Origin of the sequence: Amphibacillus sp. MSJ-3 (assembly GCF_018919165.1) — a bacterium.
GTDB lineage: Bacteria > Bacillota > Bacilli > Bacillales > Amphibacillaceae > Amphibacillus.
This window is the reverse complement of the sequence record NZ_JAHLQM010000002.1, coordinates 1-57,671: the sequence shown is the minus strand read 5'-3', so window position 1 is coordinate 57,671 and position 57,671 is coordinate 1. Positions and strand designations below refer to the sequence as shown.

The following is a 57,671-nucleotide window of genomic DNA, read 5'->3' as shown; positions in this document are numbered from 1 at the left end:
GCGTAATGACATGGTTGAGTATTTTGGAGAACATTTGGCTGGGTTTATTTTCACTCAAAATGCCTGGGTCCAATCTTATGGAACGCGCTGTGTTAAACCCCCGATCATTTGGGGAGATGTTAGTCGGATAGATGCAATGACTGTTGATTATTCAACATATGCACAATCGCTAACAAACAAACCATTGAAAGGAATGTTAACGGGTCCAATCACAATACTTAATTGGTCATTCCCGAGAGAGGATATTCCTTTAAAAGATTGTGTACTACAAATAGCGTTAGCGATCAGAGAAGAAGTGCTTGATCTAGAGAAAAATGGGATCAATCATATTCAAGTTGATGAAGCTGCACTTCGAGAGAAATTACCACTCAGAAAAAGTGATTGGTATAGTGAATACCTCGATTGGGCAATTCCAGCCTTTCGCCTTGTCCATAGTGGTGTAAAACCTGAGACACAAATTCATACACATATGTGTTACAGTGAGTTCTCAGATATCATTAAGGATATTGATCAAATGGATGCAGATGTAATCACCTTTGAAGCCTCGCGTTCAGATCTTTCTATTGTTGATGTTTTACGGGAGAATCAATTTAAAACACAGGTTGGTCCAGGTGTCTATGATATTCATTCTCCAAGAATTCCTAGTGTTTCAGAGATTAAAGCAGTATTGACACAAATATTAGCCAAAATGCCACGTGAAAAAGTATGGGTAAATCCCGACTGTGGTTTAAAGACTAGGGGCAATAAAGAAGTGATCGAAAGTTTGAAAAATATGGTTAAGGCAGTTGAGGAAGTTAAAAAGGATGGATTTGAATGAAAACCTCAACTCTGTTTGATGGAAAGAAGGTTCTGTCATTCGAGATATTTCCACCCAAACAACCAGCATCGATAGATGTGATTTATGATACTGTAGCCCAGTTAAAGGAGTTAGAGCCTGATTTTATTAGTGTAACATATGGTGCAACTGGAGGGGGAGCACGTTCTAAAACTGTTGAAATTGCTTCAACTGTGAAGAATATCTATGGGATTGAGAGTGTCGCCCATTTACCGGGGATTAACTTATCTAAAAGTGATGTATTAGGTTTACTTAGCCAATTTGAAGAGCAAGGGATAAAAAATATCCTAGCCCTTCGTGGTGATATCAATCCGAATATACCAGCAAAAGGTGACTTTAAATATGCGAGTGATTTAATCGCATTTATTAAGGAACAAGGCGACTTTAATATTATTGGCGCGTGTTATCCGGAAGGGCATGTTGAATCAGGTGGAATTATCAAAGATATCCAACATTTAAAAGCAAAAGTAGATGCAGGTACTGATCAATTAATTACACAATTGTTTTTTGATAATGACTATTTTTATTCCTTCCGGGAACGTGCCACGATTGCAGGCATTAATACCCCTATTCAAGCAGGAATTATGCCAGTAGTCAATAAGAAACAGATTGAGCGGATGGTTGACTTGTGTGGTGTTGATCTACCTAAGAAATTTTTAACGATGATGGAGAGATACCAGGATAACCCTATAGCAATGCGAGAAGCGGGTATCGCTTATGCCATTGACCAGATTGTCGATCTGATTACACAAGGTGTAGATGGGATTCACTTATATACTATGAATAAGCCAGATATAGCTTATCGTATTTATCAGGCGATTAACAAATTGCTAGTCGCCTAGTAGAAGCTGGGACAAAACTAGTCTCTGATCATGAAAAATGGTTCTGATTACATGGAAGTCGTAATTAGAACCACTTTTTTATTTATTTCAAAACCGAGTTTAGCCTTGTTAACGGCTATGAACTTCCTTAAAGTTATCGCCATTAGCACAAATCTTCCTTCATTTTGTGCTTTGGATTTACCTCTTAAAGATTAGTGATTAGCCTTCAAAAACCCCTTTGGAGAGTTATTAGCTTACTTTTAACCAATCGCTATGTATTTAGTTATTTGCTTAGGAAATACTAGCGGTTGAAGAACAAGGGGCAGAAAATACTGGTTATTAGTTTGGAGCTTTAGTTAAAAAGACATAAAAGACTTGTTAACTAGGATATGAAGAAATAAGTTAATCCTTTATTAAGTAAAATAAGGGATTCATTACTGAAGAAAGCCTTTTAATCATAATGAGGAATACGCTTACTATTGACATGTTAACCTAATTTAATTAGAATTAACTTATTAAGTTATCGATTAATTAAACAAGGAGGGATATCGTGCTAAAAGAAGACATGTATCAAGAATTAACTGAACGTATCTTACCCTTTTGGTTAAATCTTAAAGATGAACAAAACGGTGGTCTATATGGCAAGGTAGACTTTGATTTAAATATTGATAAGTATGGTGATAAAGGTGGCATTGTAACTGCTAGATTTTTATGGACCTTTTCTGCTGCCTACCGTATTTTAAAAGATGAAAAGTATTTAGCAATGGCTGATCATGTGTTTCAGTTTTTAACAGATAAATTAATTGATCGGGAACATAGAGGAATCTATTGGTTGCTGGATTATCAAGGTAAGCCTATAGATACTAGAAAACATATTTATGCACAATCATTTGCTATTTACGGATTAAGTGAATATTACCGGATAACACAGAAGGAAGAAGCGCTTGAATTAGCGTTAGAATTATATGATTTAATCGAATCGATTGGCTTTGATCAAGAAAATCAAGCTTATAAAGAAGAATTTAATCGAGAATGGATTGAAGTGCCAAATGAAATGTTGAGTGAAAATGGTGTGGTAGCTGATATTACAATGAACACCCACATTCACATTTTAGAAGCATATACCAATTTATATAAAGCCTATCCGAATGAAGCATTGAAGGATCGATTAATCACCTTGTTAAAAGTTCACTATGAAAAAATTTATCAACATGATACACATTTCTTAGGTGTATTTTTTGATAAGCAATGGAGTAAAATAATCGATTTAAAATCATTTGGTCATGATATCGAAGCAGCTTGGTTAATGGATGATACGATTCGTACTTTAGGGATTGAAAATGAAGCGTATAAAAAGATGATTAGAGATATTTCTTATAATATTTCAGAATACGCGATTCAGCCTGACGGTTCATTAATTAATGAAGAGGAAAATGGGGAATTAGACAAAACTCGAGTATGGTGGGTTCAAGCAGAGGCTATTGTTGGTTTCTATAATGCCTACCAAAGAACAGGTGATATTAAGTTTCTTAATCGGGTTCAAGGACTGTGGAATTATATTCAAACAACGATCCATGATCCGCGTCCTAATGGAGAATGGTACTGGTCAATTGAACCAGATGGTAGCCCGACAAAACGTGACTTAGTTGAACCATGGAAAGCATCATATCATAATGCCCGAATGGCTTTAGAATTAATTGAGAGGATGGAAAAAGATGATACACAATAAGTACTATGAACAATTAGAGAAGCAAGAGGAACTCTTATCACGAAAAAACAAAAAAGATAATCAATTTTATAATGGAGTATATGATCGTTATCAATACCCGGTGATTACTCGTCATCATATTCCAATTCATTGGCGGTATGATTTAAATAAAGAGACAAACCCATACTTTATGGAACGGTTAGGAATTAATTCGGCTTTTAACCCAGGTGCGATTTATTTAAATGGCAAATATTATCTAGTCGTTCGAACAGAAGGTTTAGATCGGAAGTCGTTTTTTGCTATTGCTGAGAGTGATAACGGGATTGATAACTTCCGATTTATCGGTACACCTTTAACTTGGGAAGATATTGATGAGACAGAAACTAATATTTATGATATGCGTCTTGTTCAACATGAGGATGGTTACATCTATGGTATCTATTGTTCAGAAAGTAAAGACCCTGATGCACCTGCATCTGATACTTCTAGTGCGATAGCACAAGCGGGATTAGTTAGAACAAGGGATTTGAAGACTTGGGAGAGATTGCCTAATATTACAACCCCATCTCCCCAACAAAGAAATGTTGTTTTACATCCAGAATTTGTTGATGGAAAATATGCCTTTTACACTCGTCCGCAAGATGGTTTTATTTCAACAGGTAGTGGTGGTGGCATTGCCTTTGGTATTTGTGAAGATATTGAAAATCCAGTGATTAAAGAAGAAAAAGTCATTCATGAAAGAAAGTATCATACGGTTTATGAAGCGAAGAATGGCCAAGGACCTGCTCCAATTAAAACAGATAAAGGTTGGATTCATATTGCGCATGGAGTTCGTAATACAGCAGACGGTTTGCGTTATGTACTCTATACAATGGCGACGGATTTAGAAGATCCAACAAAAGTAATCGCTACTCCTGGTGGCCATTTTATCGCACCATATGATGATGAGCGTGTTGGTGATGTATCAAATGTTATCTTTTGTAATGGTGCAGTTGTTAATGAAGCAGGAGAGGTATTCATATATTATGCTTCAAGTGATACCCGTTGTCATGTTGCAACAACAACGATTAATAAATTGGTTGACTACACGTTTAATACACCTGCAGATCCCTTTAGATCACTAGATACTGCTAAACAAAGAAAACAGTTGATTGAACAAAATGAAGCCCTATTAAATAAGTAATAAGTTAAGAAAGGCCCTTGAAACCAATCGGGTCGTAACTGTCAGTTGATCTCCGACTTATAGTGCAAAGTCTCCTTCGAATGATAGAAGCAGGAGTCTTACTGACAGTTACACTGCGGAAAAAGTAGAATGACGATTATTATGTGAGTTTAACTTTTATAAACTTCTTGAAATCACTTACATGGATCGCTATTTTTCTTAATAAGATTGTTGCTAAACTAAGCTTCTTTTGATAGTATGAAGTTACTCGTATCATTGGTTTAACCGAACCGTTAAGTTATAACTTAATGGTTCGGTTCTTATATAAAGTGACATTGAATAAGAGCTAAGGAATGGGAAGTGCGATAGTGAAAAAAGATAATGTGACGATGAAGGATATTGCTGACAGATTAGGGGTTAGTAGTGTTACGGTTTCAAAAGCTTTAAATGACAAAGAAGGAGTTAGTGATAAATTAAGACAAAGGATCAAGGAATTAGCTGACGAAATGGGTTATCGCTATAATATATTAGCTAAATCAATGAAAAACGGCATGTCTTATAATATCGGAATTATTATGCCTGAACGTTTTTCAGGTGGTATCTCCCAATCTTTCTATTTTAGAGCCTACCAGCAAATATCAACGGTTTTAGAGGACTATGGTTATTATGGCATTATGAATATATTGTCGAGCGAAGATGAAGAAGCTTTAAATTTACCGCGAATTTACCAAGAAAAAAGAGTCGATGGTTTTATTTTTCTCGGTCAATTGAAAAGTGATTATATTAATGTTGTTAAAGAAATAGATATGCCAATCGTCTTTTTAGACTTTTACGATGAACATGATCAAATAGATTCGGTGATTACGGATAATTTTTATGGCGCTTACAATATCACAAATTACTTGTTGAATAAAGGGCACCGCGAAATTGGTTATGTCGGTAATCTTTATTCAACAAGTAGTATTCAAGATCGCTTTTTAGGTTATTATAAATCCTTATTGGAGCATCATATTGAATTAAACCAAGATTATATCATTAACGATCGAGATGAAAAAGGGAAATTTATTGAGATTCAACTTCCTGAACGCCTACCGACTGCTTTTGTTTGTAATTGTGATCAAGTTGCACATGAATTAGTGAAGAAATTAAATGAAGAAGGCTATCAAGTTCCTGATGACGTTTCGGTTATCGGTTTTGATAATGATATCTATGCAACGATAACGAATCCACAGCTTACTACAGTTGAAGTAGATATTGACGAAATGGTCAAACAGGCTGTCCGGTTAATTGTCCAGAAGGTTCAAGGAAAGAATAAACGCTATGGACGTACGTCTGTAAAAGGTAATATTATCAAACGGGATTCTGTTAAAGAGCTAAGAGAAGATGAGTAAACGCCATCTTTCTTAGCTTTTATTTTCCGAGAATGAAGGTGATTATTTGGGGAATAAAGTTTACCAACTTGTGATCAAGTTCTATCACTATTTGTTAGTTAGCTTTAATTTTTGGTTAGGTTTGCTAAAGGGACTCATTATTTATTCATTAATCCCGGCCTTAGTTGCCTTATATTTAACACTCCAATTTATGAGGCAAAATCCTGATTATGATGAGACGACAATAAAAAAGACTTATCGAACGCATTTTCAGCAATTCCAGCAACATAAATTAAGTTCCTTTTTAGTTAATCTTGGTATGATCTTACTAACGACTTTAATATTCTTCGGGATTAGAGAAGATTTGGGTTGGCTTGTCATTGGTCTAGCTTCATATTTCCTCCTCTTATTACTAACGACGCTCAGTTATACAAGTTATTATATCGCCTTTGGGGACTTCACGATAAAGCAAGCATTTGCTATTGGTTTTATCAGTGTGATAAAAAACCCAAGCTTGACTTTATCGCTTGTTGGTATTTATGGAGTAATGATTGGTTTGGCCTATTATAATGCTGTCTTATTTGTCGTTTTATTTCCAGTTCTCTATGGTTCAATTGTTGTTTATGCTTTTCCGAAAAAACTTGGATAAATATTGTTAAAATGAAAGTACTGCCCTAAAGTGAGTCAATCAACTTTAGGGTTTTTTTGTGTTTATCTAATGAATCATAAAGTAAAACTTCTTAAGAGAGAAATCTTGAACTAGGAAAATAGGATTAAAACTAAATATCGGCTTTGAATATATGGAATTATTTAAATCTACTTTTGTATAGCAAATGAAAGACGAGGCAAAATATAAAAAAGGGGGCTAATGTAGATGTTTTTTATTTGATCAATTAAATAAGGAATTTCAAAAAAACTATTGACTAGCAACCGTTTTCAATATAAAATTAAGTTATTAGCTTAGCGGTAACTTAATTAGGCTAATTAAATCATTTAAATAAAGGAAGGGTGTTAAGGTAATGAATAGAAAATTTATAACTTTATTACTAAGTATTTTTGCACTTCTATTATTGGCTGCTTGTGGTTCGGATGATACTGGCCAAGAAGGTACAGATGCAACAGATGATGTTCCTGCTTATGAAGCATGGAAAGAGCTAGATCCTGAAGAGATTGAGGGAGACTTAGTTGTTATCACTCATCGAACAGATATCGTTGATACCGTATATGAAGATTATAAAGCAGAGTTTGAGGAAAAATATCCAAATGTAAATGTACGCTTTGAGGCCTTGTCAGATTATGGTGGAGAAATTATGCCCCGTATTAATACACAGGACTTCGGCGATGTACAATACTTACCGATCCAATTGCCAATTGAAGATATTCCGAATTTCTTTGAGCCAATGGGTTCTTTAGAAGATATGGGAAGTAAGTATTTAGGTGTAGATGAACGTGCAGTTAATGATACGGTTTATGGAATTCCAATTGCTTTAACTTACACAGGTGTTATTTACAATCAAGCTGTTTTTGAAGAGGCTGGTGTAGAAGAATTACCAACTACACAAGCGGAATTTCTAGAAGCGTTACAATTAGTAAAAGATAATACAGACGCTATCCCCTTATATACAAACTATGGTGATGCATGGCCATTGGCTCAATGGGAAGGTGCTGTGACTTCAACAGCTGGTAATGAGGATTACTATAATGTTGATATCTTAGATGATCCACGTCCATTTGATCCAGGTGATCCACACTATGAACACTATAAACTAATGTATGATGTGGCAGAAGCTGGCTTGATTGAATCAGATCCATTAACAACAGATTGGGAATCATCTAAAGTGATGATGAATAATGGTGAGATTGCCACGATGGTTCTAGGATCATGGGCTTTAGAACAAATTCAAGATGCTGGTCCAAATGCTGATGATATTGCGATTATGGCATTCCCATCAGATGCAGAACGTACTTTATTCTCAATGGGTGCGGATATGAATATTTCAGTAAGTAAATTTAGTGAAAATAAAGAAGCTGCCTTTGCTTGGGTTGATTACTTTATTCACGAATCTGGCTATTCAGTTGAACAAGCTGGTGGAATTAGTGCATCAGTTGATGCTGAACTTCCAGAAGAATTAACAGAAGCCGAAGAGGCAGGTGCGGAATTTGTTATGTTAACACCATCACCTGAAGACAAATTAGGCTTGCTTGATGAAATCGATAAAGAATCAGAAGTAGGACTTTGGTTAGAAGATGAAAAACAAATTTTAATTGAGGCAGCGATTGGAAATAGAGCAGAATCCTTTGATGAGATTATGGAAAGATGGAATAACGCCTGGGAAGATGCCTACAATAAAATCGTTGAATAATTTCCCGATTGTAATGATTGAGGAGAGTACACTTCTTGTACTTTCCTCAAATGAGTTTAATGTTTACAGAAAAACAGGGAGGTGTAGCACTTGTTTAGTTTATCAAAACTTTCTTATGAAACTCAGAAAAAAGTAATCATCATTGCCTTTCTAATTGTACCAATGGGCTTATTGGGAGTATTCGCCTTTTTGCCGGTGATTAATATGATCTGGTACAGCTTTACCAACTGGAATGGTTATAGTGCAATGGAATTTGTCGGATTAGATAATTACAAAACAATCTTTACCAATCCGGAATACTTTAGAGTCTTCAGTGTTAGTTTGTATTATTTCTTTGCGACATTTATTCAATTAGCAATCGCTCTATATTTTGCTACCATTTTATCCTTTGATGTAAAATTCAAAAACTTTTTCAAAGGGGTTATCTTTTTCCCATACCTTTTAAATGGTGTAGCGATTGGCTTTATGTTCTTGTTCTTCTTTAGACCTGATGGAACACTTGATACACTTCTTTCTGCAATTGGTTTAGAAAGATTTATTACACAATGGTTAGGAAATCCAGCAGTAATAAATTATTCTTTAGCGGGTGTATCCGTTTGGCGTTATATGGGGTTTAACTTTATTATTTTCTTAGGAGCGATTTCATCAATTCCTGGTGAAATATATGAAGCGGCTCAAATTGATGGTGCAAATCGTTGGCAACAATTTATTCACATCATCTTTCCAAGTATTAAAATAATTATTTCGTTAAATTTGATCCTGGCTGTTAGTGGTGCGCTAAGTGCCTTTGAAATTCCTTATATTATGACAGGCGGCGCAAATGGTAGTGCGACATTTGTCATTCAAACAGTTGATACTGCATTTAAATACGGAAAGATTGGCCTAGGTTCTGCAATGGCTGTTGTTCTCTTATTTATTGTAGTTATTGTGACAGGCATTCAAAGGAAATTTTTCGGTGAAGGGGATTAATATGTACAAATTTAAACGTCACTTAGGTACATTTATAAAATACGCTTCTTTGTTACTTGGTACATTTGTTGCGGTAATCCCTATCGTTGCTATTTTCTTTGCTTCATTTAAAACAGGAGCAGAATATACAACAACAGGTCCCTTAGTGCCACCAAGTGATTGGACTAACTTCGAAAATTATCAGAGAGCTTTCGTTGAAGGGAATATGTTGACTGGTTTTAAAAATACTGTGATTATTCTAGTTATTTCAGTAATCGGGACAACATTAATTGGATCAATGGTAGCTTTTGTTTTGCATAGATTTGAATTTAAAGGTAGTAAATTAATTTTAGGTGCCTTCCTATTAGCAACCTTAATTCCTGCTGTTACAACACAAGTTGCGACATTCCAAATCATTCATTCACTCGGTCTTTTTAATACGATTTGGGCAGCGGTTATTCTGTATTTAGGAACAGACATCATTGCAGTTTATGTGTTTCTACAATTTATGGATTCGATTTCTATTTCATTAGATGAATCAGCCATGTTGGATGGGGCATCATATTTTACAATTTATCGTAAAATTGTCCTACCATTATTGAAACCAGCAATTGTTACAGTGTTTATTATTAAAGGGGTTAATGTCTATAATGACTTCTATACTCCATTTTTATATATGCCTAAAACAGATTTACAAGTGATTTCTACATCTTTATTTAAATTCCAAGGTCCGTTTGGGGCGCAATGGGAAGTTATTACAGCTGGTGTCATGATTGCGATTGTCCCAACCTTGATAACCTTTATTTTCTTACAAAAATATATTTACAATGGCTTAACAAGTGGTTCAGTAAAATAAATTGTAGTCCTATATTGTTCAGTTTAAATAGCTATTGAATTATAGAGATTTGAGTAAGATTCTATGGCGTTTTAGTTACTTACTAATGTAGAGCCTTTGTTTTCACACAGATTAACTGACTGTAAGCCCACTACTGCAATCGTGCGAGAGAAATGATTGAATGAAGATTGAGATCAACAGTCAGTAAAGGCCCTAAATCATTTATCAGACACTCAGAAGGGGATGAACTTCCCCTAAAGACTTGATTAAATGACTGATCGATGTTTGGTAATAGGGAATTGCCAATTACTATCGAATGATTAATGAGAATAAATATAGAGTTTAAGGAAGGGATCAGAATATGTCTAACGTTAAATTGATTTCAGAAAGCTTGCCGAATATACCTTGGCAAGATAAGCCAAAAGGCCATTATGCTCCTGTATGGCGTCATAGTGAAAATCCTGTGATTGACCGCAATCCTGCTAAAAATATCTCGCGAATTTTTAATAGTGCAGTGATTGCTTATGAAGGGAAATTTATTGGTGTTTTTCGAGCTGAAACCGCGAATGGTCGTCCACATTTACATCTAGGTTATAGTGATGATGCACTCAGTTGGAGAATTGATGAAGAACGAATTGCTTTTGTGGATGAAGAGGGAAATCCATTCCAACCGAAGTACGCTTATGATCCACGATTACTAAAGGTCGAGGATACCTACTATATTATTTGGTGTACAGATTTTTACGGTGCATCAATCGGGTTAGCCGAAACAAAAGATTTTAAAACATTCACCCGTTTGGAGAATCCATTTTTGCCCTTTAACCGTAATGGTGTTTTATTCCCGCGTAAAATAAATGGTAACTATATGATGTTATCACGTCCGAGTGATAGTGGTCATACCCCATTCGGTGATATTTTCCTAAGTGAAAGTCCAGATCTTAAATATTGGGGTAAACACCGTCATGTCATGGGAACGGGTGGCGATGGCTGGTGGCAAAACGTTAAAATTGGTGGTGGTCCAGCACCGATTGAAACAACAGAAGGCTGGTTAATGTTTTATCATGGGGTAACAGGTACATGTAATGGTTATGTTTATAGTATGGGTGTAGCTATTTTAGATTTAGATGAACCTTCAAAAGTAAAATATCGATCAAGCAACTTTGTATTAACACCAGAAGAAAGCTATGAAACGACAGGTTTTGTTGACAATGTTATCTTCCCATGTGCAACATTACATGATGCTGAAACAGGGAAAATTGCGATTTACTATGGTGCTGCAGATACAAAAGTTGGTTTAGCTTATACAACAGTTGATGAAATTGTTGAATATGCAAAAGCAACACACGAAGAAATCGCTGATGATAAAGAAATTGGAAGAATGTAAAAAGTAATAATGAAGCTAGGAAGGTATGGATTGAACGATGCCCTCCTAGCTTTTCTTAGCATAAGAAAAACAATAACTTGATAGATGTGGAGGATTGTAATGGAATTCATTAAAGGTTTTACCTTTGGCTGGGACAGTCAGAAAGGTTATTTTAAAACAGAACGGGCTAAGGAAAGTTTACGCCTACTACAAGAAAGAACAGCTAGTGAATATGTAATCATTGCTTTAGCTGCAAGGCAGGAAACGGCACATACAACTGAAATTGATTATAGGGGATCCCATATGGTCGCTGATGATGAATTAGTTGAAATGATTGAATATGCTAAGTCGCTTGGACTCAAAGTGATTTTAAAGCCGACAGTAAATTGCAAAGACGGAACCTGGCGGGCGCATATAAACTTCTTTGACCACGATGTACCATGTGAACCGAAATGGCGTGATTGGTTTGCAAGCTATACTGCTTATCAAAAACACTATGCTTCAATAGCTGAGGAAACGGCCTGTGATCTATTCATTGTTGGCTGTGAAATGGTTCAAACGGAACGAAGAGAAGATGATTGGCGCCAACTCATCACTGAAGTTCGTCAGCTATACAAAGGTTTGGTCACTTATAATACGGATAAATATCAGGAAAATCATGTTAAGTTCTGGGATGCACTTGATCTTATTTCATCAAGTGGTTACTATCCGATAGATGATTGGGATAATCAATTGGATCGTATTGAAGCGGTTGTTAAGAAATATGATAAACCATTTTTCTTTGCGGAGGCAGGTTGCCCGAGTCGAACAGGTTCTTCACAAATTCCGAATGACTGGTCCTTAGAAGGGGTTGTTAATCTTCAGGAGCAAGCAGACTATTATCGGGTGATGTTTGAGAAAACAGAGGATAAATCATGGATTGGTGGCTTTGGCCTGTGGGACTGGCAAACCTATTTATATCATGAGGATGAAGCTAAACAAAATGATGATTATGGTGTTTATGGTAAACCAGCAGAGAAAGTAATCAAGGCTTATTATCAATCGCGATAAATGTTAAAAGACAAATATATTCATGAAATAGATACTTAGCTAGGAAAGGGCGAAGAGGATGCAGGAAGTTTTCATTAAAGGAATGACTTATGGTTGGGATGGAAGAAGGGGAGACTATCGTACTGACGAGGCTGTGCAATCATTAAGAAGGTTAAAGGAAACGGGAAGTGAATGGATCGCACTCTCCTTCTATACATATCAAGAAACATATTGTTCAACTGAAATTTACTTTGATTATCATCATACAATGACTGATCGTGATCTGATCTTTGCAGTGGAACAGGCTCATGAGCTAGGTTTAAAAGTCTGTTTAAAACCTGTTGTTAACTCACGTGATGGCATTTGGCGTGCTCGGATTGGTTTTCCGGACGAGGCTGAGGATAAATGGCAAGCGTGGTTTCAATCTTATCGTCAATTTCTTAATCACTATGCTGAATTAGCGGAAGAACTTGATTGTGATATGTTTACGGTTGGTTGTGAAATGGTGGCTACTGAGGGTCGTGTATCTAATTGGCAAGAGGTTATTAGAGAAGTACGTGAACGATATCATGGTCCGATTATTTACAACGCAAATCATGGTAAGGAAGAAGGTGTTTCCTGGTTTGATTTAGTTGATTATATTGGTACAAGTGCCTATTATCCTGTTGCAAAACAGCCAGGTGAATCTGTTGAGATAATGAAGAAAAACTGGTTGCCCGTTAAAGAGAAGTTATTGAGATTACATGAGAAATTTAATAAACCAATTATCTTTGTTGAAATTGGCTGTCGCAGTGCCAAAGGGTGTGCGATGATGCCTTGGGATTTTGAACATGTAGACCTACCTGTTGATCAGGATGAACAAGCGAATTTCTATCAATCTGTTTTAGAAGTCTTTTGGGATGAACCTTGGTTTGGTGGTTTTTTCTGGTGGGATTGGTCGACAAAACTTTATCCAATCGAAGAAGCTCATTTAAATCGTGGCTTTGATATCTATGGGAAGAAGGCAGAAAAGATTGTTAAGGATTATTACTTGAATAAATAGCTGAGTGCTCATCTGAATTGTTGCTTTAAGGGAAATGGAATAATCTAAACATAATGATTCTAATTTTACTTCTATTATCATACAGAAAATTGAAGAAATACCTGTATGAAAGCCTGAAGGATCCCTATTTGATCTGAATCTTGTTTGACTTCGTTTATTTAAGTCTATAGAGAGTGAGGCTGTGACTAGCTGACTGGGATTAAGAATGGAGGAATAACGATGCATATTGATATGCCGTTAGCTGATTTATATAATTATCAGGGCAAAAGCCCGCGCCCGATTGATTTTGATTTATATTGGCAACGTGGTTTAAGCGAATTAGAGAAGCAACCGCTAGATTATCAATTAGTTGAAAGTGACTTTAAGAGTGAGATTGCAGATTGTTACCACTTATACTTTACCGGTTTGGGTGGAGCTAAGGTCCATGCTAAATATGTTCAACCTAAACCTAATCGCGCAAGTGGTCAAGGTCTTGTGATGTTTCATGGCTATCATGTTGACTGTGGGGATTGGCTTGATAAGTTGGCCTATGCGGCAGAGGGGATAACTGTTATTGCGTTGGATTGTCGTGGTCAAGGTGGTCTATCTACAGATCCCGTTTCTGTTAGTGGCCCAACTTTGAAAGGTCATATCATTCGAGGTGTGAGTGATCCTGACCCAGATCGTCTATATTATCGACAGATCTTTCTCGATACTGTGCAGGCAACTTGGATTTTGATGAGTATGGATCATATTGACGAAGGAAGAATTGGCGTTTATGGTCAATCACAGGGAGGGGCACTTGCTGTTGCTTGTGCAAGTTTAGAACCGCGAATTAAACGCATTGTTGCGGTCTATCCATTTTTGTCAGATTTCAAACGAGCATGGGAAATGGATGTGGTAAATTCAGCATATGAAGAAATCTCCTATTACTTTCGTAACCATGACCCGACTCATGAAAAGGCAGAGCAAGTCTTTGAGCGACTGGGATATATAGACATTCAAAACCTAGCACCGCGGATCAATGGTGAGGTAAGGTGGATAACAGGTTTGAGAGATCAAATTTGTCCACCATCGACTCAATTTGCCGCCTATAATAAAATTCAAACTAAAAAGGAAATGGTCCTTTATCCAGAACATGGCCATGAATTTTTGCCAAAGCATAGTGACCATGCCCTGCAGTGGTTTAAAGAATTATAGTGATTTGGATCCTTATTCCCTCCTGTAGATATCGTTTCTATGAAAATGATGGTCATAAGAGAAATAAATGACTATATCATTTGAAACAGTGTTCCAGGGATCTAGCTTCATTCGCTGAAACTTGTATTAACCTGGTAGTTGACCATAGGATAACCGTTCATGATCCGCTAGTCTATGGTTTGTTTGCAAAAGTTTTAATTGATAAAATTTTTGTCTTTAAGTACAATGTAAACAAGAACAAGCTATAACAAATATTCATGTTCATCAGGGGGAATGAGACTTGAAAATGATTGAAGAATTTAAAGCGTTCATTATGCGGGGAAATGTATTGGACTTAGCTGTTGGAGTTGTTATGGGGGCTGCCTTTACAGCGATTGTAACAGCATTAGTTGAACATGTTATTACACCGATTATTGTTGCGATAACAGGTAATGCTGACGTCAGTGCTTTGACAATTAAACTTGGTGCAACACAGATCGAATATGGTTATTTTCTACAAGCGATCATTGACTTCTTATTAATTTCACTTATTTTATTCTTAGCGATTAAATTAATAAATAAATTGATGCGAAAACAAGATGAGGTTGAACCAGAGCCGGAGCCAGAGTCACCAACTGCGGAACAGTATTTAGCAGAAATACGTGACTTATTAGCTGCTCAAAATAAGGCTAAGTCAATACAATCAACTAGTGATGAGCTAGATTAAGTGACTCTTGTCATGCAATCTGCAAATTTGTCTTAAATTAACTAAGTGTAAGCCCTCGCTCTAATCAGATAAGGGAAATGATCGGATGATCAGAGTGCTTACTAGCCTGTTAAAGTCTAGTTCATCGCTCTGTCATCTAGTGGTTGATGGAGAAGGACCTGTGGATTGAGGGTTTCTTAATACTTAGTTTAAATCAATCAGAAGACCTCCAACTGATAAGCTGCCATGCTCAGTTGGAGGTCTTCTTTTAATCCACCCTATCTATATAAAAAGGGGAAACACATGAATAATATGATTAGGCAAAATGATGATATATTGCTTGTGAACATGGTTTGTTTTTGGAAAGAATATATTTTACAGCGCTTTTAAAACAAACAGTTTAGAATGATAGTCTCCAGCTTTCTCTCGTGACCAATATTCATCAGCACGACCGGTAAAGTTTTCAGCTAGAATAATACCGATGTTCATTAATTCATCACCATAATAAGTTTTATCCGTACCTTCAATGGCGTAACATTTGTCTGGATTTAGACCGACTAATTTAATCCGTTTATAACTTTCGTTTGGTTTAGCTAATACCTGATAGTAACCAACAATTGCTTCATTTTGATCTGATGACACAAGCATCCAAGCGGTCTCATTTGATTCAAATGGATTCATCAAACGATGAAAGACCCCTTGACGAATTAATTCCCTTTGTTCTTTGAAAAAGGCTGTTTGTTTTTTGACGGCTTCTTTTTCGGCATCTGATAATTTAGTAACATCTAATTCATAGCCGAATGTACCAAAGTATGCGACATTCGCACGTGTTTCAATCGGTGTTATCCGTCCCACTTGATGATTGGGAACAGCTGAAACATGGCTACCAATTGCGCTTAATGGATAAACGTGAGAGATACCATATTGGATTTTTAAGCGTTCAATAGCATCCGTATCGTCACTTGTCCAAGTTTGTGGTGCATAATAAAGCATGCCTGGATCAAAGCGGCCACCGCCACCAGCACAAGATTCAAAGAGAATTTCAGGATACTTCTCGATCAATCGTTCATAGAGTGAATAAACCCCTAGAATGTAACGATGGAAGACTTCACCTTGCTGATCAGCAGGGAGCTCTTTAGAGTAAACCTCTGTCATAAATCGATTCATATCCCACTTAATATAAGAAATTTTGGCATCATTAATGATGTTGTCCATCATTTGATAAACATAGTCGACAACTTCTGGCCGAGAAAAATCTAGAATATATTGATTACGACCATGAGACGGCTCGCGATTTGGAGAAGCGATCAACCAATCGGGGTGGTCAGCAAATAGTTTTGTTCCCTTGCTGATCATTTCGGGTTCAAACCATAACCCGAATCGCATGCCGAGCGCTTCGATTTTCTCGGATAGACCTTTAATTCCATTCGGTAGTTTTTGTTTATTTTCAAACCAGTCACCTAATGATGAAGAATCATCATGGCGTTCTCCGAACCAACCATCATCCAGTACGAACAATTCAATGCCAAGCTCTTTTGCAGTTGAAGCAATTTCAAGCACCTTTTCTTCGTTAAAATCAAAGTAGGTAGCTTCCCAATTGTTAATTAGAATTGGTCTAGTTCGATCACGCCAATAGCCACGTGCTAATCTTTCACGATAAAGGGCATGATAGGTTTGACTCATTCCATTTAATCCGTTTTCAGAAAAGACCATGACGGCTTCAGGTGTTTGAAAAGACTGATTGGGGGCTAGTTTCCATGAGAAACGAAATGGATTGATCCCCATCATGACACGACTAACTCCGTAAGAGTCCACTTCTACCTGTCCGAGGAAGTTCCCGCTATATACAAGGCTAAAACCATAAACATCCCCGGTATGCTCAGTTGTCTCAGGGCGTTTTAAAGCAATAAATGGATTGTGGACATGACTACTTGCACCTTGGGTACTAGATACTGCTTGTATCCCTGTTGCAAGTCGATTCACTTCAAGGTGTGTTTCACGTGCCCAGGCCCCATTTAATTGGAGGAGTTCAAACTGATCAGATGCTAAGTCAATACTTGTACTCATTGCATTTTCAATTTGATAATCTTCCTCTGAATCATTTATGAATTTTGCGCTTCTTGTAATAACTGGCCGATTAGAAAAAATCGTATAACTTAACACGAGTCTTAAGTTTAATACAGGATCTCGTAGTGTAATGAATAAAGTGTCTGCTTCATCATCTGCTTCAACATATGTTGCCGGTAAACCAGGTAAAGTAGGTTTTCCTTTTTGAATTTGATAATCTTCATATTGGAAAGTTGTTACATGGCTCCCAAGTTGGTTCGTGATTGCGTGTGCAGGATAACGGAAATCCGTTGTTCCATAACTAGGATACTCTTGTTTAATATGTTCAAGGGATGATGTATGGTCCCCCTCAAACATATTACTCGATGGTCGAACTTCTCGTTCAATTAAATGAGAGAATGAATCACGATGTGTAATTTTCTTTCCATAGTAGAGATGTTCTAATTGCTTACTTTTTTCTAGGACGCGAAAAACGTAACTTATTTGTTTGTTTTGCAAATGAAATTCTTGATTTGCTTCATTTATAAATATTGACATTCTAATCACCTCTTGTATTTAGGTTATCGATAAGCTATTATAAATTAACAATAACATATTTTGATTGAAAACGCTATAGTTTATTATACACTCAACTTTTAGAGAGATACATGTTAATAATAAAAAAGATTAGACATTCTTAGGAGGGCATTATATATTTATCTTGTAATTTGTTTAATTAACTTATTAAGCTAATAGAAAGAAAGGAGATGGATGCAGAAGAGAAAAAGCGGTTTGTAGTGACTAGAATAAAGCATGAAACAGAGGAATCTGATTTAAGATTCACTTTTTATTATTGATAAAAACAACTACCATGAGGTGATAAATAATGAAAAAACTTATCCAGAAGATACGAGGTTGGCAGTTTAGGCAATTAAACAAAGGTGACTGGTTAAATGCTACCGTACCGGGCTGTGTTCACACTGACTTAAATTCACATGGATTGATAGAGGATCCTTTTTATGGAACAAATGAACGTGATCAACAGTGGATTGATAAAGAAGATTGGGAGTATCAATCAACATTTACGATTGACGAAGATTTAGTCAAACAAGACCGAATTGAGCTTATTTTTCATGGGTTAGATACGTATGCGAATGTTTATTTAAATGATCAATTGATTTTAACAACAGAGAATATGTTTCGTACTTATCGTAAGGATATTAAATCTTATCTAACAGAGGGTGAGCAAGAACTGCGCATTCATTTTAAATCCCCGATTGATGTTGATTTGCCAAAACTTGAGGCGCTCGGTTATGGATTACCGGCAGCTAATGATGATTCTGAAATGGGGCAATTGGGCGATCGACAAATCAGTATTTTTGCTCGCAAAGCTCCTTACCACTATGGTTGGGACTGGGGACCACGTTTTGTGACGAGTGGGATTTGGCGTGATGTGGAGTTAGTTGCATGGTCACAGCTTGACATCGATGATTTTTATATTAACCAAAAATCGATTTCAAAAGAAAAGGCTGAATTAATCGCAGAACTTGAAGTCGATAGTATTTCAGACTGGCAAGGTCAACTTCAAATAAGGACAGGAGATTTATCTTGGCAGAAAGATGTTCAACTTAAAGAAGGGAGAAATAAACTAGCAATTGAACTAGAGATTGACCAACCTAAATTATGGTGGAGTAGAGGTTTAGGTGACCCAAATCAATATACATTTAAAGCTGAGCTTAATCAGGATAACAAGCCAGTGGCAAGTGCTAATGTAACAACGGGATTAAGAACAATTCGACTCGTTCGTGATCCTAATCAAGAAGGCCATTCATTCTACTTTGAATTAAATGGTGTACCGGTATTTGCAAAAGGGGCAAATCATATTCCTAACGATAGCTTTGTAACTGAGGTAACAGAGGAACGTTATCGCTATGAAATTGAAAGTGCGGCATCTGCCAATATGAATATGCTTCGCGTCTGGGGTGGGGGTATTTATGAAGCTGAGATTTTCTATCGCCTCTGTGATGAGTATGGGATTATGGTTTGGCAAGATTTTATGTTTGCCTGTAGTATGTACCCAGGCGATCAAGCTTTTTTAACCAATGTTGAAGCAGAAGCAAAAGATAATGTGAAACGCCTGCGTAGTCACCCATCGATTGTGCTCTGGTGTGGAAATAATGAAATTGATTCAGCTTGGGCACATTTTAATGAGCATGCAGGTTGGGGCTGGAAAAATGCTTATGACCATGAGACACGAGAAAAAATTTGGTCGGATTATAAAAAGATTTTTCATGAAATTCTAGCAGATGTAACGAGTGAATTCGTACCGAACGAACCTTATTGGCCATCATCACCAATGGTTGCTTTGACAGATGATATTAATCAACATGCAACAGAAGTAACAGCTAGCGGAGATATCCATTATTGGGAAGTTTGGCACGGTAAAAAACCGTTTGAGGATTACAATACGCATGTTGGGCGATTTATGAGTGAGTATGGTTTTCAATCATTTCCGGAGCTTAGAACAGTCGAAACTTTTGCTGAAGAATCGGATTATGCGATTGAATCAGAAGTGATGCTTCATCATCAAAAGAATGGTGCTGGAAATCAATTGATTGAAACATATATGGATCGATACTTACCTAAGCCGAAAGATTTCCCATCCTTCCTTTATATGAGTCATGTCCTTCAAGCAGAAGGGGTTAAACAAGCGATTGAAGCACATCGTCGAAACATGCCTTATTGTATGGGAACCCTATATTGGCAAATCAATGATTGCTGGCCCGTAGCTTCATGGTCAAGTATTGATTATTATGGTCGTTGGAAGGCACTTCATTATTTTGCTAAGGAAGGATTTAAAGATGATATTTTATCTTTTGTGCAAACCAAAGACCAAGTGAAGGTCTATGTCGTTACAGATCAATTGGTCAATCGAACAGCTGAGTTAACCCTCACCTTGTATCATCTAACAGGGGAAGTTTTGAGTGAAAAGAGGTTAAGTGTTGACCTTATGTCAAATCAAAGTACACAAGTTGACACAATTGCTCTTGAAGCTTTTCTAAAAGATTATGATCGAGCAAATATTGTTCTAGTAGGGGAGTTAACCGTTGGGAATAAAAAAGTCGATCGCAAATATCATTATTTTAAGCCAACAAAAAAATTAACCTTGCCCAAAGCTGATCTTATGATTGAACGTTTACAAGCAAGCGATCAGTTCGAAATATCGACAAATCAATTTGCCAAAAACATATGGTTAGATACGGATGAGGCTGGATATTTTAGTGCTAACTACTTTGATCTTTTACCTGGCGAGAGAAAAACTGTTCAATTTATACCGAGAAACAAAAGGGTAAATCAAGCAATACAAATTCAAGCGAAATCAATGTCCGATATGATTTAACGAATTTTTGAGGGGAATGTCCATTTTTAGAGCAAGTGAAAGAGTCGTTTGATAACGAGGTGGACAAATAATTGTCGAGAAGTAATCAATGTGGCCGCATAGTAATAGCCATCGTTAAAAATTGTATATGTCTCTATTAATAGAGGGCTAGAGAAAAAATGAGACTGCTGCATAACTGAGTGAAAATCAAAAGGGAATCCGGTTTTTAATGGATTCCCTTTTGATTTCATGATCATTTATATAAATTCATCATGACTTAAATGGTTTAGGGGTTTCACTCAGTCCCACGGCCTCAACTTTTATTGCTCCACTGCTGTTCCACAATAAGGTTTTCCGGACTCGCCACCCGATCCTCCATCTGCTGAATAAAGTTTCACTACGATAAATCCCTTGATTAGCTCATGTCCCTTTCTTAAAAATATAAGTAGAGTTAATTGTTTAAATTTTCACAAAATTACTCTTGAAATGAAATGGTTAAATTGATAAACTAAGTCATTATAAGGTTTTAGGATTAATTATTTAATATAATAATAGATAGGTGTGGTGAATAGGATGAGTAAGGTTTATAATTTCTCAGCAGGACCAGCTATACTACCGAAAAGTGTATTAGAAAAGGCACAAGCAGAATTGTTAGATTTCAACGGTTCAGGTATGTCAGTGATGGAGTTAAGTCACCGCTCGAATTGGTTTATGACGATTTTAGAAGAGGCAGAGAGTGGAATTAGAAAACTAATGAACATACCTGATAACTACAAAGTTCTCTTTTTACAAGGTGGAGCTTCACAACAATTTGCTATGGTACCAATGAATTTGTTAGTAAATAATAAACAAGCTGATTATGTTCTAACTGGATCATGGTCAAAAAAGGCATATAAAGAAGCGAAAGCGTTTGGAGAGATTCAGGTAGTTGGTGAGGATACCATCAACCATATTCCGTCACTAACAAAGGAAATGTTTAACCCGAAGGCGGATTATGTACATATTACGACGAACAATACAATTGAAGGAACTGCTTTTTCTGAATTACCGGACACTGGGGATATTCCCTTAGTAGCAGATATGTCTTCCAATATTCTATCAACACCGATAGATGTAAGTAAGTTTGGTATTATCTATGCGGGAGCACAAAAGAATATAGGACCAGCGGGACTAACAATCGTGATTATTCGAGATGACTTAATCGGTTTAGCCTCAGGTTCTATTCCGACGATATTTGATTATAAGACACATGCTGAGAATAACTCTGTCTTCAATACACCACCGACTTTCTCAATTTACGTTGCGAAACTTGTTTTTGATTGGTTGCAAGAGCTTGGTGGTTTGGAAGTAATAGAGAAAATTAACCGTGAAAAGGCTGATTTACTGTATGGAGCGCTTGATCAATCAAATATGTTTGAAGCGCCAATCAAGGGTCGCGATCGTTCACTAATGAATGTTCCTTTTATTGCTGCAAATGGTGACAAAGAACTTGAAGCTAAATTTATTAATGAAGCAAAGGAAAATGGTTTGGAAACGTTAAAGGGTCATCGCTCAGTTGGGGGAATGCGTGCTAGCATTTATAATGCAATGCCGCTAGAGGGTGTTAAGGCTTTAGTTGACTTCATTAAAGAATTTGAGCGGAAGAATAGTTAAGTAAAAAATTACCGAGTTGGATTATCTATCGCAAAATATAATAAAATAGGGTAAAATGACTACAGAAATGCTACTTAATCTGTAGTCATTTTTAATTATTTAGTTAAAGCTTGAATCGGTTATCCGATAATGAGAGGATTGAATGGAAGTTATGACAGATCATTTTTGGCTGGATTTGCCGCGGCCGTTTTTTGTACTAGCACCAATGGAAGATGTGACAGATGTTGTATTTCGTCATGTTATAAGTGAAGCAGGTCGACCAGATGTGTTTTTCACTGAGTTTACAAATTCAGAAAGTTATTGTCATCCGGATGGAAAACAAAGTGTTCGGGGGCGGTTAACTTATACAGAGGATGAACAGCCTATTGTTGCCCATATATGGGGGGATAAACCTGAATATTTTCGAAAAATGAGTCTTGGTATGGCGGAGCAAGGCTTTCGTGGTGTGGATATCAATATGGGCTGTCCTGTAGCTAATGTCGCAGGAAATGGAAAAGGTTCTGGCCTAATTCGTCGTCCAGAAGTTGCTGCAGAGTTGATCCAAGCAGCTAAGGCAGGTGGTTTACCTGTTAGTGTAAAAACAAGACTTGGTTATACGGATGTAGAAGAATGGCATGATTGGCTTACACATATATTGAAACAGGATATTGCCAACCTTACGATTCATTTGCGAACAAGGAAAGAAATGAGCCAAGTTGCCGCACATTGGGAGCTTATTCCTGATATAAAGGCGCTTCGAGATCAAATCTCCCCAAAGACACTTTTAACAATCAACGGGGATATCCCAGATCGCCAAACAGGTTTGGAACTGGCTAATCAATATGGTGTGGATGGGATTATGATCGGGCGTGGTGTTTTTCAAAACCCCTTTGCCTTTGAGAGTGAGCCAAGAGATCATGATAGCAAGGAATTAATCGATCTTTTAAGGTTACATTTGGATTACTTTGATCAATATTCAAAGATAGAACCGCGGCTGTTTAAACCATTAAGACGCTTTTTTAAAATTTATGTTCGTGGATTTCGAGGAGCAAGTGAATTAAGAAATCAATTGATGAGTACAGAGTCAACAGACGAAGTGCGAACATTACTGGATCAATTTTTCAAGCAATATGCTGATATGACTTGTGAATAGTGGGACTAAATTGTATTTAAAAGAGACGATCCACTAAGATCCGGTGGGAGATGAAGAAAACAACCGTTGGATGAAGATTTACTTTTTACATGGTATCCATGTTTGTTTATAGAGAAAAGTTTAGCGGGAATCATGATAAAAAAGTGATCTATCAAATTATATTTATTATTTAAGGAGGATAATATGGAGTTAATCGTTTATCTAGCTGGGCAAATTCATGATGATTGGCGTGATCAGTTAGCCGAAAAGGCTAAACAAAGGAATTTACCACTTACCTTTGTAGGTCCACAAGCTAATCATGATCGTTCTGATGGAATTGGTGAAGAGATATTAGGCAAACAACCAAGTGCATATTATCGCGATGATGCAGCTTCTGCTGTTAATAATTTTAGAACAGAGGTTTTGATGAATAAAGCGGATCTCGTGATTGGATTATTTGGTGAAACATATAGACAGTGGAATACAGCGATGGATATCTCGACAGCTATTACATTGAATAAACCGACAATCATAATTCGCCCTGAAGCTTTGATTCATCCACTAAAGGAACTTTCTAATAAAGTGAATGTTACCGTTGAAACCCTTGATCAGGCTCTTGATGTAGTTGCTTATATATATGAATAAGCCTAGGGGAAAGAGGTGAGAATATCTCATCTCTTTTTTTCTTGATTATTCAATTCGATAAACTTATTGACAAGTTACCTTTTGGTTTATAGAATGTAAGTACAAGTTTTTTAAACGCTTACAAAGGAGAATAAAATATGTCGAGAAAATACCTTGGTATAATCAGTGCCATTATCTTAGTAATTGCAGCCTTAATTGTGGTCTGGAACAATGATAAAGGTGTGGGAATAGGAGGATCTGATACAAATGATGGAGATGAGCAAGGGACAGTTTTAGATGAACCAAAGTTTAATAATGTGTCCGTACATGATCCTTCGATTATAAAAGTAGATGATTCATACTATGCTTTCGGTTCACATATTGAAGCGGCAAAATCAGAAGACTTAATGGACTGGACAGTGTTTACCAATGGTTACACAACGCCAGATAATGCCTTGTATGGTGATTTATCGGATAACCTTGCAGAATCATTTGCTTGGGCAGGGGAAAATGATGCAGATAGCCAGGGAGGATTTTCTGTTTGGGCACCAGAGATCTTTTGGAATGAGCATTATGTTAATGAGGACGGAACGACAGGTGCATTTATGATGTACTATAGTGCTTCCTCAACTTATATCCGCTCAGCGATTGGTTTTGCTGTATCACAGGATATTGAAGGCCCCTATGAACATGTTAAGACATTGGTATATTCAGGATTTACTGACCATGAAGCATACGATGATAAGAGTGAGGTAAACAAACAGTGGGAAAATACCAATATCGCTGATCTAATTGATCAAGGCTTGATTAATGATAAAAATGAAAAATGGTTTGACCGTGATGGTGAATATAATAATCGTGACTATCCCAATGCCATTGATGCGAATCTTTTCTTTGATGAGGAAGGCCGCTTATGGATGACATATGGTTCATGGTCAGGTGGAATATATTTGTTGGAGCTAGACAAAGAAACAGGTGAAGCGATCTATCCCAAAGAAGATGGTGAAACTGAGGATGGTCGTCTGATCGATCGTTATTTTGGGACTAAGATAGCAGGTGGATATTGGAAGTCAGGCGAAGGTCCTTACGTTCAATACAATCCGGATAACGGATACTACTATTTATACGTAACCTATGGCTGGTTGGGAGCTGACGGGGGATATCATATGCGGCAGTTTCGTTCTGAAAACCCAGAGGGCCCTTATCTTGATGCTGCCGAACAACCAGCAGTACTTCCTGGTGATGTAGATAATGCTCAGTTCGGTAATAAACTATTTGGTAATTTTATTTTTGAACGGGAGTTAGGAGAACCGGGAATGGGGCAAGGACAAGGTTATTTATCGTCAGGCCATAACTCTGTTTACCTAGATAACGATACTAATCAGGAATTTTTAGTTTTTCACACTCGTTTTCCAAATCGGGGTGAAGAGCATGAGCTTCGAATTCATCAAATGTTTTTAAATAAGAATGATTGGCCAGTTGTTGCACCGAAACGCTATGCTGGTGAAAGTCTTAATGATCAAATTAAGACGGATGAATTAGTAGGAAACTATAAATATATCAATCATGGTAAAGATAATAGTACGGATTTAAAAGCAAGTCAGATAATTGAATTGCATGAAGATGGTACTGTTACTGGTGCAGTTGATGGAAATTGGGAGCATGATGGTTATTATGGAGCGATCACAATCAATGATATCGTCTACGATGGTGTTTTTGTTGAAGTGTGGGATGAGCTAGCAAAAGACTTCGTGATGTCTTTTACAGCATTGTCTGAAAAAGGTGTATCCATTTGGGGAGTACAATCACACAGTTCAACACTATCATCAGAAGAGATTGTTGATAAAGTAGAAGCTGATTTATCACTTGGTAACCAAAATGATGTGACCGACGATCTTAGCTTAGATATTACTGCTTTCGGTGGGACAACAATTGAATGGCAGTCATCAGATGAATCAATTATTTCAGTTGATGGAAAAGTGACAAGACCTACTGGTGAAGATGCACAGGTTACTTTAACCGTAACAATAGCAAATGGTGATGTGAGTAAGGAAAAGACGTTTGAACTCAATGTATTAGGAAATAAGGAAGTCGCTTTAATAGCGCACTATGCATTTGATCATGATTTGTCAGATGACCAAGGCTCATTTAAAGATGGTGAAGTAATTGGTGATCAAATAGATAATCAGGGTGGAGAAATAACTTTCGATGAAGGTGTTAAGGGCCAAGCAGCTAAATTTGATGGTAACTCTGGGATTCTATTACCGGAAGGACTCATTGACCAAGAGGCCTACACAATTGCCTTTTGGCTAAACCCGACTGAGCTTACTGAACATACACCTGCCTTTTTTGGGGCGGTTAGTCCTGAACAATGGCTAAGTATCGTTCCATATGGTCACACAGGAAATACAATGGTGTGGTCTGGAAGTGATGAATGGTATGATGCATCATCTGAAGTATTAATTGATGAAAATGAATGGACACATATTGCCCTTACGGCTGATGGTGACAAGATAACGCTTTATATAGATGGTGAAGTACATTTTCAAGGTAGTAATTTTCCAAATCTCTTTGATCAGGGATCCTCTTATTTCGCACTAGGAGTAAATCATTGGGATCCTGCATTTAAAGGATTAATGGATGAACTCTATATCTATGATGGAGCTATATCCGCAACAGAAATTCAAGAATTATATCAATGATAAAGGGTAACCTTGCTCTGTAATAAGACTTAATTGAAATAAGGAGGCTGGGACAAAACTCAGCTAAAATGAAAAAGGAATACAGTTGATACTGGATTCCTTTTTCTTATGATCATCATTTAAATAGAATCATCACCTCTTAAATGTTTTTGAGGTGTCACTCCGTGATTTACACTCTGGGTGGACGCTTTCCACGGGTACGGCCTCGGGCGCATAGGACGTGGCGGTTTTAGTCTAACATTCCTCATTGCTCCACTACCGTGTCACAATAAGGATTTTCGGACTCGCACTTTTCTCACAGAAGTCGCCACCCGACGTTCTAATCATTGGCTGGGCGCTCCTGATAATGGATCATAAATTGACTTTTTTAATAAAAAAAGGGGTAAATCCAAAGTACACAATGAACTAGGATTTGCGTTATTGGCTGTGAACTTAAGGTAATTCACGACTAATAACTCTAAGACTCCAAAGCATTCAAACCACTACAAAATGAAAATGGTTCTATTTACGAAAAAACCGTAAATAGAACCATTTTTTACTCAGTGAGACTCCTTATGTCCCAACCCCTTCATTTACTAATTAAATTTTCCGGGTTGAGTTCCGGTATTTAATTGCATGGGGAACGATTAAACGCTTTGCGGGTTCATCTTTTGTCTTTAATTGTTCAATTAAGCATTTAGCACTTTGAATACCTAGTTTATAGATTTGAATATCTACTGTTGTTAATGGTGGACTAGTAATTTCAGATAAATAAAGATTGTTGAAACTTGTAATCGAGACATCTTCAGGACAATCTAAACCAATTTCTTCAAGCATACCAATGACACCAAGACTCATTAAATCGTCCGTAATGACCATAGCAGTTGGAGACTTTTTAAGTGAAAAGAGATGTTCAACTGCTTTTCGACCACTTGAACGTGAAAATTCATCATGAATAATAAATTCATCTTTGATTGGAATATTTGCAGCTTGTAATGCTTGTTTATATCCTTCTAGGCGATCCATCGAGACAACGAGATCTGTTGTCCCACCGAGAAAAGCAATTTGCCGATGACCAAATTCAATTAAGTGTCCTGTAAGTTCTTTACTTGCTTGGACGTTATCATTATCCACATAAGTAATCTGGCTCTCATACTCTGAAGGCTTTCCAACAACGACAAAGGGGAATTTTTCTTTCATTAAAAAATTCATGATTGGGTCGTCTTCTCGTGAATAGAGCATAATAATTCCATCGACGCGGTTTCCATAAACCATTCGTTTAACTTCTTCGAATGATTGTACTTCATTCCCCCCGGTGGAAACATAAAGTGAATATTCAGTTTCATGAGCCATACTACCAATCCCGCGTAACACTTCAGGGAAAAAGGGATTTTGCAAGGCGGTTTCTGCAGATGATGGCATGATGACACCAATTGCCTGTGAAGACCGAACGGCTAAATTCCGTGCGTTCACATTTGGGTGGTAACCTAACTCTTCCATTGCTTTCCTAACACGCTTTTTTGTAGCCACACTAATTCGGGGGCTATCAGAGATAACACGAGAAACAGTTGATGGAGCAACGTTTGCTCTCTTAGCAACATCTTTAATTGTAACAGCCATAATACCTTCATCCTTTATAATTAATATAGCGCATCTTTTTAATAAATATTGATGCTGTAGACGAAACCATTCTATGTTAACCATACGAACCATTGGGAAGAAGCTTAAACTTTTTTCCGCAACCTTAAATGACTGTATGACCCCGCTTCAATCACATAGGAGAAACCATTGGATTATAAGTGGCGCAGCAGTCAGTAAAAGTCCGCTTAGTTCAACTAACAAATATTTCCGATGTGACGAGTAACTGCAAATCTTTAAGTATAAAAGAATGATCACGGTTTCAGACCCAGTCTCATCAGTTAAGGATAAATTGATCTCCCTAATAAAAATTTACTAAATGCAAGCGGTTGACGTCTGTTTAACAATGTTTATAATTATTATATATGATATTCAATTATATTAAAATAAGATAATCAAGAATTATGATTTTGCCTAATAGGATTGACCAATTTTGTGAAAACGTTTATATTTAGTTTAGTCATTTTATTTATCAGATAAACAACCAAAAAATTTTGAACCTCGATGCAATCGATTGCATTTGGGGAAAAAGGGAGGAATCTAATTGATTAAAGAAGCTATTTATCACAAACCAGTTAATCAGTATGCCTATAGTTATAATAACAAAACACTTCACATTATGTTGCAGTCTAAGAGAAATGATTTAAAAAGTGTTCAACTGATTTATGGAGATCCCTATGATTTTACTGGGGAACGATGGGATTATAAAAAGAAAGAGATGACAAAGTCTGGTGTGACCAATTCATTAGATTATTGGAAAGTTGCGATTGAGCCGCCATACCGCCGACTACGCTATGGTTTTCGTTGTGAGTCTACAAATGGTGAAGTCATTTATTTTACAGAACGTGGATACTTTAAAGAACAACCGAATGTCATAGGAAGTTACTTTTGTTTCCCTTACCTGCATGAGGTCGACACCTTTACAGCACCTGAGTGGGTTAAGGATACAGTTTGGTATCAGATTTTCCCTGAGCGATTTGCGAATGGCGATCCATCCATCAATCCGAAAGGTACATTAGCTTGGGGAAAACACGATCCAACCCCTACTAATTATTTCGGTGGCGACTTCCAAGGGGTGATCGATCACTTGGACTATCTAATTGACTTAGGCGTGACGGGTATATACTTTACCCCTATTTTTAAAGCAGGGTCAAATCATAAATACGATACAATTGATTACTTTGAAATTGACCCTCAATTCGGTGATAAGGAAACTTTCAAAAGGCTTGTTCAACTGTGCCATGAAAAAGGAATTCGGGTTATGCTTGATGCTGTATTCAATCATAGTGGTTATTATTTTGCACCATTTCAAGATGTTCTGGAAAAAGGTGAAGCATCAAAATATAAGGATTGGTTCCATATTTGGGATTTCCCTGTGAAGACAGATCCACGACCAAATTATGATGCGTTTGGTTATGTCGGTAGTATGCCAAAATTGAATACTGCTAATCCAGAAGTAAAAGCATATTTACTAAAAGCTGCCCGTTATTGGATTGAAGAGTTTGATATTGATGGCTGGAGACTTGATGTCGCTAATGAAGTAGACCATGCATTTTGGCGTGCTTTTCGAAATGAAGTTAGACAGGTGAAGCCTGATGTTTATATTTTAGGTGAAATCTGGCATGATTCAATGAAGTGGTTACAGGGTGATCAATTTGATGCAGTGATGAATTACCCTTTTACTGATAGTGTCGTTGATTTCTTTGGTACCAAGAAAATTCAAGTTCAGCAATTTCATGATCAAATCATCAATTTGTTGCATATGTATCCGATGAATGTTCATGAAGTTATGTTTAATCTATTAGATAGTCATGATACAGCTAGGATTGCTACACTGGCTAATGAAAATAAAGCTAGTGTTCGATTAATGTATCTGTTTCAATTATCTTTTATTGGGTCACCATGTTTATATTACGGTGATGAAATAGGAATGGTTGGAGGAGAAGAACCGGAGAGTCGGGCATGTATGGAGTGGGATCACAGCAAACAAGATTTAGACTTATTTAATTTTGTTCAGCAATTGATTCGTTTACGTAAGGAAAATCCGGCTTTTGGTGGACGAGGAAGTTTTGATTTTATTCAGATTGATGAGGAAAAGAATAGCCTTGTTTATCAAAAGCAAGATTCCAACAAGCAATTTATTTTTGTGATCAATAATAAAGAAAAAAGTCAACGAATTTATGTTCCAGGGCTTGCAGATAAACAGTATCAGCCTTTATTTCATGATCAAGGCTCCATGTTAGATGAAAGTGGACATGTTGAATTGGGCGCATATGGCTACCAATGTTATTGTATAGAAAGTCACTAATTACTTGAGATGGTATCCTTATAAAGGATGTCATCTCTTAAATTTAATTAAATGATTATTAAACCAATAATAATTGCGATAATTAGCAAACAGCTTCGTAGATCAATAATAGGGATATCCTTCATTGTTGCAACTCCTTGTTATTCTACTTTGTTCAATCATTATAACATATAATTCAGATAAAATTAATAGGATATATAAAAACGATCAAATTTAGTAAAGTCTGATTTGATGATAATATTTATCCGCTTGCTTTTAATGAACAGAAGTTTTTTTAATCTCACACACAAAAATTCTTTTTCGTTTCTAAATACGTTATACTGTGAGATAGAGAATTTTTGAAAGAAGGTCGTTAGATGATAGAACAGGAAAGTAATATTACGAGAATTGAGCAAGATGGTAAAGAATATATTTTAATTGGGACTGCACATGTTTCTAAACATAGTGCAGAAGAGGTCAAAGAAGTCATTGACCGAGAACAACCAGATTCAGTTTGTATTGAGTTGGATAAGCAACGCTATCAAGCGATGATGGACGGTAATAGATGGAAGGATACTGATATTTTTAAAATTATCAAAGATAAAAAAGCGACTTTACTATTAATGAATCTTGCCATTTCATCTTTTCAAAAGAGAATTGCTAAACAATTTAATATTGAAGCAGGGCAAGAAATGTTACAAGGGATTAAATCGGCGGAGGAAAATGGTGCAAAGCTCGTCCTTGCTGATCGTAATATTCAGATTACATTTTCAAGAATATGGAGTGCGGTTGGTTTCAAAGGCAAGATGATGTTACTATCGCAAGTCATTGCAAGTATCTTCTCGAATGAGTCGATAACTGAAGAAGAATTGGAGAAGATGAAGAATCAAGATTCGATTGATGCAATTCTAAGTGAGTTTACTGAATATTTTCCACGTCTGAAAAAGCCACTTGTCGATGAAAGAGATCAATATTTAGCAGAAAAGATTAAGCATGCCCCGGGTCAGAAAGTAGTTGCCGTTCTTGGGGCCGCTCATATTCCAGGTATTACAAAAGAGATAGGAAAAGACCACGATTTAAGTCAGTTAACGAAAGTACCCGAAAAGTCAAAATGGCCGAAACGGATCGGCTGGTTGATTCCGATTGCGATCGTAACCTTGATTATCGCTACTTTTCTCTTAAATCCGGTAGCCGGTTGGAGGCAAATGCAAAGCTGGTTGTTATGGAATGGCTCTCTATCAGCTTTAGGGACATTGGCTGCTTTTGGTCACCCACTAGCTATTTTAACTGCCTTTATTGCTGCACCGATCACGTCGTTAAATCCATTTATGGCAGCAGGCTTTTTTGCAGGTTTTGTCCAAGCTTATTTTAATAAACCACAAGTGAGTGACTTTGAGCAATTAAATGAGGATGTATACTCGGTTAAAGGTTTTTGGCATAATAAAGTAACCCGTGTGTTGCTAGTTATCTTACTAGCGAACCTGGGCAGTTCTTTAGGTACACTTGCTGCGGGTACGGATATTGTTAGATTATTTATCAATAGTTTATCGTGAAGTAAAAGGAAGTGCTTTTAATTGTTGAGGTGTAAGCTTCAAGTATATATGGAGCTTTTTGATAATTAAATTTCAATAAAGGTATAATCAGCAAGCAGGCGCTAAGCTGGCTATTTTCGCTTAGCGCCTGTTCAACAATATTTCTAATTTTCCAACTCTCTCTCGACAGTTGCCAATGCCTCACCGATTACTTGATGCATATCATAATATTTATAGTTAGCTAATCGTCCGCCGAAAATAACATTGGCTTCTTGATCTGCTAAGTTCTGATATAATTTATAAATTTCATTATTTTCATCATCATTAATTGGGTAGTATGGCTCCAGACCTTGCCTCCATTCAATAGGGTATTCCTTTGTAATGATCGTATGCCTTTGTTTGCCGAACTCAAAGTGCTTATGTTCAATAATTCGAGTGAAGGCAGTTTTGTTATCGGTATAGTTAACAACCGCATTACCTTGAAAATTATCTATTTCGTTTAGAATCTCCGTTTCAAACCTTAAACTGCGGTAGTTTAGTACGCCGAATTGATAATCGTAAAATTGATCAATCATTCCAGTAAAGACGATTTTATCTGCACAATTCTCCAACTGATTCCGCTCTTTGAAAAAGTCGGTATTTAATTTCACATCAATCCCGTCAAGTAATTTCTCAAAGATTTGCGTATAACCCCCAATCGGGATTCCTTGGAAGCGGTCATTAAAGTAGTTGTTGTCATATGTGAAACGGACGGGGAGACGTTTAATAATAAAAGCAGGTAATTCACGGGCTGATCGTCCCCATTGTTTTTCTGTGTATCCTTTGATTAATTTCTGGTAAATATCCGTACCAACAAGCGAAATGGCTTGCTCTTCTAAATTACTTGGTTTTGTAATGTGAGCAGCTTCCCTTTGTTGGCGAATTTTTTGTTTTGCTTCTTCAGGGCTCGTTACTCCCCACAATTTATTAAATGTGTTCATATTAAAAGGGAGATTGTAGATCTCACCTTGGTAATTAGCGATTGGCGAATTAGTATATCGATTGAATTCGGCAAATTGGTTAATATAATCCCAAATCCGTTTATTATTGGTATGGAAAATATGGGCACCATATTTATGAACTTGAATCCCATCCACTTCTTCGGTAAAAACGTTCCCACCAATATGGTCGCGTTTATCGATGACTAGGCACTTCTTGCCTCTTTTTTTAGCTTCATAGGCAAAGGTTGCCCCAAATAAACCCGCACCAACAATTAAATAATCATACATAGCTTAGATACTCCTTTTGTACATCCATAAGATATTTCTATTTTTCATATTATTTCACAAGCGAAAATAATTAGCAATGATGTTGAGAAACTTGTGCTATCCTTTTGTTTTATATATAATCATAAAAAAATTATAGTAGAATATAAGAAATAGAAAGCTTATGAGAGTAATTAGGTTAAAAAAAATTACTGTTAGGAGGAGAACGATGATTCGGATTGCAATCGTAGAAGATGAGATTAATTATCAAAAGCAGCTGATAGAGTATCTTCAAAGGTTTGAGAAAGAACGAGATGAAGCCATCCAAATTGAAACCTTTACCGATGGTGATCAATTTGTTGAAAATTATCAGGCACAGTTTGATCTGATTTTAATGGATGTACAAATGCCGTTGATGGATGGTATGTCGGCGGCAGAGGAAATTAGAAAGATAGACTCAGAGGTCGTGATCATCTTTATTACGAATATGCCACAGTTCGCCATTAAAGGTTATGCTGTTGATGCTTTGGACTATATCCTAAAACCAATTTCATACTTCCAGTTTTCAGAACGCTTAAATCGTGCAATTAATCGGATGGAAAGAAGAGAGGCTCAACATGTGACAGTTAAATTGAAAGATGGTGTCATACGGCTAGAGACTTCTGATATTTACTTTATTGAGAGTCAGGGGCATGATCTAATTTTTACGACAAAGAAAGGGAGCTATGTTGCAACGGGAACAATGAAAGACTTAGAAAGTGAATTAGAGAAATTCCATTTCTTTCGTGGGCACCGAGGTTATTTAATCAATTTACAGCATGTCGATGGCACAAATGAAAACGGCGCTATAGTGGGTGGAGCAGAAATCCCAATTAGTCGTTCTAAAAAGAAACCTTTTATGAAGGCGCTTGCCAGTCATTGGGGCGAGGTGATTAAATGATTGACGTTCTCCCTGATATTCCACGAGTATATACTGCGTTAGCCGAGTGGATCGCTTGTATTATTTATATCTCTATCTTGAAAAGGCATCTGAGACGTTCCCATCTTGTCTTGTTCGCTAGTCTCGCTTTAATTGTTCAAATCACCTTTTTGGTTGTAACCGATTATTTATCGCTAGCTTTTTGGATTCCAAGTATGGCGATGGCTGTTATATTAATGTTTATTTTTATCTATAAAAGCACACAATTAAACTTTTTGGATGCGGGTTACTTTACGGTCAAAGCATTTGTTTTGGCAGAGTTAGTCGCTTCTTTTCAATGGCAGTTACATAATTTTTTCTGGAAACAGGGCTTCACAGGTTCTTTACAAGAAATCATTTTATTGATTTTAGTTTATGGAGTTGCATTTTTAGCAGTTTGGCTTTTAGAAAGAAAACATATCCCGGAAGATAGCGTCATGAATGTCAGTCGGCGCGAGTTGTTTTCTGTCATTGTGATTGGGATTGCTGTATTTGGAATTAGTAATCTAAGTTTTGTCACATCAAAGACACCTTTTAGTAGTCAATATGCGCAAGAGATTCTTAATATTCGTACCTTAGTTGATCTAGGTGGATTCACAATCTTGCATGCGTATCATCTTCAATTAACTGATCTAAGAATTAAGCATGAGTTAAGAGCTATGCAATATATTCTGCAAAGTCAATATACACAATATCAACAATCTAAGGAAAGTATCGAGATTATTAATTATAAATATCATGATTTAAAAAATCAGATTATCGCTCTAAAAGCAGAGACAGACTCAGATAAGAGACATGCTTATTTAGAAAAGATGGAAGAAGAAATTAAAGCATACGAAGCTGAACACAAAACAGGCAACCATGTATTGGATACAGTTCTTAAAAGTAAAAGTTTATACTGCATCAAGAATGAGATTACATTAACTTGTGTAGCAGACGGATCACTGTTAAATGGTATGGCTACTGCGGATATTGCTACAATCTTTGGGAATGCGTTAGATAATGCAATCGAATATGAACAAAAGGTTAAAGACAAGGAGAAAAGGCTGATCCATGTATCGGTTTTTTCAAAAAGGAATTTTATTATGATTAGAGTGGAAAATTACTTTGAAGGTGATTTAATAATTGAAGGTGATTTACCTAAAACGACAAAACGAAATACATACCTTCATGGCTATGGACTAAAAAGTATTCAATATACAGTTCAGAAGTATGGTGGTGTGGTTAATGTTAATCAAAATGGGAATTGGTTTGAGTTGGAGATTTTGATGCCAAAGCTGGAAAAAAGGTTTAAATGATTAAAGGAAATCAATGATAATAGCTTAAACTATAATTAGCTATAAAGCATAAAGTTTATTCAAATGAATCATATTTGTGAGAATGAGATGTTCGCTCTCTATATAAATGAAATAGGATACCGAAATTCTGTTTCATTTTTGTTTTTGAAACACCTAGATTACTAATTGTGATCAATCAACGTTTTTTAAATTAGTTGTACCAAGTAAATCAAACCAATATCCGTTACTTGATATTTTTTTATCCTCGTCTGTTGAAAAGGGAATGCAGATCTTTCCTAACAGGCAGAGGATTTTTTAATCAACTTCCAATGACTGTAATAGCATAGATCCATATTATTGAGTCCTTTAAAAGGGCATGAGAAGAAATTAATTACTGTTGAGAGAGACTAAATGCCATTGGTGATGAAAAATAGACAATTCATGAGGAAAGTAAATTGTGGCTTATGGCTATGATATGATGATTTTGCGTAACAATATAAGAAAATGACAAAGGGATCACCAAAAAGAAAGCGTTTCATATTCGTTTTGGTGAAATATACTTACTAATGTTGATGCAAGAGGATCCTAGACATGTGAGAGTATATTCTTTGTCACACTTTTTTTGAAAATGGAGTGAATAAAAAATGCTTGATATTAACTGGGCTGACGTTAAGAATGTTTTTGACCTTACGATCCCTTATCTAATTTCATTTGGAGTTGTATTATTAATTGCAATTGCTGTTATGATTTTTGCCAAAAGATTTTCAACGTCAATGAAATTTATGGTGCGTAGACAGTCTATCGTCGCTATACTTATTGCTTTAGCAATTGTCATTAACTTAATTGCCTTTTACCCATTAAATACAGTGCTTACACTTGCCTCTGGTAGAGGAACGATAAGTGAAGCTTCGTCTGAAAGAGCTGAACAGTTAGGTGAAAGGATTGCGGAAGAAGGTATTGTTTTATTAGAAAATGATCAAGACTTGCTTCCTTTAGCGAATGGCTCACAAATTAATGTATTCGGTTGGGCTTCAACCAATCCAATTTATGGAGGAACAGGTTCAGGATCGCTGTCGGATACACATCATACAATCAGTTTGATTGAAGGATTGAGCAATGCAGGATTTGTAGTAAATGATGAGCTTATCGACTTTTATACTACTTACAGGGATGAACGACCAGTTCTTGGGTTGCTTGAGCAGGATTGGACTTTGCCAGAACCCCCTGTTAATGACTATTCCGATGAATTACTGGAGAATGCGGAAGAGTTCTCTGACACTGCAGTTATTGTAATTAGCCGTAGTGGTGGGGAAGGTGCTGATCTTCCAACTAATCTATCAGATGTAACTTATAACAATAACTCAGATAATTATAACGATTTTGAAGAAGGAGCTCATTATCTTGAGTTACATGAAACAGAACGACAAATGATCGATATGGTTACTTCCACTTTTGATAATGTTGTTCTCATTTATAACGGTTCAAATGTTTTTGAGTTGGAGTTTGTGGAAGATTACGATCAAATTAAGAGTGTTCTTTGGGTGCCAGCAGCTGGACAAACTGGTTTTAATGCACTGGGTGAAATATTGAGTGGAGCAATTAATCCTTCGGGAAAAACAGCTGATATATTCCCCCGCGACTTAACAGCAATTCCAGCGTATAATAATTTTGGTGATTTTGAGTATACAAACATGGATGAATACAAAATTGATCATTATATCCCAGGCGTAGGCGGGGTCCCTACTTTTGTAAACTATGTAGAGGGGATCTATGTTGGCTATCGTTTCTATGAAACGGCTGCAGCTGAAGGCTTAATTGATTACGATGAACACGTTTTGTATCCATTCGGTTACGGTCTAAGCTATACTTCATTTGATCACGAAATAAGTGATTGGAGTGAATCGGATGATGGCACAATAAGTGTGGATGTTACAGTAACCAACACGGGAGATACAAAAGGAAAAGATGTTGTTGAGCTATACTTTACCCCGCCTTACATTAATGGTGGAATAGAAAAGTCAGATGTTAACTTGGTAGCTTTCGAGAAAACTAAGACATTGGAAGCAGGAGAATCCCAAACTCTTACGCTTTCCTTTACCAAAGAGGATTTAGCTTCATATGATTCAGAGAATGAAGAAGCCTATGTTCTGGATGCGGGAGATTATATCTTATCTATTCGCTCTGACTCACATACTGTATTGGATGAAGTTAGTTTCTCTCTAGACGAAACAATTGTTTATAATCAACGTTCATCAGATAATATTCCAGCTACAAATCAGTTTGATTTTGCTGAAGGAGATGTAACATACCTTTCACGTGAGAATGGATTTGAGAATTACGAAGAGGCAACAAAAGCTCCTGAAAATTTTGAAATGTCCGAAGAAAATTTAGCTTTATTTAGAAATGAATTGAATTTTGATGCAACAGAATTCTTTGATGAATCGGCTGAAATGCCAATTACAGGTGCAAAAAACGGTGTGGATTTGGTAGACATGCGTGGTCTTGATTATGATGACCAAGCTTGGGAGACCTTATTAGATCAACTATTGATTGATGATATGGTTAATCTAATTGCATACGGTGGTTACCAAACCTCCGCGGCAAAATCTGTTGGAAAAATAGCAACCATTGACTTAGATGGACCAGCTTCTATCAATAATAACTTTACGGGCGTTGGATCTGTTGGATTCCCAAGTGCAGTTATGATGGCGAATACTTGGAATGTAGAATTAGCTCATGCATTTGGTAATAGTATTGGTGAAATGGCAGTGGAAATGGGCGTTTCTGGATGGTATGCGCCAGCTATGAATATTCACCGAACAGCATTTGCTGGTCGTAACTTCGAGTATTACTCAGAGGATGGGATATTATCTGGTGAGATGGCAGCTCATGCAGTAAAAGGAGCGGCAGACCATGGTGTATATTCCTACCTAAAACATTTTGCTATGAATGATCAAGAAACGAACAGACTTAGGATGTTAGCTACATGGTCGAACGAGCAAGCTATTCGGGAAATATATTTAAAACCATTCGAAGTAGCTGTAAAAGACGGTGGTGCACAGGCGATCATGTCTGCCTTTAACTATATTGGACCAGTATGGGCCGGGGCATCATCACCACTCTTAAACACTGTATTACGCGAAGAGTGGGGTTTCCAGGGCATGGTTCTAACGGATTACTTCGGTGGCTACGGTTATATGGATGCTAATTGGATGGTGCCAAATGGTGGTGATATCGCCCTAGCTACTTATGATGTTGGAGTGAACATGATGGAAAATACAGATAATCCATCTGTAGTTAAAGATATGCGACAAGCATCTAAAAATATTCTTTACACGACTGTAAACAGTAATGCATACAGTGCGGAGTCTTTAAATGCTGGTATGCCATCATGGCAAATTGTCACAATAACAATTGATATCGTTATTTTTGGAGCAATTATCTTACTTGAGGTACTTATATTCAGAAAATACTCGAAGCTAAAAAATAATTTAGCGACGGCTCAAAGTAAATCTTCATCTAAATAAAACATGAGAATTTTTATGACTGTTTGATAGTCGATAAAAGAATATGACAGCCGTGGTGAATTTACGGCTGTCTTCTTTTGAAAAATATAAAAACAAACGTTGGATAGTCATTTGAATAATATGCAATCTGAAATACATCTGGATTTTTTTGTATGAGGAACGATTCATGTGAAAAAGTGTACTCTTCATGAGATGACCGGATTTACTAAATATTTAGGTGTTAAAATTTCATCGTACCGTTGACTATAATGATTTGGATGGTATGTCAGAATAAAAATAATGGTGATATCTATAAGATACTCCCTATATTAAAAATGAGGTATGAGCGAAATGAAGTATAAAGATTTAATCAATAAAATGACGCTAGCAGAAAAAGTATCCTTAATGTCGGGAAAAGATTTCTGGCAAACCGAGAATATCGATCGTTTGGGGATCCCCAACATGTTCCTTGCGGATGGTCCGCATGGTGTTCGTAAGCAAGCAGCAGCTGCCGATCATTTAGGACTTAATCCAAGTATTCCTGCAACCTGTTTTCCGACGGCAGCAACCGTTGCAAATAGTTGGGATGTTGATTTAATTAATAAAATGGGACAGCGTCTAGGAAGTGAAGCGGTATCGGAAAAAGTTAATGTTTTGCTTGGACCTGGTATTAATATAAAACGTAATCCATTAGCAGGGCGAAATTTTGAATATTTTAGTGAGGATCCATATTTAACTGGGAAATTAGCCGCCAGCTTGATTCAAGGGATTCAGTCAAATGGAATCGCGGCATCGGTTAAACACTTTGCTGTTAACAATCAAGAGGAAAGAAGAATGGTAATCGATACGATTGTTGATGAGCGAACACTGAGGGAAGTTTACTTGACGGGCTTTGAAATAGCTATCAAGGAAGGTAAAACTAAAACAGTCATGTCCTCATATAACCAATTGAATGGTACCTACACGAATGAAAATCCCCATTTGATGAATCAAATCCTCCGTAATGAATGGGACTACGATGGTGTTGTTGTTACGGATTGGGGTGGTAATAATGATCGCGTAGCTGCCCTTAAAGCTGGTAATGAATTAGAAATGCCGACGACAAACGGCGAGACTGACAAAGATATTTATCGAGCAATTCAAAATGGTGAGTTAAAAGAAGAAGTATTAGATGAAGCAGTTGATCGCTTGTTAGAGTTAATTATGACAACGACGTCTGCACTAAAAGATTCAAACAGTGATGTTGATCAGAATGAACATCATTTACTTGCCCAGAAAATAGCTGAAGAATCAATTGTTCTACTAAAAAATGAAGCTAATATTCTACCATTAAATAATCAAACTAAAGTTGCAGTAGTGGGTGATTTTGCGAAAGACCCTCGTTATCAAGGGGCGGGTTCATCAATTGTCAATCCAACTACTCTGGAAAACACATTAGACGCTTTAGCGAAGTCAGGTTTAAATAGTATTGGCTATGAGCCCGGCTTTAATCGATATGGTAAGAAAAGCAAGGGAAAAGCAGCTAAAGCATGTAAGCTTGCTGAAAATGCTGACGTGGTTCTCTTATATCTTGGTCTTGATGAAGTAACAGAGGCTGAAGGCTTGGACCGAGAAGATCTTAAGATTCCGCAAAATCAAATCGATCTTTTAAATGCCATTTACGAAGTGAATCAAAATATTGTTGTTGTTCTTTCTAGTGGTGCTGTGGTAGAGATGCCTTGGATTAATAAAGTTAAGGGCCTGGTACATGGGTACTTAAGTGGTCAGGCGGGAGCAAAGGCAATTCTCCGTGTCTTAACTGGGGAAGTAAATCCATCTGGTAAACTAGCTGAAACCTACCCAATACATTATGAAGATACGCCTTCTTATCATCAATTCCCAGGAAAAGAAGTCAGTGTTGAGTATAGAGAAGGTTTATTTATTGGTTATCGCTATTATGATACAGCGGATGTGGATGTTAGATTTCCATTTGGATATGGTTTAAGTTATACAACATTTAAATATTCAAATCTCCATGTTGATCAGAAAGGTGCTACATTTACCATTACTAATACTGGTAATGTTTCAGGGATGGAAGTTGCCCAACTATATGTAGGTTGTCAATCTAAAGCCATATTCAGACCGAAAAAAGAATTGAAAGGTTTTACAAAAGTTCACTTAAATCCAGGCGAATCTAAGACAGTAACCATCCCATTTGATGATAAAACATTTCGCTACTTTAATGTAAAAACAAATCAGTGGGAAGTTGAAGAAGCAGATTATGAAATGATGATTGGTGCATCGAGTGCAGATATTCAATTAAGTAGTACCTTATTTGTTGAAGGTACAGGAGCGCCACTTCCATATGATCAAAAAAGATTATCAAGTTATTATTCAGGTCAAGTAAGCAAGATTGGGTTAGAAGAATTCGAGGCCTTATTAGATAGAAAGGTACCGGAGGCTAAATGGGATCGGACGAAGCCACTCGGCTACAACGACACGATTGCGCAGTGTCAATATGCGAAAGGGAAGTTTGCTAGATTTGCCTATCAAATGATTAAGTTCTCCCATTGGTTTTTAAGAAAGATTGGAAAACGGTCAACAGCCAATCTAATCATGATGTCTGTCTATCATATGCCATTTAGAGGCATGGCAAGAATGACTGGTGGCATTATGAATATGCCAATGGTCGATGGTGTCTTAATGATTGTAAATGGGCATTTCTTTAAAGGATTGAAGCACGTTTTAAAAGAAAGAAAAAAGATGATAAAGGCTACTAAAGAAAGTAATTAACCCACTTGTTAGCTTGCGAAGGAGGAAAAAATGAACGGCGAAACTCGTAAAACGACTGTTCCAAAATTAAAGTTTTGGGCTAATTTTAAAGAAAAACATCCTAATATTGCACAATTTCTAGTGTTCTTTCTATTAAGTAATGGTGTAACAGTGCTACAACTTGTTTTGATGCCTTTTTTAAGAAGTTTATTTGATCAAACATCATTAGTGAATATTAATTTTCAAATTATGCAAATCGGTAAAAATTTTGATGGGAGTTCATATTTTGTATTTGACTATGGTGCTGGTCCTTTATCTGCTGGGGGCGGTGGGGGACTTGCTTATTTCCTTGCTGTTCAAATTGCAATTGGGATTGCCCAAATTATTAACTTTTTTGCACAAAGAAATATTACCTTTAAATCGAACACTAACATTTGGAAGGCAGCAATGTGGTATGTGATTGCTTATTTTGTTATTACAATCGGAGCGGCAGCAGCCCAAGGATTCTATAAAGCACCGATCTATGATCTGTTTATGAATACATGGGGCATGGGTTCATTCGGAGAAACAATGGCAGATATGATTACAATGATTATTAACAGTGCAATTTCATTCTGGGTATTCTACCCAATTTTTAAAGTGATTTTCAAACAGGAACCTGACAAACAAGCAATTTAAGGGTAATTTGTTGGGGAAAATGCAGGTCAGTTGTCTATCCATATTTTCACGCTTGAGATTAATTTTAATCAGGGATGTCCATGATGAACAAACAGGATTTTAATCCACTTTTACCTAATTATGAGTATCTTCCTGATGATGAATCTTATGGTTGCTTTAATGGTAAGTTACTTTGAAAAGTGGGTTATACCTGCTGGCCTCCTACGATTATTTAACACCCGATGGAGGGAAGAACTCCCACTTGTAAAGTTTCATTTTATGACCGATAATCTAAGAGAAAATAGTGTTTTCTTTCAAGTAATGGTTTAGATTAAATAGATGGTGTACACTTTTATTTTTTGGTCGATATATTTTAAGGAGTCCGATAAACATAGTAAAGGTGGTGAAGAGATGAAGTTATTATCAGTCGTTATTCCTTGTTACAATTCACAAGATTATATGAGAAATTGTATTGAATCGCTCTTGTTGGACAGAGAGGATATCGAGTTAATTATTGTTAATGATGGTTCTGTTGATCGAACCGCAGAAATAGCTGATCATTATGCAATTAAGCACCCCAGCAAAATTAAGGCTATCCATCAACCGAATGGTGGTCATGGTGAGGCAATCAATACAGGGTTAGAACATGCGACAGGATTATATTTTAAAGTCGTCGATAGTGATGATTGGGTAGATACTCGTGCCTATTTGAAAATCTTAGATACACTTAATGAATTGATTGATCGGGGGAAATTTATTGATCTGTTAATTAGTAACTTTGTCTATGAAAAAGAGGGTGCAAAATATAAAAAGGTCATGAAATATACAAGTATTATCCCCCAAGACACGATTTTCGCTTGGGAAGACACCAAACCTTTCCGAAAAGGTCAATACTTGATGATGCACTCACTGATTTATAGAACTCAATTATTGAGAGAGCTTCGATTGAGTCTTCCTAGTCATACTTTCTATGTTGACAATCTTTACGTTTATCAACCCTTAACTCGTGTTGAAAGTATGTATTATTTGAACGTCGATTTTTATCGGTATTTTATTGGTAGGGACGATCAATCCGTTAATGAAAAAGTAATGATTAGTAGAATTGATCAACAATTAAAAGTGAATAAGATGATGATTGATTATATAGATTTAGAGACGATTCAAAATGAAAGATTACAAAATTACTTATTCCATCAGTTAGAAATCGTTACAACCATTTCTTCTATTCTGCTGATTCGCTCACGTGAAAAGGAGAATTTGAAGAAGAAAAAAGAACTCTTGGCATATATCAAGGAAAGAGATAAAAAGCTATATCGCAAATTAAGATATGGATTTTTAGGTCAACTGACCAACTTACCTAGTTGGATTGGTCGACGGGTTTCTGTAGGTGCCTATAAAATATCGAGAAGAATCTTTGGTTTTAATTAGAAATATAATTGAGAATAGTGAGAATACCATCTCGGTGTTCTCACTATTTTAAACTAAAGATAGTATTTTACATAAATTCTAATATAGATTCACTGACTGTAAGTCCACAGTTGAGTGAAGATTTATTTTATTCCGTATAATTTGATTTAGACTACATTTTCTACATATGATCCTTTATCACCTCATTTTAGCAGATTACTAACAGGCAACCTGCTGGTCTATGCTCAATAATTTCATTTTATGCTCGGAAGCAGGTGCTCTATGCTCGATAATTTCATTTTATGCTCGGAACCTGACTCTATGCTCGGAAATCCCATTTTATGCTCGGAAGCTGGGTCTATGCTCGGAAATCTCATTTTATGCTCGCACCCTAAGCTTCTATATTCGGCATTGAATATATTTTGATAAAAGATTTCAATTACATTACAAAAGTTCTTCTTTGATCGACTGATCACATTTGTGTGGTAAACTTAAGTTATTAAAGATTGATTAACTGTATGCTCTCATTTTAATCATACAAATGGAATGATTGGAATTATGGGAGGGCTTTAGCTTAACAGTTAGTAAGAGCCAATTCGTTTATCTAATATTTATTAGGGGATGGGTAAAATCTCCTCTAAGTGTGGGTTCGCCTTAATAAGTAAAATTTATCTTGGGAGGGATATTATGAAGCTTTGGTTGAAAAAGTTATTTGTTATAACAGTGACGATTATGACGCTAGGTTTTTATGTCCCTCCGATTGACTTAGATATACATGCGGAAGCAAATCATAATGGAACGGAATCAGAGAAGAAGGCGTTTGATAAAACAGAAGCTTATCTATATGAGTCGCCTGTTTATCTAGAAGAGCTGAATTCCCAACCTGTTGCGGTACTTGATCCAACTGAGGAATTGATTGAACAAGTAAAAGATCGAACAATTGAAAAACTTGGGCCTAGAATTTTAACACAGCTGGATAGTGAAGTAACAGCAGAAGTTTTGCCAAATATTGAGTTAATTGTTAAGGATTTAATTGCAATGAATGATTCAGATGATAGCTTCAATTTATCTGTTATTGCAGATAATACTTCAGCTTATGGTGAAAAAATATTTGATATTTATGATGAACAAGCAGATCAAATTATTGCTAAATTTCATGTTAGAAGAGAAAAACGTCCGCTTGAAGGATATTGGTTTAATTTTCATTATCATTTAGCGGAAGACCAATTCGAGACGCATTATATGATTGCTGATCTCTATTGGAGTAAAGATACGCCACCAAGATGGATGAGTTAAAACTAGATTGAGCCTTAAGCTCAATCTAGTTTTTTTGATTCCTTAATATAGGAAATTAAGGAAGGGAATTAAATTTGAGCGTCTTTCATGTTTGATATTCAAATATAAGGGAAAAGTAAAATGAGTTAAAAATTCAAATAGAAAGGATTGAAAATATGTCTAGGGAAGTACGCGTTTATCTCCATAATGAAGATGAAGCTGAGCAACTCCGGACGAAATTAAGTAAATATAAGACAAATCAAATGATGATCGATTTTTTAAAAGATGATAATGGTGTTCAGTTAGTTGTACCATATATACCAATTGAAACGGGTGGAGAGAATGTTTCCAATTCAGGTATAGGGGTGCAACGTGCGGTTGGCTTTCAGGAAATTGACAAAGAGGATAAAAATCAAAGAAGGACAGTCTTATCATTTGAAATATCAGAGGACGATTTTAATCAAGCATTACTTGAAATCCAAGAGTTGGATGGTCATGTAGATCGTGCTGTTTTTGAATAAATAGGCAAACACTCAGTGGGGCAATTGAATCATTGAGTGTTTGTTTTTTTAAAAAATATGCTAAAAACGCTTGACTAACATGTATATACAAGTTAAAATGAAAGCGTAATCAATAACTTGTATATACATGTTTAGATTAAGATGATAAATCTTATGAAAGAGAGGGAGAAAAATGGCAAAGTACACAGATTCGGCAAAAGAACTTTTAGACCTTATTGGAGGTAGGGAGAATATTTCCGTTGTTACCCATTGTGCGACAAGAATGCGGTTTGTTTTAAATGATCCTGAAAAAGCAGATGCTAAAAAGATTGAAGAATTAGATATTGTTAAAGGTTCCTTTACTAATGCTGGACAGTTTCAAATCATTATAGGTAATGAAGTTGCTACATTTTATAATGAATTTACTAAAATTGCTGGTGTAGGTGATACATCAAAAGAAGAGGCGAAAGTTGCTGCCAAGAAAAATATGAACTTTTTACAGCGTCTTATTTCAAATTTAGCAGAAATATTTACACCAATTATTCCAGCCTTGGTTGTTGGGGGATTGATTTTAGGTTTTCGAAGTATAATTGGTGATATTGCTGAATTTGGGCCAAATGGGAATCAAACACTCACAGACTTATCTCAGTTTTGGCAAGGGACTTATGACTTTCTTTGGTTAATAGGTGAAGCGATTTTTCACTTTTTACCTGTGGGGATTGTTTGGTCAATTACACGTAAAATGGGGACAAATCAGATTCTCGGAATTGTCCTTGGATTAACTCTTGTTTCTCCTCAATTACTCAATGCGTATAATGTTGCGGAAGCAGCTGAGATTCCGTTTTGGGATTTCGGTTTTGCAACAATTGATATGATTGGCTACCAAGCACAAGTTATTCCGGCAATTCTTGCGGGATTTGTGTTAGCCTACTTGGAACTTGGATTAAGGAAGGTTATACCGAGTGTTATTTCAATGATCTTTGTTCCACTTTTAGCTCTCGTACCAGCTGTTTTGATTGCTCATGTTGTTTTAGGTCCGGTTGGTTGGGTGATTGGTGATTGGATTTCTGAAGGTGTTTATGCAGGTTTAACCTCATCATTTGGATGGCTATTCGCTTCTGTCTTTGGTTTTGCCTATGCACCCCTCGTTATCACACGTCTACATCACATGACGAATGCGATTGATTTACAGTTGATGGGTCAGTTTGATGGAACGAATTTATGGCCAATGATTGCACTATCGAATATTGCTCAGGGGTCTGCAGTTATCGCAATGATTATATTAAATCGTAAAGATAAAGTAGAAAAACAGGTTTCGATTCCAGCGGCTATTTCTTGTTATCTAGGGGTAACTGAGCCAGCTATGTTTGGGATAAACTTAAAATACGGTTTTCCATTTTTGGCAGCCATGATCGGTTCATCAATTGCAAGCGTTATTTCAGTTGGATCTGGTGTCATGGCGTATTCAATTGGTGTAGGTGGTATTCCTGGATTCTTGTCAATTCAGGCTGGGGACTGGTTAATGTTCTTTGTAGCCATGGCTGTTGCTATCGTAGTTCCGATTGTTTTAACAATGGTCTTTGCTAAGACTAAGTTTGGAAAGAATGCTTATGAACGATTGGGTAAAGATCAGTAATGAATGATCATGACTATTTTGATTTTTCATTAACTGACTGCAAAATAATTAAGATTAAAATTTGAAGAAGCAAAAGAACGCTAGATAGGGGCTTAATGATTGATAACGTCCTAATTAGTTTTTCTAGCAAAAGTCCTTATCGTAGTTTAACTGTCAGTATGACTCCCGCTTGAAGTATTCGAAGGAAACAAAGCATTATAAGTGGGAGGTCAACTGACGGCCTGATTGGTTTAGGGGCCTTTGAGTCGTACCCTTGTGGTAGTAACAAATGTTTCCGCTGGGACGAGTAACCGCAGTCCCAGTCCCAGTCCCAGCCCTGTTCAGCGGAGGATGGTGGGAGGCAGACTGATCCTATTAGGTCCTGTAGCCCAACCCCTACTGATTGAAGGTTCACTTTATTAGAAGGAGAGGCATATTTGGAAGAAGGGATATAGTGAGGAAGTCTGTCTTCCTTAAGCTAACCTCAAATCATCGTAGCAATCAGGGGGAACAATCCCACGCTGAAGGCAGATTTATTTTTAAAAAATCAACTTTTATCATAAGTCCTTTAAATGGGTTAAATGGAGGCTGATCTTAAGTAAAATTCAAATTTAGATAAAAATATTTTGGGGGATGATCATGTGACGCAAGCTTGGTGGAAAAAGTCGGTTGTCTATCAAATTTATCCGAAAAGTTTTAATGATACAACACACTCAGGAATGGGTGATATCAATGGTATAATTGAAAAGTTAGATTACTTTACAAAACTTGGAGTCGACGTTCTTTGGTTAACTCCGATTTATGATTCACCTCAGAACGACAACGGCTATGATATTAGGGACTATTATCAAATTTTTGAGCCGTACGGAACCATGGCTGATTTTGAGCGATTGCTAGAGGAGGCCCATAATCGTCAACTTAAAATTATCATTGATATTGTTGTTAATCACACGTCGACAGAACACGAATGGTTTAAGCAGTCTGGACTCAGTAAAGATAATCGATACCGTAATTTTTATATTTGGAAAGATGGGAAAAATAATCGAGAGCCAACAAACTGGCAATCGAAATTTGGGGGAAGTGCATGGCAGTATGACGAGAGAACAGATCAATATTATTTACATTTATTCGATACTAGCCAAGCCGATTTAAATTGGGAAAATGAAGCAGTACGCGATGCAGTTTATCAAATGATGAATTTTTGGATCGATAAAGGTGTCGATGGTTTCCGTTTAGATGTCATTAATCTCATCTCAAAGGACCAAACATTTATTGATGATGATGGGAGTGTATTTCCTGGTGATGGACGGAAATTTTATACGGATGGTCCCAAAATCCATCAATATTTACACGAGATGAATCAACAAGTTTTTAAAGGCAAAAACTTATTAACGGTAGGCGAAATGTCATCAACTTCTATTGATGCCTGTATAAACTATACAAAACCTGAACGTGAAGAGCTAGATATGACTTTTAACTTTCACCATCTTAAAGTTGATTATCCAAATGGCGAAAAGTGGGCGATTGCACCATTTGATTTTCAAAAACTTAAAGCTATTTTATCAGACTGGCAAGTTGGTATGCATAGAGGTGGGGGATGGAATGCTTTATTTTGGTGTAACCACGATCAACCTCGTGTAGTTTCTCGTTTCGGTGATGATCTGCATTATCACAGGGAATCAGCCAAAATGTTGGCGACAACAATCCATATGATGCAGGGAACGCCTTATATTTATCAAGGTGAGGAATTTGGGATGACAAATCCTAACTTTGATTCAATAGATCAATATCGAGATGTGGAATCGAAAAACCTTTATCATCTAATGCAAGAAAAAGGAGTCGATTCAGAAACAATATTAGCGATCTTACGTGAGAAATCACGTGATAATTCACGTACACCGATGCAATGGAATGATCAAAAGAATGCTGGATTTACAGAGGGAACCCCGTGGATTGATATAGCTAGCAACTATCAAACGATTAATGCTGAACAAGCGTTAGAAGACGAGGATTCAATTTTTTATCACTATCAGAAATTAATCCAACTTCGGAAGGAATATGATATTATAACAACAGGTGATTATCAATTAATTTTACCCGATGATGAGGCGATTTTCGCCTATATTAGGGCAAATAAAAATGAACAGCTTGTTGTATTAAATAATTTTTATTCTAAATCGGTCGATTATGATCTTTCAAAGATGATCGATGAAAAACTAAACAAAACTGAAGTGCTGATTAGTAATTATCCTGATCAATTGGGTGATGTATTTAAGGGGGAATTACGACCTTATGAATCTGTTGTTTATCACAGGTTAGCTGATGATAAGACACGAGGTTAAGTATCATAAAGGAATAAATCTTCTAAATGAAGACCAACGGCTCGAAAAAGCCCGAATTGTTCATCTAATCTTCAGTAAGGAAAAGCTTCTCAGACTGGAAATTTGCCTTTTCATTTAAGTGAAGCGGAAACCATATGGACAAGGAGGACTTTAATGAAACGAAAATATGATTTGATTTATCAAGAATTAGTAGAAAGGATCGAACACGATGAATGGGAGGTAGGTCAATTACTTCCGTCAGAAAATGAATTAAAAGATCAATATCAAACATCGCGGGAAACCATTCGAAAAGCCTTAAATCTTCTATCCCAGAATGGTTATATTCAAAAAATCAGGGGAAAAGGCTCTGTAATTATTGAGCGTAATAAATTCAATTTTCCAGTCTCAGGGTTAGTCAGTTTTAAAGAAATAGCTGATAAGATTGATCAAGATGTAAAAACAAGTGTTCATGATCTAAGTTTAGTTAACCCTGATCAATTTCTGCAAACACATTTACGGGTGGAACAAGATGAGAAAGTATGGCGTGTGATCCGAACGAGAGAATTCTCTGGAGAACGTGTGATTTTAGATAAAGACTTTTTAATCGAAAATAGGGTTTCAGGTTTAACAATTGATATTTGCCAAGATTCTATCTATGCTTATATAGAGAATCAACTTAATTTAACGATCAGTTTTGCGAAAAAGGAAATTACTGTTGAAGAACCAACAGAAGAGGATTATCAACTACTAGATCTCGAGGGGTTTAACAACATTGTTGTGATTAAGAATTATGTGTATTTAGACGATGCAACATTATTTCAATATACGGAGTCAAGGCATCGCCCCGATCGTTTTCGTTTTGTTGATTTTGCCCGCCGCCACCATTAGAACAAGCACAGCCTAATAGGGTTGTGCTTGTTTTTCTAAGATACTTATAAGACATAAAAGTAAACACTAATGAAATGGGCTAGTGATCCAGCTAAAATAAATAGATGAAAGATTTCATGGAAGCCTAGGTATTTGCTCTCTAACCATTTTGGCTTAACAGCATAAATAACCCCGCCAATCGTATAGATGATTCCACCAAGAACTAACCAAATAACACCTTCCATTGCCAAATTAGCAGAAAGGGGTGCAATTGCAAAGATGATTAACCACCCCATGATAATATAAAGTAACGTTGATAACCAGCGCGGGCTATGAAACCAAATCATTTTAAATAAGACCCCGCTGATCGCAGTTAACCAAATAATGATCAGTAAGCTCCAGCCAAGTGTTCCTCGTAATGTAATGATACAGTAAGGAGTATAGGTCCCAGCAATCAATACATAGATCATCGAGTGATCCAACTTTCTTAACCAAGCAATAACATGGTCAGATGCGATGACCATATGATAAGTAGCCGATGTAGCATAGAGTAAAATCATACTGACTCCGAAAATAATTAATGAAAGAATCTCACTAGTTAATGTTAGGGTTTGTGCGCCTTTAATCACCATAAATAACAGGCCGACAAAGGCAAAAACCGCACCTGCTAAATGAGTAAATCCATTGATTGGTTCTCTAATATAACGATTCATCATATCTCCCCTTACCTAATGTAGTTCTCAAAACTATGTAATAAAATAATACTACACATTAGATGTATCGTCAACATTTACCTATTTAAAAATATAAGTTATAATTAAAGAAACTAAAAAAAACGAGGTAATTACCGTGAAACAAATAGAAGAGCTTCTAGCATCACTCGATTTAGATAACATGATTGTTCGAGAAGATATCCCGAAGATTGATCTCTATATGGATCAAGTGACACAATTATTTGAAGCAACTTATCGATCAGGTAAAAGGAACGAACAAGAGAAGATCTTAACAAAAACAATGATTAATAATTATGCGAAAGATGATTTATTATTTCCAATCAAAAATAAAAAGTATACTAAAGAACACATCATGTTTATTCAATTCATCTATCAACTAAAGGGAACCCTTTCAATCAATGATACACGTACGGTATTGAAAAGGTTAAATGATTTAGTAGAAGAAGAGACGGTAGATTTAGATGAAGTTTATGATCAATATGTTGCATTAATGAATAAACAGGTAGAAGATTTTACGGATGCTCTAACACCATTATATGACGAGGCTGATCAGGCGACGGCTATCGTTGATCACCAGGATTCGGACTACATTAGACAATTGTTTCTAATATTCGCATTGGTTCATCATAGTAATATGTATCGTAAGTTAGCCGAACGGTTGACAGATCAATTGATTGGAACTGAGGAAAAAAGTGATCGTGAAAAAAACTAGACAGATTCTGTCTAGTTTTACTTTCATTAGATAAAGAACCAAGGAAGAACAGCTAATGTTCCTATTGCACCAAGGGCAATACCTAAACCAAACCCAGGTTCATAACCGTAGAAATTTTGATTATAATAACCAGCTCCAAAACCACCAGATCGGTTAGGTAAAGGATCTAAATAGACATGGGTTGGTGTAACCTGACGGATAATTCCACGGTGCTCCTGCCCATCTATGGTTTTAATACAGACAGGTTTACCAATATTATCGCAACACATTTTATAATACCTAGACATAGGAGAGCTCCTTTCTAAATTAATATGAATGAGTTAAATCGTATTTAATCATCATGCTAAATACTTTTAAGCACTCATATTACAATATGTCTAATTACAAAATCTGTGGAGGATAATCGCTGAGGTTCTGTGATATTTATAGTTCAATATCTCGCAAAAGAATATCTGTTGGTTGATAAAGCAGATTAGTTAGATTTGTTTGATGTTTGGTATACCACTTCTTAACAATTAGAAACCCAACGAGATAACCAGTTAGCTCTGGAATATGGCTATTACCATACATAATATAGTGATGAAGTGGATGATTAATTGACAGAGTGAGATTAGGCTCGATCCACTTAGACCAAAGTCTGCTTACAGTTTCTTTGCGATCATCGAAGTTAGGAAGTAATGTGTGACCGAATTTTTCCTCAGTGATCACTGTTGCAATTCCCTCTAAAACAATTGTATCTTTTAGCTTAAGCCCTTCACTGTTTTTATGAAGGTGATTTAAGCGAACGGTATGGCTGTATTCATGAGCAAGTATTGCAGCCAATGCTTGTTTACTTGTTTGTGCGTCAATAAAGAGAAAGATTTTGTTAGCGATATTTAATCCAGAAACACCATTAAAATATTCGATTAGTTTTTTATTGCTGAGGTCAGCGGGCAGAATGAAAATATCACTATCGGGTCCATTCCATTCTGTTTTTAATTGATTGAATTGATCATCTATAAATGACCATACTGTTGACTTAAGCAAATCTTCAATCTGTTGATTAGTTACCTTTTCGGGATGAAAGAGTCCATGACTCAATAATAAGGTGTGGAGATCCGGTTGATTTTGATCAGAAAAATACTCAGCAATTGGTTGAATAATCATATTGTTCTGCGTCTCTAACGTAAAAGTGCCCTTGTTTAAAAATCTTCTTAATAAGATACTCGTATTTATAATTGTCATATTAATCAGCCTTAACAGTCTCTTTTTGACATAGGAATAGGTAGCCTATTATTTGATTTTGCAATTTTTCAATCAAATGAAAATGATGGCCTAAAAAGTCAAAGTAAATTGGATCAATCTTCATATCCATATCTAGATCAACTCTACCCTCACTTGTAGCTGGTAACGGCATCCGATCAATAATAGTAAATCCCGCTTTATGAATAGCTCCTTCCCATTCTGATTTAGTTAAGATTGATTGTGTACCATAAAATTGATTGATTTCAGTGCGATCCTCCGATGCCAACTGTTCTTTTGCCGTAATTTCAATTAAACAGAGAATTCCCTGCTTCCGAAGAACACGGGAGTACTCTTTAAGCCCAATCGCTATATCAGCAAAGGAAGTGACTGATTCTGATAAAAGGCAATCAATTGTATCAGATTGAAAAGGGAGCTTAGTTAAATCAGCTAAAAAAAGGTCAATTTTTCTGTTTGTTTTTAGCCTTTGTTTTGCTTTTTCAATCATCATCTTGTGATTGTCAATACCGAATAATTGGCTACTTGTTGTTTCTGCTAGATAGGCTAAAGTTTTACCAGTGCCACAGCCAACGTCTAAAATGATATCGTGGGGATAGGCTTGAATAAGATCCCATGCCCTCTTAGTTGCTGAGAATCCACCTGGATGTGCGCTACCAATATTAAATTCTGCTAACATAGTTGTATAATTAAAGTCCATACTCATTCTCCTAATTTGACCTTTCACCCCACCTTGACTCGTTAGATACTACTTACTAATAAATTGAGGAAGACAAAGAATAGCCAGTGAGGATATTGGTCTGTAAAGTTTCGTCCATTCAATTAATAAAACTTCTTGTAATGCTAACCACCTAACGTGATTGTTTTTTCTATCAAGCAAATAGGAATCGCTTCCCTATCTGTGAGGATAAAGAGCCCTCATTGAGTGAAGATTCACTTTATGTTCATATCATATGCTAACTTTTCTTTTTCGGGATAAGATTTACCTTTCCTTAATTTTGTAGTAGGATATTAGATAATTCAAAATAATCTGGTTACTATTTAAGTTGAATAAAATATATACCATTATGCTCAATTACTCACGAAAAAAATAATTCAGTGATGATTATCGAAAGATAAGTCCAAAATTAGATAAAATAGTGCTATAATACGAATGATTATAAAAATAAATCATATAATGTACGACTTTAAAGATGGGAGATAATCAAATGAAAACAGATTTGGCGATTGCGAAGGAAACAAAGATGAAACAGATCCAGTCTATTATTGAAGAATTGGATATCCTTGAAAGTGAATGGGAACCGCACGGAAAATATAAGGCGAAACTTTCCTTGAGCATTTTAGATCGGTTAGCTAATAAACCTGATGGGAACCTGATCCTGGTTACTTCAATTAATCCGACACCTGCGGGAGAGGGGAAGTCGACTGTAACTGTTGGGCTTGGCCAAGCTTTACAACAAATGGGCAAGAAGGCTGCTGTTGCCTTACGCGAACCTTCGTTAGGCCCGGTAATGGGACTAAAGGGTGGAGCCACTGGCGGAGGCTATTCACAGGTTCTTCCAATGGAGGAGATTAATTTACACTTCACTGGCGATATACACGCAATTACAGCTACGAATAATGCTTTAGCGGCATTAATTGATAATCATATCTTTCAAGGCAATTCAGCACAAATAGATACCCGTCGGATTACCTGGAAGCGCGTTGTTGACTTAAATGACCGGGCCCTTCGTGAGGTTATCGTTGGCCTTGGTGGTGTTAAACAAGGGGTTCCACGAGAAGATGGATTTAACATTACTGTTGCTTCAGAAATCATGGCCATTCTATGCTTAGCGAAAGATTACCAAGATTTAAAACAAAGACTGGCGAAAATTGTGATTGGTTATCGAACAGATGGTAGCCCTGTTACGGTTTCTGAGTTAGGTGTTGAAGGTGTTTTAGCTATGTTATTGAAAGACGCTATTTTGCCTAATCTTGTTCAGACGATAGAAGGGGTCCCAGCTTTTATTCATGGGGGGCCGTTTGCTAATATTGCCCATGGGTGTAATAGTTTACTGGCTACAAAAATGGCTAGTAAGCTGGCTGATTATGTGGTTACAGAAGCAGGTTTTGGTGCAGATCTTGGAGCGGAAAAGTTCTTAAATATAAAAGCAAGAATAGGTCAATTAGATCCAAAGGCTGTAGTTATTGTTGCAACGACTCGGGCTTTGAAAATGCACGGTGGTCTTGATAAATCTGAACTAACAATAGAAAATATCCCAGCCTTAATCGCAGGATTGGCTAACCTAGAAAAACATATTGAAACAATAAAAGCATTTAAATTACCTTTTGTTGTTGCCTTAAATCACTTTACCACAGATACAGCTGAAGAAATAAAAGCAATTGAGGATTGGTGTGCAGAGAGAGGGATTGAATTAGCACTAACAACTGTTTGGGCAGAGGGTGGACAAGGTGGAATAGAGTTAGCGAAAAAAGTGATCAAGTGTATTGAACAAGATTCATCAGACTATCAACCACTTTATCCTCTGGATATTGACCTTAAAAGTAAAATTGAGACAATTGCTAAAAAGGTATATGGAGCAAAAGATGTTAAATATTCAGCATTAGCAGACCAACAGATTAAAGAATTCACTAAGCATGGCTGGTCTAACCTACCAATATGTATGGCAAAGACACAATATTCACTTTCTGATCAATCAGAGTTGATTGGCCGTCCAAGTGACTTCACCATTACAATCCGAGAACTTAGACCATCAATCGGTGCGGGTTTTATTGTTGCTTTAACCGGTGAAATGCTAACAATGCCTGGCCTACCAAAGAAGCCAGCAGCTTTAAATATGGATATTAATGCTAGAGGAGAAATAAGTGGGCTATTCTAATCGGACCTAGGTTTACGTTATTTTATAAAAAATCTGTACGTATAAGTAACGAAAAACAATGTGATAACTATTGCTTATATGTACATTTTTGCTATAATAAACGTAAACAGAGGAAAGGAAGAGATTGATGAAAATTGTTAACATACCCACGATTGAGTTAAATGTAGAAAAGAATACTAGCCCTGTTCTCCCAAAAGAGGTTGAGGTTGAATTAAGTAATGGGCTAAAAGCTAAATATCCCGTTGAGTGGGAAAATGAAAATGTTATCAATGAAAATGATACCGAAATTAAAGGTAAGTTAAGAGTAACGACTTATCCAAAGCCGTTTATTGAACAAAGAGCTGATCCTTATTTATATAAACATACGGATGGATACTATTATTTCACAGGTTCTTACCCATTATATGATCGCATTGTTTTGAGACGAGCTAAAACAATTGCAGAATTACCAGAAGCTGAAGAAGTTGTTATCTGGGAGCGTCATGAAAGTGGCATTATGTCTGAACATATTTGGGCACCAGAATTACATTATATTGATGGTAAATGGTATGTACATTTTGCGGCAGGAGAAAGAGATGACGTTTGGGCAATTCGACCATATGTTATAGAATGTGCTGATCCTAATCCATTGACAGGTACATGGGTAGAAAAAGGCCAAGTGAATACAGAGTTCCAAAGTTTTTCACTAGATGCAACGACTTTTGAAAATAATGGCAAAAGATATTTAGTGTGGGCACAAAAAGTAGAAAATGATACGATTTCTAATTTATACATTGGTGAGATGGAGAATCCATGGACAATAAAGAATCAAGTCTTACTTTCCACCCCTGAATATGAGTGGGAAAATAGTGTGTTCTATGTAAATGAAGGTGCAGCAGTCATTAAGCGAAACGGCAAAGTATTTATTGCTTTTTCCGGAAATGCTACAGATCATACCTATGCTGTTGGTTATCTCTCAGCTGATCAAGATGCAGATTTGCTTGACCCTTCTGTTTGGTACAAAACACCGGAACCAGTTTTTGTTACAAGCGAGGAAACAAAAGAATATGGACCGGGTCACAATAGTTTTAGTGTTGATGAGGATGGTTATGACCTACTTGTTTACCATGCACGTCCATATAAAAAGGTCGAGGGAAATTCACTTTATGATCATAACCGACACGCACGTATTCAACGTTTGTTTTGGAATGAAGATGGGACACCATTCTTTGGAGTTCCAGGTGACCAAGTCGAACCAACTGATCAACCTGTAGTTGCTAAAATAAATTATATTTAACTGATTGAACACTGTGTTATTGTTGACACGGTGTTCATTTTTTTTATGTTCTTTGAAAACCCCTGGCTATGCCGGGGGTTCCATAGAGCTTCTAGCGTGGGGTCAAAAAAGCCTCTCTTCATGGTAAGATAAGGTTGGTTTCCCGACCACCAAATCTCACGA

General features: G+C 36.5%; 42 protein-coding genes (1 of these 42 running past the window's edge). 35 read left to right on the top strand and 7 right to left on the bottom strand.

What is annotated here, in order from left to right; genetic code table 11:
* The 14 genes from metE to mscL form a co-directional block, all read left to right on the top strand.
* On the top strand, positions 1-817 hold the final stretch of the coding sequence (metE, locus tag KQI76_RS01115; protein WP_216398460.1) for a 5-methyltetrahydropteroyltriglutamate--homocysteine S-methyltransferase. It extends 1,460 nt beyond the left edge of the window; the window shows 817 of its 2,277 coding nt (coding positions 1,461-2,277); its start codon lies beyond the left edge, outside the window; its stop codon occupies positions 815-817.
* A complete protein-coding gene (gene metF, locus KQI76_RS01110) occupies positions 814-1,677 on the top strand; it encodes a methylenetetrahydrofolate reductase [NAD(P)H] (RefSeq protein WP_216398459.1) in 864 nt (287 codons plus the stop codon). The genes metE and metF overlap by 4 nt, the downstream gene beginning before the upstream one ends.
* A gap of 529 nt (positions 1,678-2,206) precedes the next feature.
* Complete coding sequence (locus KQI76_RS01105) at positions 2,207-3,385, top strand: AGE family epimerase/isomerase (RefSeq protein WP_371817631.1); 1,179 nt, start codon at positions 2,207-2,209, stop codon at positions 3,383-3,385.
* On the top strand, positions 3,372-4,547 hold the full coding sequence (locus KQI76_RS01100) for a glycoside hydrolase family 130 protein (protein WP_216398458.1): 1,176 nt from the start codon (positions 3,372-3,374) through the stop codon (positions 4,545-4,547). The genes KQI76_RS01105 and KQI76_RS01100 overlap by 14 nt, the downstream gene beginning before the upstream one ends.
* A 368-nt stretch (positions 4,548-4,915) precedes the next feature.
* Complete coding sequence (locus KQI76_RS01095; protein WP_216398529.1) at positions 4,916-5,917, top strand: LacI family DNA-binding transcriptional regulator; 1,002 nt, start codon at positions 4,916-4,918, stop codon at positions 5,915-5,917.
* Positions 5,918-5,963: 46 nt separating this feature from the next.
* Positions 5,964-6,545, top strand: a complete 582-nt coding sequence (locus KQI76_RS01090; RefSeq protein WP_216398457.1) for a hypothetical protein — start codon at positions 5,964-5,966, stop codon at positions 6,543-6,545.
* A gap of 370 nt (positions 6,546-6,915) precedes the next feature.
* Positions 6,916-8,259 (top strand): ABC transporter substrate-binding protein, encoded by a 1,344-nt coding sequence (locus KQI76_RS01085; RefSeq protein WP_216398456.1) that lies wholly within the window; start codon positions 6,916-6,918, stop codon positions 8,257-8,259.
* A gap of 90 nt (positions 8,260-8,349) precedes the next feature.
* The gene (locus tag KQI76_RS01080) at positions 8,350-9,228 is read left to right on the top strand and encodes a carbohydrate ABC transporter permease (protein WP_216398455.1); all 879 of its coding nucleotides are present in this window, start codon (positions 8,350-8,352) and stop codon (positions 9,226-9,228) included.
* 1 nt (position 9,229) lies between these two features.
* Complete coding sequence (locus KQI76_RS01075) at positions 9,230-10,063, top strand: carbohydrate ABC transporter permease (RefSeq protein WP_216398454.1); 834 nt, start codon at positions 9,230-9,232, stop codon at positions 10,061-10,063.
* Positions 10,064-10,403: 340 nt separating this feature from the next.
* Complete coding sequence (locus KQI76_RS01070; protein WP_216398453.1) at positions 10,404-11,426, top strand: glycoside hydrolase family 130 protein; 1,023 nt, start codon at positions 10,404-10,406, stop codon at positions 11,424-11,426.
* A gap of 99 nt (positions 11,427-11,525) precedes the next feature.
* Positions 11,526-12,455: a glycoside hydrolase family 113 gene (locus KQI76_RS01065; protein ID WP_216398452.1), complete on the top strand. Its 930-nt coding sequence runs from the start codon at positions 11,526-11,528 to the stop codon at positions 12,453-12,455.
* A 58-nt stretch (positions 12,456-12,513) separates the two neighbouring features.
* The gene (locus KQI76_RS01060) at positions 12,514-13,476 is read left to right on the top strand and encodes a glycoside hydrolase family 113 (RefSeq protein WP_216398451.1); all 963 of its coding nucleotides are present in this window, start codon (positions 12,514-12,516) and stop codon (positions 13,474-13,476) included.
* 219 nt (positions 13,477-13,695) lie between these two features.
* The gene (locus tag KQI76_RS01055; protein ID WP_216398450.1) at positions 13,696-14,655 is read left to right on the top strand and encodes an acetylxylan esterase; all 960 of its coding nucleotides are present in this window, start codon (positions 13,696-13,698) and stop codon (positions 14,653-14,655) included.
* A gap of 286 nt (positions 14,656-14,941) precedes the next feature.
* Positions 14,942-15,361, top strand: coding sequence for a large-conductance mechanosensitive channel protein MscL (gene mscL / locus KQI76_RS01050; protein ID WP_253288750.1), 420 nt, complete (start codon positions 14,942-14,944; stop codon positions 15,359-15,361).
* A gap of 354 nt (positions 15,362-15,715) precedes the next feature.
* Here the strand turns inward: mscL and KQI76_RS01045 are convergent, their stop codons facing one another.
* Positions 15,716-17,944, bottom strand: coding sequence for an alpha-galactosidase (locus KQI76_RS01045; protein ID WP_216398448.1), 2,229 nt, complete (start codon positions 17,942-17,944; stop codon positions 15,716-15,718).
* Between the two features lie 328 nt (positions 17,945-18,272).
* Between KQI76_RS01045 and KQI76_RS01040 the strand changes: the two genes are divergently transcribed.
* The 5 genes from KQI76_RS01040 (at position 18,273) to KQI76_RS01020 (ending at position 26,855) form a co-directional block, all read left to right on the top strand.
* Entirely contained in the window at positions 18,273-20,786 is a 2,514-nt protein-coding gene (locus KQI76_RS01040) for a beta-mannosidase (protein WP_216398447.1), read from the top strand.
* 552 nt (positions 20,787-21,338) lie between these two features.
* A complete protein-coding gene (gene serC, locus KQI76_RS01035) occupies positions 21,339-22,418 on the top strand; it encodes a 3-phosphoserine/phosphohydroxythreonine transaminase (protein ID WP_216398446.1) in 1,080 nt (359 codons plus the stop codon).
* 151 nt (positions 22,419-22,569) lie between these two features.
* A complete protein-coding gene (locus tag KQI76_RS01030; protein WP_216398528.1) occupies positions 22,570-23,550 on the top strand; it encodes a tRNA dihydrouridine synthase in 981 nt (326 codons plus the stop codon).
* A gap of 183 nt (positions 23,551-23,733) precedes the next feature.
* Positions 23,734-24,174: a YtoQ family protein gene (locus tag KQI76_RS01025; RefSeq protein ID WP_216398445.1), complete on the top strand. Its 441-nt coding sequence runs from the start codon at positions 23,734-23,736 to the stop codon at positions 24,172-24,174.
* Positions 24,175-24,311: 137 nt separating this feature from the next.
* Positions 24,312-26,855 (top strand): LamG-like jellyroll fold domain-containing protein, encoded by a 2,544-nt coding sequence (locus KQI76_RS01020; RefSeq protein ID WP_216398444.1) that lies wholly within the window; start codon positions 24,312-24,314, stop codon positions 26,853-26,855.
* Positions 26,856-27,434: 579 nt separating this feature from the next.
* Here the strand turns inward: KQI76_RS01020 and KQI76_RS01015 are convergent.
* Positions 27,435-28,454: a LacI family DNA-binding transcriptional regulator gene (locus tag KQI76_RS01015; protein WP_216398443.1), complete on the bottom strand. Its 1,020-nt coding sequence runs from the start codon at positions 28,452-28,454 to the stop codon at positions 27,435-27,437.
* A 562-nt stretch (positions 28,455-29,016) separates the two neighbouring features.
* Between KQI76_RS01015 and KQI76_RS01010 the strand changes: the two genes are divergently transcribed.
* Positions 29,017-30,780, top strand: coding sequence for a glycoside hydrolase family 13 protein (locus tag KQI76_RS01010; protein WP_216398442.1), 1,764 nt, complete (start codon positions 29,017-29,019; stop codon positions 30,778-30,780).
* A gap of 356 nt (positions 30,781-31,136) precedes the next feature.
* Positions 31,137-32,312 (top strand): TraB/GumN family protein, encoded by a 1,176-nt coding sequence (locus KQI76_RS01005; RefSeq protein ID WP_216398441.1) that lies wholly within the window; start codon positions 31,137-31,139, stop codon positions 32,310-32,312.
* 143 nt (positions 32,313-32,455) lie between these two features.
* Here KQI76_RS01005 and glf read toward each other — a convergent pair whose 3' ends face one another.
* Positions 32,456-33,559: a UDP-galactopyranose mutase gene (gene glf / locus KQI76_RS01000; protein ID WP_216398440.1), complete on the bottom strand. Its 1,104-nt coding sequence runs from the start codon at positions 33,557-33,559 to the stop codon at positions 32,456-32,458.
* A 205-nt stretch (positions 33,560-33,764) separates the two neighbouring features.
* On the opposite strand from glf, the gene KQI76_RS00995 reads away from it, so the two are divergent.
* From KQI76_RS00995 to treR, 11 genes are all read left to right on the top strand, one after another.
* The gene (locus tag KQI76_RS00995; protein WP_216398439.1) at positions 33,765-34,475 is read left to right on the top strand and encodes a LytR/AlgR family response regulator transcription factor; all 711 of its coding nucleotides are present in this window, start codon (positions 33,765-33,767) and stop codon (positions 34,473-34,475) included.
* A gap of 17 nt (positions 34,476-34,492) precedes the next feature.
* The gene (locus tag KQI76_RS00990) at positions 34,493-35,791 is read left to right on the top strand and encodes a GHKL domain-containing protein (RefSeq protein WP_371817635.1); all 1,299 of its coding nucleotides are present in this window, start codon (positions 34,493-34,495) and stop codon (positions 35,789-35,791) included.
* 623 nt (positions 35,792-36,414) lie between these two features.
* Positions 36,415-39,297, top strand: a complete 2,883-nt coding sequence (locus KQI76_RS00985) for a glycoside hydrolase family 3 N-terminal domain-containing protein (protein ID WP_216398437.1) — start codon at positions 36,415-36,417, stop codon at positions 39,295-39,297.
* A gap of 330 nt (positions 39,298-39,627) precedes the next feature.
* On the top strand, positions 39,628-42,048 hold the full coding sequence (locus KQI76_RS00980; protein WP_216398436.1) for a beta-glucosidase family protein: 2,421 nt from the start codon (positions 39,628-39,630) through the stop codon (positions 42,046-42,048).
* Between the two features lie 30 nt (positions 42,049-42,078).
* Complete coding sequence (locus tag KQI76_RS00975) at positions 42,079-42,705, top strand: hypothetical protein (protein ID WP_216398435.1); 627 nt, start codon at positions 42,079-42,081, stop codon at positions 42,703-42,705.
* A 390-nt stretch (positions 42,706-43,095) separates the two neighbouring features.
* Positions 43,096-44,112, top strand: coding sequence for a glycosyltransferase family 2 protein (locus tag KQI76_RS00970; protein ID WP_216398434.1), 1,017 nt, complete (start codon positions 43,096-43,098; stop codon positions 44,110-44,112).
* Between the two features lie 666 nt (positions 44,113-44,778).
* A complete protein-coding gene (locus KQI76_RS00965) occupies positions 44,779-45,387 on the top strand; it encodes a YpjP family protein (RefSeq protein ID WP_216398433.1) in 609 nt (202 codons plus the stop codon).
* Positions 45,388-45,542: 155 nt separating this feature from the next.
* On the top strand, positions 45,543-45,887 hold the full coding sequence (locus tag KQI76_RS00960; protein WP_216398432.1) for a hypothetical protein: 345 nt from the start codon (positions 45,543-45,545) through the stop codon (positions 45,885-45,887).
* Positions 45,888-46,059: 172 nt separating this feature from the next.
* Positions 46,060-47,502: a PTS system trehalose-specific EIIBC component gene (gene treP, locus KQI76_RS00955; protein WP_216398431.1), complete on the top strand. Its 1,443-nt coding sequence runs from the start codon at positions 46,060-46,062 to the stop codon at positions 47,500-47,502.
* Positions 47,503-48,122: 620 nt separating this feature from the next.
* Positions 48,123-49,823: an alpha,alpha-phosphotrehalase gene (gene treC / locus KQI76_RS00950; RefSeq protein ID WP_216398430.1), complete on the top strand. Its 1,701-nt coding sequence runs from the start codon at positions 48,123-48,125 to the stop codon at positions 49,821-49,823.
* A 153-nt stretch (positions 49,824-49,976) separates the two neighbouring features.
* Positions 49,977-50,690 carry a trehalose operon repressor gene (gene treR, locus KQI76_RS00945; RefSeq protein ID WP_216398429.1) on the top strand — a complete coding sequence of 238 codons (714 nt, stop codon included), beginning with the start codon at positions 49,977-49,979 and terminating at the stop codon, positions 50,688-50,690.
* A gap of 44 nt (positions 50,691-50,734) precedes the next feature.
* On the opposite strand, the gene trhA is transcribed toward treR, so the two are convergent.
* Positions 50,735-51,382 carry a PAQR family membrane homeostasis protein TrhA gene (trhA, locus tag KQI76_RS00940; RefSeq protein ID WP_216398428.1) on the bottom strand — a complete coding sequence of 216 codons (648 nt, stop codon included), beginning with the start codon at positions 51,380-51,382 and terminating at the stop codon, positions 50,735-50,737.
* Between the two features lie 136 nt (positions 51,383-51,518).
* Here trhA and KQI76_RS00935 point away from each other — a divergent pair, with 136 nt between their 5' ends.
* Positions 51,519-52,115 (top strand): DUF1836 domain-containing protein, encoded by a 597-nt coding sequence (locus tag KQI76_RS00935; RefSeq protein ID WP_216398427.1) that lies wholly within the window; start codon positions 51,519-51,521, stop codon positions 52,113-52,115.
* Between the two features lie 26 nt (positions 52,116-52,141).
* On the opposite strand, the gene KQI76_RS00930 is transcribed toward KQI76_RS00935, so the two are convergent.
* The 3 genes from KQI76_RS00930 to KQI76_RS00920 form a co-directional block, all read right to left on the bottom strand.
* Positions 52,142-52,402 carry a hypothetical protein gene (locus tag KQI76_RS00930; RefSeq protein ID WP_216398426.1) on the bottom strand — a complete coding sequence of 87 codons (261 nt, stop codon included), beginning with the start codon at positions 52,400-52,402 and terminating at the stop codon, positions 52,142-52,144.
* Between the two features lie 136 nt (positions 52,403-52,538).
* A complete protein-coding gene (locus tag KQI76_RS00925; protein WP_216398425.1) occupies positions 52,539-53,261 on the bottom strand; it encodes a DUF2268 domain-containing putative Zn-dependent protease in 723 nt (240 codons plus the stop codon).
* Positions 53,262-53,340: 79 nt separating this feature from the next.
* On the bottom strand, positions 53,341-54,054 hold the full coding sequence (locus KQI76_RS00920; protein ID WP_216398424.1) for a class I SAM-dependent methyltransferase: 714 nt from the start codon (positions 54,052-54,054) through the stop codon (positions 53,341-53,343).
* Positions 54,055-54,562: 508 nt separating this feature from the next.
* Here KQI76_RS00920 and KQI76_RS00915 point away from each other — a divergent pair.
* Positions 54,563-56,233, top strand: a complete 1,671-nt coding sequence (locus KQI76_RS00915; protein ID WP_216398423.1) for a formate--tetrahydrofolate ligase — start codon at positions 54,563-54,565, stop codon at positions 56,231-56,233.
* Positions 56,234-56,360: 127 nt separating this feature from the next.
* Positions 56,361-57,509: a family 43 glycosylhydrolase gene (locus KQI76_RS00910; protein WP_216398422.1), complete on the top strand. Its 1,149-nt coding sequence runs from the start codon at positions 56,361-56,363 to the stop codon at positions 57,507-57,509.
* Positions 57,510-57,671 lie beyond the last annotated feature (162 nt).

Coding starts and splice junctions, on each gene's coding strand:
- KQI76_RS01085 (WP_216398456.1), top strand. CDS start 6,916: ATGAATAGAAAATTTATAACTTTATTACTAAGTATTTTTGCACTTCTA.
- treP (WP_216398431.1), top strand. CDS start 46,060: ATGGCAAAGTACACAGATTCGGCAAAAGAACTTTTAGACCTTATTGGA.
- KQI76_RS01030 (WP_216398528.1), top strand. CDS start 22,570: ATGACAGATCATTTTTGGCTGGATTTGCCGCGGCCGTTTTTTGTACTA.
- KQI76_RS01065 (WP_216398452.1), top strand. CDS start 11,526: ATGGAATTCATTAAAGGTTTTACCTTTGGCTGGGACAGTCAGAAAGGT.
- KQI76_RS01045 (WP_216398448.1), bottom strand. CDS start 17,944: ATGTCAATATTTATAAATGAAGCAAATCAAGAATTTCATTTGCAAAAC.
- KQI76_RS00975 (WP_216398435.1), top strand. CDS start 42,079: ATGAACGGCGAAACTCGTAAAACGACTGTTCCAAAATTAAAGTTTTGG.
- KQI76_RS01055 (WP_216398450.1), top strand. CDS start 13,696: ATGCATATTGATATGCCGTTAGCTGATTTATATAATTATCAGGGCAAA.
- glf (WP_216398440.1), bottom strand. CDS start 33,559: ATGTATGATTATTTAATTGTTGGTGCGGGTTTATTTGGGGCAACCTTT.
- KQI76_RS00925 (WP_216398425.1), bottom strand. CDS start 53,261: ATGATTATTCAACCAATTGCTGAGTATTTTTCTGATCAAAATCAACCG.
- serC (WP_216398446.1), top strand. CDS start 21,339: ATGAGTAAGGTTTATAATTTCTCAGCAGGACCAGCTATACTACCGAAA.
- KQI76_RS00995 (WP_216398439.1), top strand. CDS start 33,765: ATGATTCGGATTGCAATCGTAGAAGATGAGATTAATTATCAAAAGCAG.
- metF (WP_216398459.1), top strand. CDS start 814: ATGAAAACCTCAACTCTGTTTGATGGAAAGAAGGTTCTGTCATTCGAG.
- KQI76_RS01015 (WP_216398443.1), bottom strand. CDS start 28,454: ATGGCTGTTACAATTAAAGATGTTGCTAAGAGAGCAAACGTTGCTCCA.
- KQI76_RS01005 (WP_216398441.1), top strand. CDS start 31,137: ATGATAGAACAGGAAAGTAATATTACGAGAATTGAGCAAGATGGTAAA.
- treR (WP_216398429.1), top strand. CDS start 49,977: ATGAAACGAAAATATGATTTGATTTATCAAGAATTAGTAGAAAGGATC.
- KQI76_RS00985 (WP_216398437.1), top strand. CDS start 36,415: ATGCTTGATATTAACTGGGCTGACGTTAAGAATGTTTTTGACCTTACG.
- KQI76_RS00980 (WP_216398436.1), top strand. CDS start 39,628: ATGAAGTATAAAGATTTAATCAATAAAATGACGCTAGCAGAAAAAGTA.
- KQI76_RS01020 (WP_216398444.1), top strand. CDS start 24,312: ATGTCGAGAAAATACCTTGGTATAATCAGTGCCATTATCTTAGTAATT.
- KQI76_RS01075 (WP_216398454.1), top strand. CDS start 9,230: ATGTACAAATTTAAACGTCACTTAGGTACATTTATAAAATACGCTTCT.
- KQI76_RS01095 (WP_216398529.1), top strand. CDS start 4,916: ATGAAGGATATTGCTGACAGATTAGGGGTTAGTAGTGTTACGGTTTCA.
- KQI76_RS00920 (WP_216398424.1), bottom strand. CDS start 54,054: ATGGACTTTAATTATACAACTATGTTAGCAGAATTTAATATTGGTAGC.
- KQI76_RS01025 (WP_216398445.1), top strand. CDS start 23,734: ATGGAGTTAATCGTTTATCTAGCTGGGCAAATTCATGATGATTGGCGT.
- KQI76_RS00960 (WP_216398432.1), top strand. CDS start 45,543: ATGTCTAGGGAAGTACGCGTTTATCTCCATAATGAAGATGAAGCTGAG.
- KQI76_RS00970 (WP_216398434.1), top strand. CDS start 43,096: ATGAAGTTATTATCAGTCGTTATTCCTTGTTACAATTCACAAGATTAT.
- trhA (WP_216398428.1), bottom strand. CDS start 51,382: ATGAATCGTTATATTAGAGAACCAATCAATGGATTTACTCATTTAGCA.
- KQI76_RS01070 (WP_216398453.1), top strand. CDS start 10,404: ATGTCTAACGTTAAATTGATTTCAGAAAGCTTGCCGAATATACCTTGG.
- KQI76_RS00930 (WP_216398426.1), bottom strand. CDS start 52,402: ATGTCTAGGTATTATAAAATGTGTTGCGATAATATTGGTAAACCTGTC.
- mscL (WP_253288750.1), top strand. CDS start 14,942: ATGATTGAAGAATTTAAAGCGTTCATTATGCGGGGAAATGTATTGGAC.
- KQI76_RS01040 (WP_216398447.1), top strand. CDS start 18,273: ATGAAAAAACTTATCCAGAAGATACGAGGTTGGCAGTTTAGGCAATTA.
- KQI76_RS00965 (WP_216398433.1), top strand. CDS start 44,779: ATGAAGCTTTGGTTGAAAAAGTTATTTGTTATAACAGTGACGATTATG.
- KQI76_RS00910 (WP_216398422.1), top strand. CDS start 56,361: ATGAAAATTGTTAACATACCCACGATTGAGTTAAATGTAGAAAAGAAT.
- KQI76_RS01060 (WP_216398451.1), top strand. CDS start 12,514: ATGCAGGAAGTTTTCATTAAAGGAATGACTTATGGTTGGGATGGAAGA.
- KQI76_RS01100 (WP_216398458.1), top strand. CDS start 3,372: ATGATACACAATAAGTACTATGAACAATTAGAGAAGCAAGAGGAACTC.
- KQI76_RS00915 (WP_216398423.1), top strand. CDS start 54,563: ATGAAAACAGATTTGGCGATTGCGAAGGAAACAAAGATGAAACAGATC.